Annotated in this window: 48 protein-coding genes (2 of these 48 running past the window's edge); 24 read left to right on the top strand and 24 right to left on the bottom strand. The window is 58.7% G+C overall.

Annotation, left to right across the window (positions count from 1 at the left end):
- On the bottom strand, positions 1-718 hold the 5' portion of the coding sequence (locus HMJ29_RS01005) for a polyprenol monophosphomannose synthase (protein WP_171589738.1). 83 nt of this gene lie to the left of the window's left edge; the window shows 718 of its 801 coding nt (coding positions 1-718); the start codon lies at positions 716-718; its stop codon lies beyond the left edge, outside the window.
- 270 nt (positions 719-988) lie between these two features.
- Positions 989-2,320, bottom strand: coding sequence for a protoporphyrinogen oxidase (gene hemG, locus HMJ29_RS01000; protein WP_171589737.1), 1,332 nt, complete (start codon positions 2,318-2,320; stop codon positions 989-991).
- A 149-nt stretch (positions 2,321-2,469) separates the two neighbouring features.
- Between hemG and HMJ29_RS00995 the strand changes: the two genes are divergently transcribed.
- A complete protein-coding gene (locus tag HMJ29_RS00995; RefSeq protein WP_171589736.1) occupies positions 2,470-3,027 on the top strand; it encodes a D-glycero-alpha-D-manno-heptose-1,7-bisphosphate 7-phosphatase in 558 nt (185 codons plus the stop codon).
- 396 nt (positions 3,028-3,423) lie between these two features.
- Here the strand turns inward: HMJ29_RS00995 and HMJ29_RS00990 are convergent, their stop codons facing one another.
- Both HMJ29_RS00990 and HMJ29_RS00985 read right to left on the bottom strand, forming a co-directional pair.
- Positions 3,424-3,582: a hypothetical protein gene (locus HMJ29_RS00990; protein WP_171589544.1), complete on the bottom strand. Its 159-nt coding sequence runs from the start codon at positions 3,580-3,582 to the stop codon at positions 3,424-3,426.
- A 172-nt stretch (positions 3,583-3,754) separates the two neighbouring features.
- Complete coding sequence (locus tag HMJ29_RS00985; protein WP_171589735.1) at positions 3,755-5,158, bottom strand: type III PLP-dependent enzyme domain-containing protein; 1,404 nt, start codon at positions 5,156-5,158, stop codon at positions 3,755-3,757.
- A 283-nt stretch (positions 5,159-5,441) separates the two neighbouring features.
- On the opposite strand from HMJ29_RS00985, the gene HMJ29_RS00980 reads away from it, so the two are divergent.
- Positions 5,442-6,416: an arginase gene (locus HMJ29_RS00980; protein WP_171589734.1), complete on the top strand. Its 975-nt coding sequence runs from the start codon at positions 5,442-5,444 to the stop codon at positions 6,414-6,416.
- Between the two features lie 105 nt (positions 6,417-6,521).
- On the opposite strand, the gene HMJ29_RS00975 is transcribed toward HMJ29_RS00980, so the two are convergent.
- Complete coding sequence (locus HMJ29_RS00975) at positions 6,522-7,289, bottom strand: TerC family protein (protein ID WP_171589733.1); 768 nt, start codon at positions 7,287-7,289, stop codon at positions 6,522-6,524.
- Positions 7,290-7,718: 429 nt separating this feature from the next.
- Here HMJ29_RS00975 and argS point away from each other — a divergent pair, with 429 nt between their 5' ends.
- The 6 genes from argS to HMJ29_RS00945 all read left to right on the top strand — a co-directional run bounded on the left by argS (position 7,719) and on the right by HMJ29_RS00945 (position 14,107).
- On the top strand, positions 7,719-9,512 hold the full coding sequence (argS, locus tag HMJ29_RS00970; protein ID WP_171589732.1) for an arginine--tRNA ligase: 1,794 nt from the start codon (positions 7,719-7,721) through the stop codon (positions 9,510-9,512).
- Positions 9,513-9,611: 99 nt separating this feature from the next.
- Positions 9,612-10,193: an LOG family protein gene (locus tag HMJ29_RS00965; protein ID WP_171589731.1), complete on the top strand. Its 582-nt coding sequence runs from the start codon at positions 9,612-9,614 to the stop codon at positions 10,191-10,193.
- Between the two features lie 253 nt (positions 10,194-10,446).
- Entirely contained in the window at positions 10,447-11,022 is a 576-nt protein-coding gene (locus tag HMJ29_RS00960; RefSeq protein WP_171589730.1) for a glutathione peroxidase, read from the top strand.
- Positions 11,023-11,152: 130 nt separating this feature from the next.
- Complete coding sequence (locus HMJ29_RS00955) at positions 11,153-11,821, top strand: HAD family hydrolase (RefSeq protein ID WP_171589729.1); 669 nt, start codon at positions 11,153-11,155, stop codon at positions 11,819-11,821.
- Positions 11,822-12,028: 207 nt separating this feature from the next.
- Positions 12,029-12,988: a 1,4-dihydroxy-2-naphthoate polyprenyltransferase gene (locus tag HMJ29_RS00950; RefSeq protein WP_171589728.1), complete on the top strand. Its 960-nt coding sequence runs from the start codon at positions 12,029-12,031 to the stop codon at positions 12,986-12,988.
- Between the two features lie 183 nt (positions 12,989-13,171).
- The gene (locus HMJ29_RS00945; protein ID WP_171589727.1) at positions 13,172-14,107 is read left to right on the top strand and encodes an NAD(P)/FAD-dependent oxidoreductase; all 936 of its coding nucleotides are present in this window, start codon (positions 13,172-13,174) and stop codon (positions 14,105-14,107) included.
- Positions 14,108-14,357: 250 nt separating this feature from the next.
- On the opposite strand, the gene HMJ29_RS00940 is transcribed toward HMJ29_RS00945, so the two are convergent.
- Complete coding sequence (locus HMJ29_RS00940; protein WP_171593215.1) at positions 14,358-15,965, bottom strand: DEAD/DEAH box helicase; 1,608 nt, start codon at positions 15,963-15,965, stop codon at positions 14,358-14,360.
- A 210-nt stretch (positions 15,966-16,175) separates the two neighbouring features.
- Complete coding sequence (locus HMJ29_RS00935) at positions 16,176-17,192, bottom strand: Gfo/Idh/MocA family oxidoreductase (protein ID WP_171589726.1); 1,017 nt, start codon at positions 17,190-17,192, stop codon at positions 16,176-16,178.
- Between the two features lie 64 nt (positions 17,193-17,256).
- Here HMJ29_RS00935 and HMJ29_RS00930 point away from each other — a divergent pair, with 64 nt between their 5' ends.
- The 5 genes from HMJ29_RS00930 to HMJ29_RS00910 all read left to right on the top strand — a co-directional run bounded on the left by HMJ29_RS00930 (position 17,257) and on the right by HMJ29_RS00910 (position 21,244).
- On the top strand, positions 17,257-17,994 hold the full coding sequence (locus tag HMJ29_RS00930) for a class I SAM-dependent methyltransferase (protein ID WP_171589725.1): 738 nt from the start codon (positions 17,257-17,259) through the stop codon (positions 17,992-17,994).
- A gap of 45 nt (positions 17,995-18,039) precedes the next feature.
- Positions 18,040-18,366: a hypothetical protein gene (locus HMJ29_RS00925; RefSeq protein ID WP_171589724.1), complete on the top strand. Its 327-nt coding sequence runs from the start codon at positions 18,040-18,042 to the stop codon at positions 18,364-18,366.
- A complete protein-coding gene (locus HMJ29_RS00920; protein WP_171589723.1) occupies positions 18,363-19,037 on the top strand; it encodes an ATP-binding cassette domain-containing protein in 675 nt (224 codons plus the stop codon). The genes HMJ29_RS00925 and HMJ29_RS00920 overlap by 4 nt, the downstream gene beginning before the upstream one ends.
- A gap of 17 nt (positions 19,038-19,054) precedes the next feature.
- Complete coding sequence (locus tag HMJ29_RS00915; RefSeq protein ID WP_171589722.1) at positions 19,055-20,203, top strand: CaiB/BaiF CoA transferase family protein; 1,149 nt, start codon at positions 19,055-19,057, stop codon at positions 20,201-20,203.
- 192 nt (positions 20,204-20,395) lie between these two features.
- Positions 20,396-21,244, top strand: coding sequence for a hypothetical protein (locus HMJ29_RS00910; protein ID WP_244678959.1), 849 nt, complete (start codon positions 20,396-20,398; stop codon positions 21,242-21,244).
- 284 nt (positions 21,245-21,528) lie between these two features.
- Here the strand turns inward: HMJ29_RS00910 and trpS are convergent, their stop codons facing one another.
- The 8 genes from trpS to HMJ29_RS00870 form a co-directional block, all read right to left on the bottom strand.
- Positions 21,529-22,506, bottom strand: a complete 978-nt coding sequence (gene trpS, locus HMJ29_RS00905) for a tryptophan--tRNA ligase (protein WP_171589721.1) — start codon at positions 22,504-22,506, stop codon at positions 21,529-21,531.
- Between the two features lie 11 nt (positions 22,507-22,517).
- Positions 22,518-23,171, bottom strand: a complete 654-nt coding sequence (locus tag HMJ29_RS00900; RefSeq protein WP_171589720.1) for a hypothetical protein — start codon at positions 23,169-23,171, stop codon at positions 22,518-22,520.
- Positions 23,172-23,200: 29 nt separating this feature from the next.
- The gene (locus HMJ29_RS00895; protein ID WP_171589719.1) at positions 23,201-23,950 is read right to left on the bottom strand and encodes a queuosine precursor transporter; all 750 of its coding nucleotides are present in this window, start codon (positions 23,948-23,950) and stop codon (positions 23,201-23,203) included.
- Positions 23,951-24,237: 287 nt separating this feature from the next.
- Positions 24,238-25,155, bottom strand: a complete 918-nt coding sequence (locus tag HMJ29_RS00890; protein ID WP_171589718.1) for a ribonuclease Z — start codon at positions 25,153-25,155, stop codon at positions 24,238-24,240.
- A 169-nt stretch (positions 25,156-25,324) separates the two neighbouring features.
- Positions 25,325-25,699, bottom strand: a complete 375-nt coding sequence (locus tag HMJ29_RS00885) for an STAS domain-containing protein (RefSeq protein ID WP_044002696.1) — start codon at positions 25,697-25,699, stop codon at positions 25,325-25,327.
- Between the two features lie 108 nt (positions 25,700-25,807).
- Positions 25,808-26,635, bottom strand: coding sequence for a DUF4198 domain-containing protein (locus tag HMJ29_RS00880; protein WP_171589717.1), 828 nt, complete (start codon positions 26,633-26,635; stop codon positions 25,808-25,810).
- 212 nt (positions 26,636-26,847) lie between these two features.
- Positions 26,848-28,686 carry a glycosyltransferase gene (locus HMJ29_RS00875; RefSeq protein ID WP_171589716.1) on the bottom strand — a complete coding sequence of 613 codons (1,839 nt, stop codon included), beginning with the start codon at positions 28,684-28,686 and terminating at the stop codon, positions 26,848-26,850.
- Positions 28,687-29,310: 624 nt separating this feature from the next.
- Positions 29,311-31,152, bottom strand: coding sequence for an alpha-amylase family glycosyl hydrolase (locus tag HMJ29_RS00870; protein WP_244678961.1), 1,842 nt, complete (start codon positions 31,150-31,152; stop codon positions 29,311-29,313).
- A 150-nt stretch (positions 31,153-31,302) separates the two neighbouring features.
- Between HMJ29_RS00870 and HMJ29_RS00865 the strand changes: the two genes are divergently transcribed.
- The 4 genes from HMJ29_RS00865 (at position 31,303) to HMJ29_RS00850 (ending at position 34,884) form a co-directional block, all read left to right on the top strand.
- Positions 31,303-31,983, top strand: a complete 681-nt coding sequence (locus tag HMJ29_RS00865) for a hypothetical protein (protein WP_171589715.1) — start codon at positions 31,303-31,305, stop codon at positions 31,981-31,983.
- 107 nt (positions 31,984-32,090) lie between these two features.
- The gene (locus HMJ29_RS00860) at positions 32,091-32,492 is read left to right on the top strand and encodes a DUF6960 family protein (protein WP_171589714.1); all 402 of its coding nucleotides are present in this window, start codon (positions 32,091-32,093) and stop codon (positions 32,490-32,492) included.
- Between the two features lie 147 nt (positions 32,493-32,639).
- The gene (locus tag HMJ29_RS00855; RefSeq protein WP_171589713.1) at positions 32,640-34,487 is read left to right on the top strand and encodes a PAS domain-containing sensor histidine kinase; all 1,848 of its coding nucleotides are present in this window, start codon (positions 32,640-32,642) and stop codon (positions 34,485-34,487) included.
- Positions 34,488-34,491: 4 nt separating this feature from the next.
- Entirely contained in the window at positions 34,492-34,884 is a 393-nt protein-coding gene (locus HMJ29_RS00850) for a response regulator (RefSeq protein WP_171589712.1), read from the top strand.
- A gap of 25 nt (positions 34,885-34,909) precedes the next feature.
- On the opposite strand, the gene HMJ29_RS00845 is transcribed toward HMJ29_RS00850, so the two are convergent.
- Both HMJ29_RS00845 and HMJ29_RS00840 read right to left on the bottom strand, forming a co-directional pair.
- Positions 34,910-36,073 carry a hypothetical protein gene (locus HMJ29_RS00845; protein WP_171589711.1) on the bottom strand — a complete coding sequence of 388 codons (1,164 nt, stop codon included), beginning with the start codon at positions 36,071-36,073 and terminating at the stop codon, positions 34,910-34,912.
- Positions 36,074-36,084: 11 nt separating this feature from the next.
- The gene (locus HMJ29_RS00840; protein ID WP_171589710.1) at positions 36,085-36,906 is read right to left on the bottom strand and encodes a carboxypeptidase-like regulatory domain-containing protein; all 822 of its coding nucleotides are present in this window, start codon (positions 36,904-36,906) and stop codon (positions 36,085-36,087) included.
- Between the two features lie 446 nt (positions 36,907-37,352).
- Here HMJ29_RS00840 and HMJ29_RS00835 point away from each other — a divergent pair, with 446 nt between their 5' ends.
- Positions 37,353-38,357, top strand: coding sequence for an SDR family oxidoreductase (locus HMJ29_RS00835; RefSeq protein ID WP_171589709.1), 1,005 nt, complete (start codon positions 37,353-37,355; stop codon positions 38,355-38,357).
- Positions 38,358-38,528: 171 nt separating this feature from the next.
- On the opposite strand, the gene HMJ29_RS00830 is transcribed toward HMJ29_RS00835, so the two are convergent.
- Positions 38,529-40,571 (bottom strand): tetratricopeptide repeat-containing sensor histidine kinase, encoded by a 2,043-nt coding sequence (locus tag HMJ29_RS00830; RefSeq protein ID WP_171589708.1) that lies wholly within the window; start codon positions 40,569-40,571, stop codon positions 38,529-38,531.
- Positions 40,572-40,681: 110 nt separating this feature from the next.
- Positions 40,682-42,031, bottom strand: a complete 1,350-nt coding sequence (locus HMJ29_RS00825; RefSeq protein WP_171589707.1) for a YfcC family protein — start codon at positions 42,029-42,031, stop codon at positions 40,682-40,684.
- A 101-nt stretch (positions 42,032-42,132) separates the two neighbouring features.
- Between HMJ29_RS00825 and HMJ29_RS00820 the strand changes: the two genes are divergently transcribed.
- From HMJ29_RS00820 to HMJ29_RS00810, 3 genes are all read left to right on the top strand, one after another.
- Positions 42,133-42,378: a hypothetical protein gene (locus HMJ29_RS00820; protein WP_171589706.1), complete on the top strand. Its 246-nt coding sequence runs from the start codon at positions 42,133-42,135 to the stop codon at positions 42,376-42,378.
- A 209-nt stretch (positions 42,379-42,587) separates the two neighbouring features.
- A complete protein-coding gene (locus HMJ29_RS00815; RefSeq protein WP_171589705.1) occupies positions 42,588-43,727 on the top strand; it encodes a hypothetical protein in 1,140 nt (379 codons plus the stop codon).
- A gap of 150 nt (positions 43,728-43,877) precedes the next feature.
- The gene (locus tag HMJ29_RS00810; RefSeq protein ID WP_171589704.1) at positions 43,878-45,461 is read left to right on the top strand and encodes a glycosyltransferase family 39 protein; all 1,584 of its coding nucleotides are present in this window, start codon (positions 43,878-43,880) and stop codon (positions 45,459-45,461) included.
- On the opposite strand, the gene HMJ29_RS00805 is transcribed toward HMJ29_RS00810, so the two are convergent.
- Positions 45,421-47,643: an efflux RND transporter permease subunit gene (locus tag HMJ29_RS00805; protein ID WP_171589703.1), complete on the bottom strand. Its 2,223-nt coding sequence runs from the start codon at positions 47,641-47,643 to the stop codon at positions 45,421-45,423. The genes HMJ29_RS00810 and HMJ29_RS00805 overlap by 41 nt on opposite strands.
- A 594-nt stretch (positions 47,644-48,237) precedes the next feature.
- On the opposite strand from HMJ29_RS00805, the gene HMJ29_RS00800 reads away from it, so the two are divergent.
- The 3 genes from HMJ29_RS00800 (at position 48,238) to HMJ29_RS00790 (ending at position 53,218) form a co-directional block, all read left to right on the top strand.
- Positions 48,238-49,143, top strand: a complete 906-nt coding sequence (locus HMJ29_RS00800; RefSeq protein ID WP_171589702.1) for a UbiA prenyltransferase family protein — start codon at positions 48,238-48,240, stop codon at positions 49,141-49,143.
- 121 nt (positions 49,144-49,264) lie between these two features.
- Positions 49,265-51,898, top strand: a complete 2,634-nt coding sequence (locus HMJ29_RS00795) for a PEP/pyruvate-binding domain-containing protein (RefSeq protein ID WP_171589701.1) — start codon at positions 49,265-49,267, stop codon at positions 51,896-51,898.
- Between the two features lie 258 nt (positions 51,899-52,156).
- Positions 52,157-53,218: a hypothetical protein gene (locus HMJ29_RS00790; protein ID WP_171589700.1), complete on the top strand. Its 1,062-nt coding sequence runs from the start codon at positions 52,157-52,159 to the stop codon at positions 53,216-53,218.
- A gap of 242 nt (positions 53,219-53,460) precedes the next feature.
- Here HMJ29_RS00790 and HMJ29_RS00785 read toward each other — a convergent pair whose 3' ends face one another.
- The 4 genes from HMJ29_RS00785 to HMJ29_RS00770 form a co-directional block, all read right to left on the bottom strand.
- Positions 53,461-54,663: a phosphotransferase family protein gene (locus HMJ29_RS00785; protein WP_171589699.1), complete on the bottom strand. Its 1,203-nt coding sequence runs from the start codon at positions 54,661-54,663 to the stop codon at positions 53,461-53,463.
- Between the two features lie 41 nt (positions 54,664-54,704).
- Entirely contained in the window at positions 54,705-55,841 is a 1,137-nt protein-coding gene (locus tag HMJ29_RS00780; RefSeq protein WP_171589698.1) for a DUF3419 family protein, read from the bottom strand.
- Between the two features lie 72 nt (positions 55,842-55,913).
- The gene (locus HMJ29_RS00775) at positions 55,914-57,377 is read right to left on the bottom strand and encodes an AMP-binding protein (RefSeq protein ID WP_171589697.1); all 1,464 of its coding nucleotides are present in this window, start codon (positions 57,375-57,377) and stop codon (positions 55,914-55,916) included.
- A 229-nt stretch (positions 57,378-57,606) separates the two neighbouring features.
- Positions 57,607-57,671, bottom strand: partial view of a hypothetical protein gene (locus tag HMJ29_RS00770; RefSeq protein WP_171589696.1) — the final stretch only. It continues 538 nt past the right edge of the window; only the last 65 of its 603 coding nucleotides appear in the window; its start codon lies beyond the right edge, outside the window; the stop codon is at positions 57,607-57,609.

The raw sequence follows: 57,671 nt of genomic DNA, 5'->3' as shown, positions 1-57,671 counted from the left end.
GCCGAAACCAGCTGCTGATCTTCATGCGGATGACGCCTAAAAAAGCTTCCTGCACAATGCCCTTGCTCATTTTGGAGGTGCCCCGGGTGCGGTCGGTGAAGATGATTGGTACCTCCTTGATGCGGAAACCAAACTTGTAGGCCAGCCATTTCATCTCGATCTGGAAGGCATAGCCCACAAAATGAATGCGGCTAAGCGGAATAGTGCGCAGCACACGGGCTGTGTAGCACTTAAAGCCCGCCGTAGCATCCATGATGGGCATGCCTGTAATAAAGCGCACATAGGCCGAGGCAAACCACGACATCAGGACCCGGTTCATGGGCCAGTTAACCACGTTTACGCCCTGAATGTAACGCGAGCCAATGGCCAGATCATAGCCCTGGTAGGCGCAGGCATCATAGAGCCGCACCAAATCATCGGGGTTATGGGAGAAGTCGGCGTCCATCTCAAACACATACTCGTAGCCATGTGCCAGGGCCCAGTGAAAGCCATGAATATACGCGGTGCCTAAGCCCAGTTTACCTTTGCGCTCCTCCAGAAACAGGCGCCCCTCAAACTCAGGCATCAGACTACGCACGATGCTGGCAGTTCCATCCGGCGAGCCATCGTCGATAATGAGGATATCAAACGCTTTGGGCAACGAGAAAACCTTACGGATAATCAGCTCCGCATTTTCGCGCTCGTTGTAAGTAGGGATGAGGACAAGCCCGTCATTCATTAGTCAAAGGTAAGTGGCTTGGCCGACTTGGCAGTAGGCGGGTGGGAGGGGAAGATCAGAAGGCGAAAGACGTAGCTTCAGGTGTGTGCTGACCTAAAAGCTATTACGAAAAACGGGAGCCACCACAGTTGTCAGATAGACGCCTGATAGTGGCGACCAATTGCATGTGGGAAAATATTATTTCCCGCTGATATAACCGCATTGCATTGGCTTTCTGTTCATCTAGGCCAGTAAAAATGCCTCTTATTAATGAGGCTGCGGCAACTATCTTTAGCTCAGCGGTGGAAAAAGCTTCAACGCCAGAGCTTTGGCGTGGCGTACGCAGTCGGGAACCCCTACACCGGCCCGCCAGTTGGCCGTGGCGTGCAGCCCTAAAGGGGCCAGAGCATCCATGGCTGCGTGCGCCGGCACTATGCGCGCATCGAACTGCGGAATTGCCCGCTCCCAGAAGTAGCGGTATTGCCATACAGGCGCTTCCGTGATACCATAAAACCGACTCAGCTCTTCATGGACGGCCGCTTTTTGGGTTGCCTCCGGCTCGCGGGCCTGTGTCTCGTACTGGCTACCGCCCACAAAGGTGGTAAACAGCACCTGGCCAGCGGGTGCACGGTTAGGGAAGATAGAGCTCGTCCAGACGCTGCCGGCGGCGTAGGGCTGCTCTGCTTTGGGATGGAGGGCTCCAAAGCCATTTAGCGGGTGCTGCACGGCGGCGCGGTGATAGGCAGAGTAGATGGCCGTCATAGGCGGGTAGTACACCTGGCCTAGGGCCTCCGCGGCATCTGGCAGCTCGGGGCGCAGCAGCTCTGCTGCCGCGTAGGCGGGGAGGGCCAGTACTACGTGGTCGTAGAGGCGGGGAGCGGGCCCCGCAGTGGTTTCCAGCTCCCAGCGGCCATCATCGGAGTGACGGTGTAGCGCGGTAACGGCTTGGCCGAAGTGGGCGCGGCCCAGCCGACTGGCTAGCTTATCGGTGAGAGTTTGGAGGCCATTCCTGAGGGTGAAAATACGCCCGCGGCCTGCCCCGCTCTTTTTTTGCATGAGCCCCCGGATTACTGACCCGTGTTGCTGCTCTAGCGCCGCTAGCTGCGGGAAAGTTTTATGGAGCAACAGTTTCTCTGGGTCGCCGGCATAAATACCCGAGATAAATGGATTAAGCGCGTATTCTACTACCTCTGAGCCAAAGCGGCGCCGAAAAAAGCTCGCCAGCGTTTCTGTGGGGTCAGATGGGGGGACCGGGCGCCGTAATTCCTGCACAAAGTTCCATTTAGCTTTTAAGCTGAAAAAGCCATTGGTGAGTAGCTTGGGAGGCGAAGTAGGCAGCTGCCGGTATTGTCCATTGCGCAGCACATACCGGTTTTGGCTTACGGCTGCTGCCTCCTGAATTTGGTCGGAGAGGCCTAGCGCCTGCAGGAGCTCCTCCAGCTCAGGGCTAAGCTGCAGAGAGTTAGGGCCGGTTTCAAGCAAGTAGTGGCCTTGGTGCTCCGTGCGCACGGTACCACCTGGCCTGGGAGCTGCTTCAAATAAGTCGTAGTAGGCGCCGGCTTTTTGCAGGTGCCAGGCCAAGGTGAGGCCCGAAATGCCCCCGCCGATGATGGCTATGGTCATGGGTACAGGAATTGCGAAAACTGCTGACCACAAAGGTAAGGCAGGCAGCGCTAGTGGCAGGGAGGCGCAGGCCAGTTAAGAGGAGAATACCTGAATGCCCTGCTGCGTTTGTCGGTTGGTAAAGCGGCTGGCGTTGTAGCTTTGGGCCAATGACTACTACAACTGTGCCCACCGCCCTCCGCAATAAAGCCGTATTCCTGGACCGCGACGGCGTACTGAACGAAGAAATTGGGACGTATGTGTGGGAGCCAGACAAGTTTATGGTGCTGCCCGGCGTGCCCGAAAGCCTGGCGCGTTTAAAGCAGGCAGGCTATTATCTTATTGTGGTAACTAACCAAGCAGGTATTGCCAAAGGCCTGTATACGGCGGCAGCAGTGCAGGCTTGCCACGAAAAGCTGCAGCGCGCCTGCGGTGGCCTGCTTGATGCCTTGTACTTCGCGCCCTCGCACCCCAGCGTATCAGAATCACTATCGAGAAAACCGGGCTCACTGATGCTGGAAAAGGCTATAGCGCGCTTTAACCTAGCCCCTGCGCAATGCTGGATGGTAGGTGACCGGTGCCGGGATATGGAAGCCGGCGCCCGGGCAGGTGTGCGCGGGATACTCGTAGGCCACTCCGAAACGGAAGAATACCAGCCACGAGTGGCAGACCTGCCCGCCGCTACTGCACTCATTCTCAGTGCGGGTTCGAATAGGGTTGAAGATTAAATACAGCAACGCCCGCCCTCATCTCCAACGAGATAAAGGCGGGCGTTATAGCTGATTGCTGACGTGAACTACTGACGTTCTGAGCCCGCAGCGTTGCTGGCCATTGCGGTGGTAGCCGTTTGCGTGGCAGGCTTAGTGCTTGAGTAAGCGGGGCACTTCGTGCGGCATGAACCAAGCGTTACACCACCTACGACTGCGAGTAGAAGCAGTTTTTTCATGTTTAAATGCAATTGATAATAGGTCCCTACAGGTCCAATCCTCTTGAAAAGAATGGGTTCGGAATGGAAACGCTCATTCGGTGCAATTAATTGTATGAAAGCTGAGTTTCTTCAAGGAATCAAAAAAGCCTCTCCTGCAGCAGCAGGAGAGGCTAAGTGCACTGTGAAATGTGCAAAACTATTGGCGCGGCGTAGTAGCAGACTCGGTGCTGGCCGTAATAGGGAAGGAGAGGCGCGAGGCATCTTTCGTGCTGGAGTAAGCAGGGCACTGCGACTTTCTGTTGCAAGCCCCGAGGCTAAGAGTGGCCAGGCAAGCCAGGAGTAGAACTTTCTTCATGTGATTGTAAATAGTAGAGACGACCAGTTTCAGAGGAGTAAAGGTAGAAGAACGACGGGGCGCGTCCAAGTTGGTTTTTTACTGTTTTATGTGAAGGTGGCCTAGCGCATGCAAAAGCCCCGTATGCAACGCTATAACGGCAGCATACGAGGCCTTGCAAGTAGCAAAATTCTTAGGCGCTATACCCCAGAATACGCATCATAGAGTCGCTGGTTTGCTCTTCGGCAAACACCCGGTCGGTGAGGTTGCCATTCTCATCACGGTCGAGGATTACCATTTTCGGGGCCGGAATCAGGCAGTGCTTGATCCCGCCGTAGCCAGAGAGGCTTTCCTGATAGGCGCCGGTGTGGAAGAAGCCCACATACAGGGGTTTATCATCCTTGGCGGGCTTGCGCTCCGGCAAGAACACCTGATAGATGTGCTTCTCGGCGTTGTAGTAATCCTGCGAGTCGCAGGTGAGGCCACCCAGCTGAATTTTTTTGTACTGTTTGTTCCAGCCATTCAGCGCCAGCATAATAAAGCGCTGGTTCAGGGCCCAGGTATCGGGCAGGTTCGTGATGAAGGAGCCATCAATCATGTACCACAGCTCCTTATCGTTCTGCAGCTTCTCATCCAGAATAGAGTAGATGGTAGCCCCCGACTCACCCACCGTGAAAATGCCAAACTCGGTGAAGATATCTGGCTCCGGTACGCCTTCTTCCTGGCAGATGCGCTGAATGGTGCGCAGCACCTCCTCCACCATGTACTGGTAGTCGTACTCCTTCTGAATAGACGTCTGGATGGGTAGGCCACCCCCGATGTCGATGGTCTTTAGCGTGGGGCACACCTTGCGTAGGGCGCAGTATTGGTGCACAAAACGGCTCAACTCCGACCAGTAGTAGGACGTGTCCTTGATACCCGTGTTGATGAAGTAGTGCAGCATCGTGAGCTCGAAGCGCGGGTCGTCCTTGATCTTCTGCTCATAGAGCGGAATGGCGTCGGCGTAGCGGATGCCCAGGCGCGAGGTGTAGAACTGGAAGCGCGGCTCCTCATCAGAGGCCAGGCGCATCCCCACGTTGCACTTCTCCCGCACGTTGTCGTGGTAGTACTCTACCTCGTTGGGCGAGTCCAGAATGGGCATGCAATTCACGAAGCCATCGTTAATGAGGCGCGTAATTTCGTATTTGTATTCTTCCGGCTTAAAGCCGTTACAAATAATGAACGTGTCCTTGCTCACCTTGCCTTTGGCATGCATGGCCCGGATGATACTCATATCAAACCACGAGGAGGTTTCGATGTGCACATTGTTCTTTAGGGCTTCTTCCACTACAAAGCTGAAGTGAGACGCCTTGGTGCAGTAGGCATAGGAGTATTTGCCCTGGTAGCCGATTTTCTCGATGCCCACCCGGAACCACTCCTTGGCCCGCTGAATCTGGCTGCTGATCTTGGGCAGATAGGTGAGGCGGAGGGGAGTACCGTGTTTCTCCACCAGCGCCATCAGGTCGATGTCGTGGAAGCGGAGCTCGTTCTGCTCCACCTGAAACTCCTGGGTAGGAAAATCAAAGGTTTGGGAAATCAGGTCGTGATAAGTATCCATTCAGGGGGGAGTTGTCAGAGGCACGGATGAAGATAGTACGCAGTAAATCAGTTTACTGGCCTACGCTGTTCAACATGTGCCACGGAAAGAGGGTGAGATAACTGGACTGTGTGCGGCCTTTTTGCGAACTTAGGACCCGCAAAGATACCCCCTCGCGGGGGTTTTGGTTGTGCTTTGTTCGTTGGTTGCGCCGGAAGGTCCGGGCGCGTCAAGCCTGAATGGCCCTAGGCCACTCAATCGGCAAGCATTAAAACCACCCTAACCTCTTTTCTGCCAATGTAATATGCGACGCATTAAGCTAGTGGAAGTCCGCTCCGAACTGGGGGCCGGAACCCGTGGTGCCAGTTTGGGCGTAGATGCCCTCAAAGTGGCTTGCCTCAACAAAGGGTCTGATTACTTCCGACGGTTCAACTCAGTGCATGTGCCTGATTTGAACCACGTGCTCTTCGAGAAAAACCATTTTCCGAAGGCCAAGCACATTGATTCTATTTACACGGTGCAGAAAGGCATTGCCAGCGCCGTAGAGCAAACATTACGCTTCGGGGAGTTTCCCCTGGTACTGGCCGGCGACCATAGCAACGCCTCCGCAACTATTGCGGGCATTAAGGCCACGTACCCACAAAAAACGCTGGGCGTGGTGTGGGTAGATGCCCACGCCGATATCCACTCGCCGTATACCACGCCCTCAGGCAACATGCACGGCATGCCCATTGCCATATCGCTGGGCGATGATAACCTGCAGTGCCAGCGCAATTACGTGGAGCCCGAAACTGAGTTCTTCTGGCGCAAGCTGAAAAACCTGGGCGAGCCCGGCCCCAAAGTTACCGGTGAGCATCTGGTGTATGTGGTGGTGCGCGACACGGAGCACGAGGAGGACGAAATTATTGAGCGCCTGGGCATCAAGAACTACAAGCTTGATGAAGTAAAGGCGAAAGGCACCCGCCAAGTGGCCCGCGAAATCTATGAGCGGCTACGCTTCTGCGACATGGTGTACATCTCCTTCGATGTAGATTCCCTGGACTCGCGCTTCAGCAAAGGCACCGGCACGCCCGTAGTTGATGGGCTGAACGTGGAGGAAGCCATCAGCCTATGCCGCGCCCTCTTGGATAATGACCGCGTAGTGTGCTTCGAGATGGTGGAAATTAACCCCACGCTCGACCAGGAAAACACTATGGCCACCAACGCCTTCGACATTCTGGAAGCCGCCACCGACGCCATCCAAAACCGGCTGCGGATGGAGGAAGTGGTAAGCCGCTAACGCACTTTACGTTGTCATTCCGACCGCAGGGAGGAATCTGGGTCAAGCCGTTAGAAGGATAACCCAGATTCCTCCCTGCGGTCGGAATGACAGCTAAGTCCTGGCCTAGCGGCTCCGCTGGTGATAAGGAAATCCAAACAGCCAGGAAGTAAGCAGAGGCACGGCAAAAACGGCTACCGTTAGCACCGTCAGGCCTACGTCAGCGGCCTCACTGCTCAGAAATTCGGTGAAGGGATGATTGGGCAGGTAGTGCTCAAATAAGGAGAGCAGCAGCTTGATGCCCAGCAGGCCAATTACTATAAAAGCGGCAGTTTCCAGGAACGGGTACTTGGCCATGAGCAGCACAAACCCTTGCGCTACTAACCGCATGGCCAGAATACCGATGAATACGCCGGCGCAAATCAAAATCAGGTTATCGGTGAAGGCCACCACGGCAAACACGTTGTCGATGGAGAAAGCGAGGTCCATGAGCTCAATGAGGGCCACCGTGGCCCAGAAGGGGCCCAACAGGCCTAAGGTGCTGCGATAAAGCCAGCTTTGCTGTTTATCAAGAGCGTCTTCATCAGAGCTTTTCTGCTTGTTAGCGAAATGGTCGTAGGCCAGATAGAGCAGATAGAACCCGCCCAGAGGCTTTAAAAACCAGAACTGAATTAGGAAGGAGGCAAACAGAATACACAGCCCCCGAAACACGTAGGCGCCAATGATGCCGTAGCGCAGGGCCTTGTGGCGCTGCTCCTTGGGCAGGTCAGAAACCATAGTAGCCAGCACGGCCGCGTTATCCACGGAGAGCAGGCTTTCAATTATAACTAGGTTGCCCACAATGGCTAAGGCAGCCAGCGGGTTGTCGAGAATTTCCTGAAGATGAATGTTCATGCGTGAGGCGCAAGGTACTTATTGCCGTGAAAACGGCGAGCGGTGAAGGAGGAGAGCAGCAAAGATTACCTCGTAAGTAAGCGAGTAGGCAGATGCATTCGTGCTAGTACGGATAGGTCCAGACAAAGGCTTACCGGCACTAGCTAACTTTTTCGAAAGGCATCCGGCCGGGGTTTCTACCTTTGTGGCAGCGGAAGCCCGGTGCGGTATCCGCAGCAACTCCCTATGAAGCCGACTCTTTGGACCCGAAATCAACGACGACTCTAGCGTAAGCTAGGCTAGGCCAGTCGCCACTAAACCCGAAGCTCTGGGTTAAGTAACCGCTAGGCCTGTCCGTGGTTTACGCTTCCTCCTTGGTTTGGTATCCAAATTTTCCTCTTCCTGAAGCCGGCTATTCGGCTTCTTACTAAGCGTATCGCTTTCGTATCCGTGCAACAACTCCAACAAACCCTCAAAGCGGCCCTCGGTGCCGCCATCAAACATGTATTCGACGTGGAAGTGGCTTCGCCCCAGCTGGCGCTCCAGCCCACGCGCAAAGAATTTGCGGGCCAGTTTACGCTCGTAACATTCTCCTTCACGAAAGCCATCGGTAAAGGGCCCGAGCAAATCGGGCAGGGCATTGGCGACTGGCTGGTGGCCAACGAGCCGCTGGTGTCGGGCTACAACGTGGTGAAGGGCTTCCTGAACCTGGAAATTGCCGACGCGGCCTGGCTGGAAGTATTCGAGCAGCTGCGTCAGCAGCCCGCTGGCACGCCCGTAGAAACGGGTGGCCCCCAGAATGTGGTGGTGGAGTATTCTTCACCCAACACCAACAAGCCCCTGCACCTAGGCCACCTGCGCAACAACTTCCTTGGCTACTCGGTGGCCGAGATTTTGAAAGCTACCGGCGCCACCGTTACCAAGGCCAACCTCGTCAATGACCGGGGCATCCACATCTGTAAGTCGATGCTGGCCTACCAGCAGTACGGCCACGGCGAAACTCCGCAGAGCGCCGGCATCAAGGGCGACCACCTAGCCGGCAAGTACTACGTGCTGTTTGAGAAGCACTACCGCGAGCAGGTAAAACAGCTGGAAGCCGAAGGCGTACTGCCCGACGTAGCCAAGCGCCAGGCCCCCATGATGCTGGAAGCCCAAGACATGCTGCGCGCCTGGGAAGCCGGCGACGAAGACGTAGTAGGCCTCTGGAAGCAGATGAACGGCTGGGTGTACGAGGGCTTCGATGAAACCTATAAGAACATCGGCGTCGATTTCGACAAGTACTACTATGAGTCGGGTACGTATTTGCTGGGCAAGGAGCGGGTAGAGGAAGGCCTGCAGAAGGGCGTGTTCTTCAAGAAAGAAGACGGCTCGGTGTGGGTTGACCTGAAGGAGGAAGGCCTCGATGAGAAGCTGCTGCTCCGCGCCGATGGCACCTCGGTGTACATCACCCAAGACCTGGGCACGGCTGAGCTAAAGTTTCAAGACTTCCACTACGACCTCTCGGTGTACGTAATTGCCGACGAGCAGAACTACCACATGCAGGTGCTGAAGGCGGTGCTTAAAAAGCTGGGCAAACCCTATGCCGACGCCATTTATCACCTCAGCTACGGCATGGTAGACCTGCCTTCGGGCAAGATGAAGTCGCGGGAAGGCACCGTAGTAGACGCCGACGAGCTGGTGCGCGAAGTGGTGGAAGCTGCCAAAGCTGCCACCCTAAAGAAAGGCAAAACGGAAGGCCTCTCGGAGCAGGAAGCCGAACAGCTCTACCACATGCTAGGCCTAGGCGCGCTGAAATACTACCTGCTGAAAGTTGACCCCAAGAAGCGCATGCTCTTCAACCCCGAAGAGTCGGTGAGCCTGGAAGGCCACACGGGTCCCTTCATCCAGTACTCGCACGCCCGTATCTCCAGCATCCTGCGCAAGGCCGCCGAGCAGGGCGTTGCCGCTGGTGCCAGCCTGACTGGCTTAGGTGAGATTCATGCCACTGAGCGGGAGATGATTCAGGAGCTGGGCCGTTACGCCGCTGTGGTAGCCGAGGCTGCCACTACGCAGTCGCCGGCCGTGGTAGCGCAGTACGCCTACGACATTGCCCGGGCTTACAACCGCTTCTACACCGAGGTGCCCATCATTATTGAGCCTGATGCAGCCAAGAAGGCATTCCGGGTGGCGCTATCGGCCCAAACAGCGCAGACTATTAAGGCCAGCATGGGCCTGCTCGGCATTCAGGTGCCTGAGCGCATGTAATTTGCTAGAGCTGGTTGCTCTGGTAGGTTTAGTATTCAGCAGCAACGCCAGCGTGTGGCGTTGCTGCTGTTTTTCTTTTGTCTTCAACTCACTTACCCTATGAAAAGCGTAGCAGTGTATTGCGGTTCCAGTGCCGGAAACAATGAAGTGTATGCCCAACAAGCCCAGGAAATGGGGCGGGTGCTAGCCGAACGGGGCATGACGCTGGTGTACGGCGGGGGCCGTGTGGGCCTCATGGGTGCCGTAGCCGACAGCGTGCTAGCCCACGGTGGTAAGGTCATCGGGGTAATTCCTGACTTTCTGGTGGCTAAGGAAGTAGAACATCGGGGCGTGACGGAGCTGCACATTGTAAAAAGCATGCATGAGCGCAAGCTGCTCATGGCCGACCTGGCCGAAGGCTTTGTGGCCATGCCCGGCGGTTTCGGTACGCTAGAAGAGCTGTTTGAGGTACTGACCTGGGGCCAGCTAGGCCTGCACAAAAAGCCTATTGGCGTACTCGGCGTGGCTGGCTTCTACGACCACCTGCTCCGTGCCCTCGATCATATGGTTGATGAAGGCCTGTTACGCCGCGAAAACCGCCAGCAGCTCCTGAGCAACCCAGACCCCACCGGCCTGATTGAGGAAATGCTGGCCTACCAGCCTATAGCGCTTGAAAAGTGGCTGACGCCTCGCACCACGTAGGCCACTGAACTACCTGGCACGTCATCCTGAGCTTGCAAAGGATCTTATTGCTTCAGCACGAGGCGCTAGGCCAGTTGTTTAGCCGTGAGTCGATCCTTCGCAAGCTCAGGATGACGTGCCAGATGGAGCCTTTGAACTGTTTATTTACGCAGTCTGCGGTTCGGCTATGCCCAATAAGGTAGGCTAGAATCCGACCTCGAACATTGCGTAGGCTCTCTGGTTTGTCACTGACAACTCCCTTCAACCTCGTCTCATGAAAGCCTTTGTGCTCATAGGTGCGCTGCTGGCCAGCGGCTTATCGTTCTACCACCAAAACTCTGCCCCTGCCATGACTGAAACCACTGCTCCCGCCACCGGTACCGTCTACGACTTTACCGTGAAATCTATTGATGGCAAAGATGTGAAGCTGAGCCAATACAAGGGCAAAAAGCTGCTCATCGTGAATACGGCCTCGGAATGCGGCTATACCCCGCAGTATAAGGAGCTGGAGGAGCTGTACAAAAAGCATGGGGATAGGGTAACGGTGCTGGGCTTCCCGGCCAATAACTTTGGCGAGCAAGAGCCCGGCACGGAAGCGCAGATTGCCACTTTCTGCGAGAAGAACTACGGCGTGACTTTCCCGCTGTTCAGCAAAGTATCGGTGAAAGGCGACGACACAGTCCCGCTCTACAAGTTCCTGTCTGACAAGTCGAAGAACGGAGCAGTCAGTGACGCGCCGACCTGGAATTTCTGCAAGTACTTAGTGGATGAGCAAGGCCATGTGGTAGCTTTCTACCCCTCCAAGGTTAAGCCCATGAGCGACGAGCTGGTGCAGGCCATTCTGAAATAGAAGACGCATAAATGCTGGCAACAGCCTGTGCTTTCCGTAATGCCTATGGCGCGGAAAGCACGGGCTGTTTTTTTCGTAGTAGGCGAAGCACCAGGTTTCTCTACCTTCGCCCCAACAGACCACTATCCGCATGATTCGCACCGTTATTTTTGATATGGATGGCGTCATCGTTGACACCGAGCCCGTGCACCGTTACGCCTATTTCCGGCACTTCGATGAACTCAGGATTCAGGTGCCAGATGAGGAGTACACCACATTCACGGGCCGCTCCACCAAAAACGTGTACCAGTATCTGAAAGACAAGTATGGCCTAGCACCTTCGGTGGAGGACCTGGTGATGAGCAAGCGGGAGTTTTTCAACCGCGCCTTCGACGAAAAGCCCGATCTGGATTTGCTTGATGGCGTGCGAGCCTTACTTGAAGACCTGCATCAGCATGAGGTACAACTCATCCTGGCGTCGTCGGCCTCTAAGGCTACCATTGACCGGGTGATGCGGCGGTTTGGCATTGGTCCCTATTTTACGGACCTCATCAGCGGCGAGGATTTCCCGCGTTCCAAGCCCGATCCGGCCATTTTCGAGTTTGCCGCGTCCCGCTCGAAAGCACCTAAAACGGAATGCGTAGTCATCGAAGACTCGGCCAACGGCGTTACGGCAGCCAAAGCAGCCGGCCTCTATTGCATTGGCTACGACAGTGAACATTCGCCCATGCAGGACCTGAGCCACGCCGATCTGGTGATACGCCACTTTTCAGAACTCTCCGCCGAACGAATCATGGCCTTCGGCCCCGCTTTCCGGTAGTCAATATACCGTAAGGTTGCTGCGCTCGGCAAAGTTGCTCATCACATGGCGCCAGACTGGCCTAGAAGTAAGATCCTATTTGGCGACGCTGTTCTAGACCCAAGAGTAGCCTCTGGCAAGATGCTTCGGCAAGCTCAGCATGACGCTCTTTCTGCAGTTCAAGCTTGCCATCCGTCTGATTTAGCATACCTGTTATTTATTACTCCAATGGCTTCTTCCGCTGCCACCCCCGCTGCCCCTATTAGTCCTGCCAAAGCCTGGCTTTCAGCTTTCCGACCCCGCACGCTGCCGCTGGCCCTGGCCAGCATTATGGCCGGTGGCTTTCTGGCCGCCAGCAACGGGCAGTTTCGGGGGGCGGTGGTAGGGCTAGCGGCCCTTACTACCATTCTGCTGCAGATTCTGAGTAACCTCGCCAACGACTACGGCGACTCCCAGAACGGCGCCGACAGTGTGCACCGCGAAGGGCCCCAGCGTGCCGTGCAGAGCGGTGCCATCTCGCCCCAGCAGATGAAGAAAGGCATGGGCGTATTTGGGTTGTTGTCGCTCGTGAGTGGCCTAGCGTTGCTCTGGGTAGCGCTGGGCACCGCCGGCGCCTGGATTTTTGTGGCGTTCTTCGTGCTAGGCCTGTCGGCCATTTGGGCGGCGGTAAACTACACCGCTGGCTCCAAGCCCTACGGCTACGCCGGCCTCGGCGACTTGTCGGTGTTTATCTTCTTCGGGATAGTGGGCGTGTGCGGTACTTACTTCCTACAGGCCTACAGCCAAGTGCCCAACTGGACGGAAGCCCTGCCGTTGCCAGTATTGCTGCCCGCCGCCGCGCTGGGCTGCTTTGCCACGGCCGTACTCAACGTGAACAACATCCGCGACATCCGCTCCGATGAGCTGGCGGGCAAAATCACGATTCCGGTGCGCTTAGGGCCCGTGCGTGCCCGCCGCTACCACTGGCTGCTGCTGCTGCTGGGTTTCGGTTGCGCCGTGGTGTATGTGGCCCTCACGTTTCACTCGCCCTGGCAGTGGCTGTTTGTGCTGGCGGCCCCGCTGCTATTCCGCAACGCCCTCTCCGTGTGGCAGCGCCAGGATTCAATGCAGCTGGACCCGCTACTGAAGCAAATGGCTCTAACCACGCTGGTGTTTACGCTGCTATTCGGGCTAGGCCAGGTGCTATGAAAAGGCTATAAGACCTCAGCAGGCAAAGAAATCTTGTTATTTTAATCGCTCAATCACCCCTCAAACAAAATGGCTAATCCAGCCTGTTTGAGGGGTGATTTTTTATAATGCATCTATGTTGCATTAAATATGCAGTTATGCTACTTTTGTAAATGAAACGAAGTTGCATTTTATTAAATAGCTATGAATAAGCTTGATGTGATAATAGTAGGGGGGAGCTACGCTGGGCTAAGCGCGGCCATGCTCTTGGGACGCTCGATGCGCCAAGTCCTGGTCATAGATAATCAACGGCCATGCAATCGGCAAACGCCGCACTCGCATAGTTACCTGACACGTGATGGCGAGACTCCAGCGGCTGTTGCCTCTATAGCACGGGAGCAGGTGGCGCAATACCCTACCGTTTCCTTCCTCACGGACACGGTAATCAGTGCCGAACCTTACGAAGAAGAGTTTCAGGTGCAAACTCAGTCTGGCAAGACATTCTCTTCTCGGAAGCTCTTATTGGCTACCGGTGTGATTGATGAATTGGCGCCTATTCCGGGTGTGGCAGAGTGCTGGGGCATCTCGGTGCTGCACTGCCCATTTTGCCACGGCTATGAGGTGCGGGGGCAGCGCCTAGGCCTGTTAGCTAATGGAGGAAATGCGGCTGATCTAGTGACACTAATCCGTAACTGGAGTGAACGGCTCATAATATTCACGAATGGTCCGGCTGATTTCACTCCCGAGCAACTGGCCATCATCGCGCAACATCAGGTGCCGGTAGTCGAAACGCCTATTGCTGCGTTGGAGCATACGGCCGGTTACGTAACCGCAGTGCACACTGCCGATAAACAGCAGCACCCGTTGGAGGCCATCTTTGCCCGTTTTCCTACTCGTTTAGCCAGCAGCTTGCCTGAGCAGCTCGGTTGCAAGCTGACGGAAACCGGTCATATCGCCGTGTCAGAATTTGGCGATACGAGTGTTCCGGGCCTGTATGCTGCGGGAGATGCTACCACGCCCATGCGGCAAGTGGCCGTAGCGGTAGCCAATGGTGCCAAGGCCGGTGCAGCAATAGTTAAAGAACTAATAGTTCAAGGACTATACGCCGACCTCCAGGAAGTGGAGCCGGTTAATAACTGATAGTAAGAGAGCAAGTAGGAAACAAGCAAAAGAGAGCGTCATGCTTGATCTGGCGTCCACGCAGTCGAAGCATCTTTACCTCTGGCTAACTACTTACTGGCCTAGGACCAACTCAACGAAGCGGTAGAGATGCTTCGACAAGCTCAGCATGACGGTTAAAGGAAAGCTCAGTTTCTCAAATCAGTACTCATCCGCCATCAAAAAAGCCCCGCTACTTACGCAGCGGGGCTTTTTCATAAACTACTATTCACTACTCGGCGCTCGGCGCTGAAGCAGCAGCTTCAGGGGTTGGGGTCGAGCCTTCGGGGCGTGGACCACGGCCGCGGCCGCCGCGCTTGCGACGGCGCTGGCCTTCGCTCTTTTCACCTTCGGCCCGTGGCTCTGTGGCTTCGCCTTCAGCGCGTGGTGGGCGAGGTGCCCGAGGCGGACAAGCTTCGCCTTCCGGACGAGGCGCGCGGGGCTCCCGGCGGGGGCGGCTCTCGCTCCCCTCAGGGTGGTCTTCGCGGGGTGGGCGCTGGTAAGGTACGGCTGGGGCCTGGCCGGCATCGAGGGCGGCTAAGGCCGCTTGGGCTTTGGCAATCCGCTCTTGGTGCTTGGGGTCTTTGGGGTCGGGGGCACCGGCGCGGGCGGGGCGGTTGCCATCACGGCCGCCGCGGCCACCACCTTCGGGGCGGGGGCCACGGTCGCGGTTACCGCCACCTGAACGACCGCCACGCTCCGGCCGACCGCCTACTTTGCCGCGCAGGCCAGCAAAGCGCTTGGGGTCAAACTCCGGAGCTTCGCCCAGGCCTAGCTCTTCGGTGATATTCTTTTTCTCCAGCTCGCGCTCAATCAGCTGCTCAATCTTCACCACCCGGTCCTGGTCTTGGTCGGAGATGAAGGTGATGGCGGTGCCTTTGGTAGCGGCGCGGGCCGTACGGCCAATGCGGTGCACGTAATCCTCGGCGGCGCGCGGGATGTCGTAGTTTACCACGTGCGAGAGGCTGTCGATGTCAATGCCGCGGCTCAGCACGTCAGTTGCCACCAGAATGGGGAATTGCTTGTTCTTGAACTCGCGCATGATTTGCTCGCGCTCCTCCTGCGTGCGGTCCGAGGAAATTCCCCGAGCATCGTAGCCCAGCTTATTAATGGCGCGCACAATACCGCCCACGGCCGCTTTCTGGCTCGTAAACAGCACCATGCTCTGCACATCCTGGGTTTTGATGATGTGCTCCAGCAGGTAGATCTTCTGGCGGTCAAACGCCATGTAAAACTGCTGGTCGATGCCGGCAGCGGGCTTGGAAACGGCCAACCGAATTTCGTCGGGGCTCTTCAAAATCTGCTGCGAGAACTCCCGGATTTTGTTGGGCATGGTGGCCGAGAACAGCAAGGTCTGGCGCTCCTTGGGCAGCTGGCGCACGATATTCAGGATATCGTCGGAGAAGCCCATGTCCATCATTTTGTCAGCTTCGTCGAGCACCAGATACTTAATCTGATCGAACTTCACGTAGCCCATTTGCAGGTGAGCAATCAGGCGGCCCGGCGTGGCAATGATGATATCGGCACCGGAGGTGAGGGCGCGCTTTTGCTGCTCCCAGCCTTCGCTTTTGCCGCCACCGTAAATGGCGATGCTGCTGGCCTCCACGAAGTAGCCGAAGCCCGTTACCTGCTCGTCAATCTGGGTGGCCAGCTCGCGCGTGGGCACCAGAATGAGGGTAGAGGTATTGCCGTGCTTGGCGTGCGAAATCTTGTCGAGGAGGGGCAGCAGGTAAGCGGCCGTTTTGCCGGTGCCGGTTTGGGCGCAGGCGATGAGGTCTTTGCCTTCGAGGATTTTGGGAATGGCCTGCTCCTGAATGGGCGTGGCATTCTGGTAGTTCATGGCGTCCACGCCGGCCAGTAGGTCGTCGTGGAGATTGAATTCGTGAAACGTCAAGGTTCAGCGAGTTAAAATGATAGATGGCTGACCTTGTTGTCCTGGTCAGCAAACCGCGTATAGTGTTACAACAAAGATAGGAGGATTTCGTGCCCTGTAGTTCAGCGGATGCAGGCACCCAAGTGGGCGGCGAGCCTGGCCCGCCGCCCTCCCGGCTTATTGCTCAATAATCTGTAGCTGCCAGAAAAGCTCCTCCTCGCGCACCGGGAACGGCGCCCCGTTCGTCAGCGACTGATACACGGCTTCAAACAGGCCCATGTAATTGCCGCGGGGTGTGGTAACGGTGGTACTGGACTTTTCCCCGTCGGGCTTTACCACTGTCAGCACGCCGCCCGTGCCAGGGGCGTCTAGGCCATACGCGGCATCGGAGAGGGGTAATTTCTGGTCGAGCTGGGTTTCCTGCACATCGGTGCGCTGCTGGCGGAAGCTGCCTTGGGTGCCGTGCAGCACATAGGCCGGGCCGGGGTCGGCCACCAGCAAGCTGCCCGACACGAACACGTGCAGGCCGCTGGGGTAGGAGAGGTGGTAGTGGAAGTAGTCGTTGACCTGGGAGTGGGGCCGGTAGCTGCCCAGGGTTCTCTCCACCTTGGCGGGCTGCCCAAACAGGCTGAGGGCCTGATCCAGCACATGCGGGCCCAGGTCGAAGCTGAGGCCGGCGCCGGGCGTGGTGGGCTCCTCCTTGAATACTTTGGTATGAATGGCCGGCTTGTAGCGGTCGAAGTGCAGGTGGGCTTCAATCAACTGGCCTAGCTGCCCGCTTTCTACCACTTCCCGCACGGCCTGGAAGTCGCTGTCCCAGCGCCGGTTTTGGTAGCCGAACACCTGCAGGTTCCGCTGGCGGGCCAGGGCAAACAGCTCCGATATCTGCGCGGCGGTAGTGCCCACCGGCTTCTCAATGAGCACGTGCTTGCCGGCTTCCAGAGCCTGTTTGGCGAGGTCGAAGTGTGAGTAGTTGGGCGTGTTAACAACAATCAGGTCCAGTTCAGAGTCCTGGAACAGTTCTTCTACTGAGTCGTAGCTAATGATGTCGGGGTAGTCGGCGGCGGCGAGCTTGCGGCTGCGCTCGGCCACGGCCCGCAGCTGAAAGCTGGGGTGAGCGGCCAGGAAAGGGGCGTGAAAAATGCGGCCCGACATGCCGTAGGCCAGTAGGCCCGTCTGAATGGGGTGATTCATTCGCTGTTTACAGGTTGTTTGCGTTACCAAGTGTACGAACAACTCGCCACTAACTCCTTGCCTGATGGCCGCTCTCGACCGATTCTCCGCCCAAGCCGACCTCTACGCCCGTTACCGCATCGACTACCCACCGGAGCTGTATGCGTTTCTGCTGGCGCGGGTGGCGGGCCGGCAGCGGGCCTGGGACTGCGCCACCGGCAATGGGCAGGTAGCTACCGTGCTGGCCGAGCACTTTGCGCACGTAGATGCCACCGACATCAGCGCCGCCCAGCTTGCCCAGGCGCCGGCCCGCCCCAACATCACCTACCAACTGTCTCCCGCCGAGCACACGCCCTTCCCCGATAAGTACTTTGACCTGATTACCGTGGGCCAGGCCGTGCATTGGTTTGAGCCGGAAGCCTTCAACCAGGAAATCCGCCGCGTAGGCCACCCTGGCGCTACCGTGGCCGAGTGGGGCTACGGCCTGCTCCACATCAGCCCCGAGCTAGACCCGCTGGTGCAGGCGTTTCACGACGAAACCATGCGCCCCTACTGGGACGACAACCGTTGGCACATTACCGATGAGTACGCCCGCCTCCCGTTTCCGTTCGCGCAGGTGGAGCACGCCCGGTTCCCGGTGCGGCGGCAATGGTCGGCGGAGTGGCTGCTGAACTACCTGCGCACGTGGTCGAGCGTGGTGAAATACCAGCAGCACGGCCAGGACCCCGTGCTGCTCATTGCGGAGGAAGTGACGCGCCTTTGGGGCACCGCGGAGCGCGAGGTGGAGTTCCCGGTGTTTCTGCGGTTGGGCTTGGTAGAATAATCCGTTACTTACCGCGTTGTCTGGCTGATTTGATACGCGCCTAACATGACGATATCTACGTACCTGCGGGCCCTAGGCCTGTTCTACCGCACCGTGGCGCCGTTTGCCGTTGTGTTTTCGTTGTTGATCTTGGCGGCTGCCGCCGTTGGGCCGTTTCCTAACTGGCCCCTGCCGCTTACCCTGGGCCTCTTGCTAACCAAGCTAAGCACGTTTTCCGTCATCTGGTACTTATCGGAGCAGCTACGGCCTCACCAATACTGGCTCTACCTGAACCTGCACATTGCGCCCTGGCAGCTGTGGGCGGGCGTAGTGGTGGCCGATACCCTGCTGTTCAGTGCAGTTGTGCTACTGCTGCAGGCCGTGGCACAATGAGCAGGGCAGCTTCGTATGTTCTGGAGGCTGATGGCATTCAGCTGGCGTTTGGCGAGCGGCGCATTCTCTCTGATGTGTACCTGCGCGTGCAAACCGGACAGGTGGTAGGCCTGTTGGGCCGCAATGGCTGCGGTAAATCCACGCTGCTGCAAACCGTTTTTGGAGGGCGTACCCTGGCAGATGCCTCCGTGCGGGTAAATGGGCAGCGCGTAGTGCCCGCCTACCGGCAGCCGGGCCTGCTGAACTACCTGCCTCAGGTGCCACTGCTACCCGAGCGCCTGACGCTGGCAGAGGCCGCCCGAATGCTTGGGGTGAATGCCGAACAAGCGCTGGCCGGCTTCCCGGGCCTCAGCGCCCAGCTTACTCGCCGCATTGGGGAGCTCTCGGGTGGCACCACCCGGCTGGTGCAGGTGCTGTTGCTGCTGCACGCGAAAACCCAGTTTTCATTGTTTGACGAACCGTTTTCCGGCGTAATGCCCGTACATGTAGAAACGCTGGCCGAGCTGTTCCGGCAGGCTAAAGCGCGCAAGGGCATCCTGCTCACCGACCACCGCTACGCCGAAGTGCTGCCGCTCTGCGACGTGGTGTACCTGCTGCACGGCGGGCGTTTGGAGCAACTCCCACCCGACCCCGTGCCCGCACTCCGCGACCGGGGCTATCTTGCGAGCTGACGCCCAACCCTCGCTCCATGCCCGATACTGCTGCTAGCCTTCCACTGCCTCTTACTGGCTTAAAAGTACTTGAGCTGGCTTCCGTGCTGGCCGGCCCGCAGGTAGGCCAGTTCTTTGCGGAGCTGGGGGCAGAAGTGCTCAAAGTGGAAGCACCAACCGGCGACGTTACTCGCACCTGGCGCACGCCTGCTGAACCCGCCAGTACCACCGTATCAGCGTATTTCTCCTGCGCCAACTGGGGCAAGCACTCAGTAGTGCTGGACCTGACTACGCCGGAGGGCAAAGCCACAATACGGCAGCTCGTAGGCCAGTCGGATATCGTGCTGGCCAGCTACAAGCCCGGCGACGCCGAGAAGCTGGGCGTCGATTACGCGGCGCTATCCGGCCACCATCCTCGCCTTATCTACGGTCACATCACCGGCTACGGCCCCACCGTAAACCGCGCCGGCTACGATGCGGTGCTCCAGGCCGAGGCCGGGTTCATGCACCTGAACACGCTGCCAGGGCAGGAGCCCCTGAAAATGCCGGTAGCCATGGTAGACCTGCTCACGGCCCACCAACTAAAGGAAGGCCTGCTCACGGCCCTATACCAGCGGGAGCGTACTGGCCTAGGGGCCTTAGTGCAAGTGTCGTTGCTGCACAGCGCCCTGGCCTCACTAGCCAACCAGGCCGCCAGCTTCCTCGTGACGGGCCTCGACCCGCAGCCGCTGGGCTCGGGCCACCCCAGTATTGTGCCCTACGGTACCGTGTACGAAGCCGCTGATGGCGTCCGTCTGCTGCTGGCCGTGGGCGCCGACCGCCAGTTCCAACACTTATGCGCAGTGCTAGGCCACCCCGAGTGGGCGCAGGAGGAGCGGTTTCAAACCAACGCCGCCCGCGTAGCTCACCGCCAGGAGTTGGAGCAGCTCCTACGGGCCCGGATTGCGGAAGTAGCCGGTGAAGAGCTACTGCAGAAGCTGGAACAACGCCACGTGCCCGCCGGCGCCGTACGCACAGTAGGGCAGGCGCTGGGCCACCCCTCGGCTCAGGAAATGCTGCTGCCAGCCACGCCCGAGTTCCCGCACCAGGGGTTGCGCACGGTGGCTTTTCGGAGCAACACCTGGCCCGTGGCAGCGCAGTTGCCGGCTCCGCCAGCAGTCGGGAACCAGCCCAAAGAAGTGAGTTAAGCTGAGCTGTATGCACCCAGTACGGGTCAGTTGAAATTGTGGCCTTCCCGATGGCAACCGAAACTCCCGAACGGCTACCTTGCGTAGGTACTAGCACATATCAATACCTCAAAACGGGCTAGAATGGCCCTGAGCTAGAATTTTACCTTAACTGGTGCGCCTCATGTGAGGCGTTCCTCTGTTCTTTTCTGCATGGACGAAACGCCTCAAAATATTGCCTCCAACAACGTGTCTGCTTCTCAGCTAAATGACGGTACGCCCGGTGCACCGGCCATAAACAGCGGCGCAGGTGCGCCCAATACCGATAATACAGCGCCCAACGAGCCCGGCTCACCCGGCGTGATACCCACCGACCGTCTCGACCTGATTTTTGAAGGCCTCAAGCAAAAGTCAACCGCTAAGCAGGCCATTTACCGCAACACGCTCAACACCTTTGACATGCTGCGCCATGTGTCGCAGGAGCTGGTGGTGGAGCTGAGCCGCCGCATTACGCCCGTTGATTCTACGGTGGTAATTGAGTACCGGCCCGTAAACGACATGGAGTTTCACATTCGGTTCTCCGGCGACCTGCTCGTGTTTGTGCTGCACTCCAACATCGTCACCTTCCCTGACGACTACGGTCCCATGCCCACCAAATACGTGGAGGCGGACTTCCGCCGGCGGTTCTTCGGTCACATTATGGCTTATAACTTCACTGCCGATAGTATCAAGTACCAGCGGATGAACGACCCCGGCTACCTGGTAGGCCGGTTGCTCATCAACATTGATAATCACTACTTCCTGGAAGGCGTGCAGCAGCTGGAGCTACCCGATAATGACATGTCGGATAACCCGGTTACACCCGATGGCCTGAAGCTCTTCGTGGAAAGCGCCATGATTGCGGCCGTCAACAACGACCTCATTGCACCGCCACTGGACGATATTCAGAAAATCAGCGTGAAGCAGAAGCTGGAGAACCAGCAAGTCAGCCGCGCCAGCAAAGTAGGCTTCAGCTTCTCCAACGAGCAACGGCACCAGAACATTGATGGCCTAGCGTATTAGGTTTTTGGTGGAAGTGAATAGGTGAATAAGTGATCAGGTAATAAGGGTGCCTAGGCCTGCCGCGTCATTGTCATTGCGAGCGGAGCGAAGCAATCTTTCTTTGTCATATGATGCGCTTTTGCCGCAAGTAATAAAGCCCTTACTTCTACAGCAGAAGTAAGGGCTTTTTATTAGGTCAGCGTTTTGTGCACGGAGAAGGAAGGATTGCTTCGCTCCGCTCGCAATGACAATGATAATGACGCGGCAGGCCTAAACCACCTTTCCCCTCATCACCTCATCACCAACTACCGCCGCGAGTAGCCTACTTTTTCCCTGACTTTATTTAGAACTTCGGAGCCGTAGGCCTGGGCTTTGCGGGCGCCTTCGGCCAGCTTACGGTCTACCTCAGGCAAGTTGTTCATGTAGAAGTTGAACTGCTCGCGCTCCGAGGCAAAGCGCTGCTTAATCACCTCAAATAGGGCCTGCTTGGCGTGGCCGTAGCCGTAGCCACCGTTGAGGTAATTTTGGCGCATGGTTTCCACATCGGTAGGCGAGGCCAGCAGCGAGAACAACTTGAAGGTAGTATCCGTGTCGGGGTTCTTGGGCGCCTCGAGTGGCGTGCTGTCGGAAACGATGCTCTTGATGGTTTTCAGCAGGGCTTTATCGTCAACGAAGATGTCGATAATGTTGCCGTAGCTCTTGCTCATCTTCTGCCCATCTAGGCCAGGGATGGTCATCAGTTCAGCATCTACGCGGGCCTGGGGCAGCACGAAGGTTTCGCCATAGCGGTTGTTGAACGCCGAGGCAATGTCGCGGGTGATTTCCAGGTGCTGAACCTGGTCTTTGCCTACGGGCACTATGTCGGCGTTATACAGCAGAATATCGGCCGCCATGAGCACGGGGTAGGTAAACAGGCCCGCATTCACGTCGGAAAGCCGATCCGACTTATCCTTGAACGAGTGGGCATTGGCCAGCATCGGGTAGGGCGTGAAGCAGGACAGGTACCAGGTCAGCTCCGTCACCTGCGGCACATCCGACTGCCGGTAGAACATATTCTTCTCGGTATCGAACCCGCAGGCCAGCCACGAAGCCGCTACCGCGTACGTATTCTGCCGTAGCAACTCCGCGTCGCGCACCGTAGTGAGGGAGTGCATATCAGCAATGAACAGCAACGACTCGTTGGTGCTGCTTTTCGACAGCTCAATGGCCGGAAGAATGGCGCCGAGCAGGTTACCCAGGTGGGGGCGGCCAGTGCTCTGAATGCCGGTAAGAATGCGGGACATCAGGGTAGTGTTTATGGGTTGCTCTGACCACCCTCCATGGGGTAATTCAGAAAGGGTTCGTGTGTATTGAAAGCGTGAATAAACGTCTCCAGATTATAAATCGTAATTTTTTTGGCCGCTAACAGCTTTACCAGATCGGGGCGGCCGGCAACATAGAAGGCTACTGCCTCCCTGAATTTTTTGCCTGATCCATCTAGCACACTATAAGGAATTTCGATAGGAGTAGCTTCCCCGACGCGGTGAAGTAGATACAAATCAGGACGGCTAGAAGGGCCCAGGCTCGGTGCCCCATTGATGCCAACATAGCCACCGGTAGGGGCATACTCGTAGCGGAGTAATGACAACGCGCCACTATCCAGCAACTGCACAAAGTCATCAGCAGCTTGGCGGGTTGAAAAGTTAGTTTGGATAGTAAAACCACTGGCCTTTATATAACGAGCCATGCCAATGCGGTAAGAATGAACCTCAGCCCACGGGTAGGCTACAGTTTTTTCCTGTTCTGCTTTAACCCTGAGGTTCTTATTCCTGGCTCTGATCAAGCCTGCGTGCCGAACCGCAATATCCTTTTCAAGGACGTAAGAGCCAGCCTGGAAGTCAGATTCAGATTGTGCCACAACAGCGTGTGAAACCAACAAGCTGCAAAACAACGGGTAAAATAGCCGCATATACGATTTAGGATATAGTATAGCTAAAATTAGACACTCACATCGGCTGCGGCTTCCTGCTGCAACTCTACCGTTTCCTCCTGGCCCAAATAACGGTCAATGAGGTAATGAGCCAGGTACAGCACGGGCGTGAGGAGAATAGCCGCCGCGAATTTATACCAGTAATTGGTGTTAGCCACACTTATGACCTGATCCAGCGACCAGTTTCCGAAGAGGTAAAAAGCAACGTACAGCACCACAAACGAATCAACGAGCTGGGAGAGGAGCGTGGAGCCCGTGGCGCGCAGCCACACGTAGCGGCCCTTGGTAGCGCGGCGCAGCAGTTGAAAAACCGTGGCATCTAGCACCTGCCCGATCCCGAAGGCTGTGATAGAACCGGCAATAATGCCTAAGCCCTGCCTGAAGATGCTCTGGTAGGCATAATCGATGTTGAAGGGCCGGCCGGCATCGTCGGTCTTATTTACATCGAGCCAAAATGCTGCTGGCGGGAGCTTGGTAGTAGCGTAAATCACCAGGAAGGCAAACAGAATGAGGCCTACGGTGAGGTAGCTTATGCGCAGCACACCCTCCTTACCGAAGTATTCATTGATGATGTCCGTCGTCACGAAGACTACCGGCCAGATAAGCACCCCCGCCGTAAGGTTATCGGGGCGGCCAATAAGGGGTTCCAGGGAGAAAATCTTTACCCCAATGATTTCTGCCAGCAGAGCATTCACAATGAAAATGCCGCTAAGAACGAGGTAGAGCTGCTGTTTTTTGTGGGTAAACGAATTAGGCATGCGCGCAAGAAAGAGGGGAAGGAGGATCAAAGCCAGCGAAAGACGCTATCAGGGTAGCTAGGCCTGTGCCCGAAAGTAAGTCAGCCAAGAACTGCTAAAGCGCCGATTCGTTTAGGCCGTTTGGACAGGTAGAGCAAACTGCCCTAAATCAGCACGTCATTCCGAGCTGTGCGAAGAATCTCGCGTGCTGAAGTAGGATAACTATCACAACCTCAGCACGCGAGATTCTTCGCACAGCTCGGAATGACCGTTTTTCTTTCCTGTCCCCATGGCTTAGTCCCGGAAGCTTACTCCGCCAGCTGAATAGTGAGGCCTTCAATAGCTAGCTCCGTCCACTCAAACATAGTTTTGGCCTCGGTCAGCAAGGGTTGCAGGTCGCGGTAACGGGAAGAGAAGTGCCCGATCAGCAGGCGGTGTACTTCAGCCCGCCGCGCCAATAGGCCTGCCTGCCGCGCCGTGGAGTGGTGCGTAGTGTGGGCCCGCTCGCGCAGGTCGTCCATGAAGGTGGCTTCGTGGTAGAGCAGGTCTACGCCGCGAACCAGCTCAGCCAGGCTTTCAGTGTAAAGCGTATCGGAGCAGTAGGCGTAGCTGCGGGCCCGCTTGGGCTGGGCCGTAACGGCCGCATTGCTTACCAGTAGCTCGCCGTTTTCGTCAAGCACATCTTCGCCCATGGTGAGGGCAGTGAGCTGGGTAGGGGTAAGGCCCGTCGGGAGCAAATCGGGCAGCAGGCGGCGGCGCTTATCTTTTTCCCGAAACAGGTAGCCACAGCACGGAATGCGGTGGCGCATGGGCAGCGAGTGCACCGTGACGTACTTATCCTCAAAAATCAGGGCGTGCTCCGTGGTTTCAACTGGCGTAAACTCCAGCTCAAAGTTGAGGTGGGTAGATGAGTGACGAAACTGCGTGGTAAGCACCTCATCAAGCCCGGCGGGGCCAAACAACCGCAGGGGCTCGGTGCGGCCGTTGAGGTGCATAGTGCCCAGCAGCCCGAACAAGCCAAAAAAATGGTCGCCGTGGAGGTGGCTGATGAAGATGGTGTGGATGCGCTGGTGACGGATTTTCTGCTCCATCAGGCGCCGCTGGGTGTCCTCGCCGCAGTCGATCAGGTAGTGGGTGTTGCCTACCGTCAGGACCTGGGCCGTGTGGTGGCGGTCCATGAACGGTGTGGCCGAAGCACTCCCCAGAATTTTCAGCTCAAAATCCAAAGTGGCAAGAAGCAGGCGGCCTGGGCCACCCACGTACGTTAAGATGAAAAGAAGTAGGCCCACCTGGCCCCGGGACCGGCCTAGGCCTATAAAGAAAAAGCTGTTGGCCGGTAGCCGTCAGCAAAAGACTAACAGCTAACAGCCAACAGCTTCACAGCTTTCTGAGCAGCTATTCTTTGCTGGTCAGGTCGCGCTCAATGGCGTGCAGGAAAATACGATCAATGCCTTCTTCTACAGTTGGCAGAATGTGCAGCACCGACTCCAGCTTGGAAATGGTGATGAGCTTCATCACGTGGTCTTGCAGGCCGGTTAGTACCAGCAGGCCACCAGTAGAGTTGCACAAACGGTTCGCAATCAGAATAGAGCTGAGTCCCGACGAATCCGTGTACTTCACATTGCTTAAGTCGAGGATCAGGTTGTTGATGCCCTCGGCATTTAACTTCACGAATTCCGACTTTAGATCGGGCGCGACGGTAGTGTCGAGCTTCTTTTCGTCAATCGTGATAATCGTGTAGGTTTCTTTTTTATCTATGGAGTACTTCATACCGGCGGTCGTTCGGTGTTTATGGGAGTTGCGAAGGTAACAAAAAAACTTTTGTGCGCTGAAGAGTCGTTAGTGGACAAAAGAGAGAAATAAAAGCTGCATCAGCGGCTAATTTTTCTGAGAATAAGCGAAAGTAAAAGTACTCCAGGTGCTCTGCCAATCGGCCTGTTGATGAGCAGGAGCCGCGCTCATCTGAACAGTACTAACTAGATATTCTCCGGGAGTCTGTAATCGAAACAGCACACGCCCGTTTTGGTTACTGCGAAGTTTGAGCGGCGGCCGAATTGCAAAGTTGCCTCGCTGCCAAACCTGCACTAACTGACCCGCCATGGGCCGGCCAGCCGCTAATATCCGCAAGGTAATAGACATTCCCGATTTGAGAAGCGTCGGGTTCTGTTCGGGAAGTATTTCTACCGGTAAGCCCAGTGGGCGGCCCCAGGCCCGGGCGGTATCCTGCGGCAGTGGCGTACCCACCTGCACCAAAGTTGTGGCGCACCGCTGGTAAGCCTCCCGGCCGGGTTTCTCAGCTTCTCCGCGCTGCTTGCGTAGCGCTATAATGTGGCCCAGGCCACTTTCCTGTAAATACGTGGTGAAGTCCGCCGCGCTTAACTGCAGGAAAGCCTGGTTGGTAGTGAGGGCTACGAGGTGGGTGCCCGGCTGCGTGAACGTGAGGGTGGTACGCAAGCTGTCCGCTGCTGTAGCAGTGGCCGTAACATCTTCTAGGCCAGTAGGTGACAGGTGAAGCAGCTGTGTAATGCGGCTGGCCTTGCCCGCCCAGCGCTTGCCCTGAAAATGCGCGCCCGTGAAAACCCGCACGTGCAGCGCCGTGCCGGGCTCAATTTTAAACCGGGCCGGCTCCAGCCAAAACTCTTGCGCAGCCGCAGCGCCCGCTAGCAAGAGCAATGGCGCAAAGAGCAGGCAAGACGGAAGACGCATGCCACGAAGAAATTCCCGGTTCATTAAGAGAGCATGAAGAGGCGTCGGTCAGCTAAGCTAGGTATACTCTGGTTGTTGATTACTCACTGGCACGTCAGCCTGACGCAGGAAAGATCTTCCCCCGTCAGCACCACGAGGCGCTAGGCCAGTTGGTACCGCGTGAGAAGATCCTTCACAAGCGCAGGCTGACGTGCCAGGGCGTGGGCTGCTAATTAGTAGCGCTCCAGAGCCAGGGCGTAGGCGCGGTCATAATACACGCGCAGGTTCTTCCAGTCGAAGAGCTCTGAGGAGCTTTCCACGTTATTGCGCTGCATGATCCGTTCGCGGCGGTTGAGCTGCACAAACTGCCAGAGCATCTCCGTCAGCTCCTCCGCCGACTCCTCGAAGCTCTTCTCTTGGCGGTGTACCACAAAAATGCCTTTATCCTCGTGGTTGGCTACATTTTGCAGTACATAGTCGCCGAAGCCGGACAGGTCGCTGGTGATGGCCGGCACCCCGCGGGCAGCGCACTCCAGCGGAGTGTAGCCCCAGGGCTCGTAATAGCTCGGGAAAATACCCAGGTGGCAGCCGCGCACAAACTGCCCATACTCCATACCGAACAGCGGCGAAGTGGGCGACACGAAGTCGGGGTGATACACAATCTTCACGCGGTCGTGCTGGTTATTCACCAGGTTAGCCCGGCGCACAAAGTCCAGAATGTCGTCGTTAGCGTCGTCTACCAGGTTATGGGTAATGACTGGGGGCAGGCTGGTGGTTTTCCAGCTTTGCAGGGTGCGGCGGTAACGCAGCTTCCAGTAGTCGTCTACCATGCTGCTCAGGTCGGGCAGGCGGTGGTCGGTGCTGGCGGCGGCAGCGTAGAACAGCCGCTCGCCTACTTGCTGCTGAATGGCCTCTACGGTGGCTTGCACTTCATCTAACACCGCCCGGCTTTGCAGCACTTGGGGGTTAATGCTGTGGAAGGGGCGCTTGGTGATAAAGAACATTACCACGTTGCCCTGTAGGCCACTTTGCTGGAGGCGGTAGTTTAAGCGGGCCAGGGCTTCCAGTGTCAGGTCGAAGCCCTTATTATGGTACTCGTAGCGCCCACTCGTGAACAGGTACAGCGTATTATCCAGATCAAAGGAGTAGCTCTGGAAAAAGTGCGCCATTACAAACTCGTGGATCTTTGACTTGTACTGCTGGTGCAGGTTCTGGAACTCATGCAGGGCCACAAACCGCTCAATGTTCAGGCCGTTAGGCAGCACCGCGTCGGGTATGCGGTCGAGCAGGTAGATGCACTCGCGCACCGTCAGCTCGCTTACCGTGGTGAACACGTGTGAGCCATGCGCGGCGGCGCGCTCAATGGTTACGGCCGTTTCAATGTTAAAGTGCCGCGCTTCGGCTGCCCAATCCACCTGCATGAGGTGGTCGTAGAAATTGGGGTCGTTCATGGCCAAGTAGCGGCCCAGCAGGGTGGCGTGCGTGGTAAACACCAGGTGCACGGGCACCTGCTCGCGGCGCAGGTCAGGAATGGCTACGCCCGTCATCCACTCATGGAAGTGCGCCAGCACCCGCTGAGGCGGAACTACCTGGGCGGTCAGAATCTGGAGGAAGATTTTTGCCAGGTAGCCAAATGCTTCTACCTGGTGCAGCAGGTCGTCGTTGTCGGGGGTAGGAATGCCGTGGTGGTGCCAGAGGTCATACTTGATCTGACCCAGCCGGTTGTAGGCTTGGTAGGGGTTGATAAGCACCACGCGAGGGCGGCCCGTCACGAGCCAGATACCTAGTTGCACATCGTAGCCATGCCGGCGCATTTCCCGCACGGCGTCAGCAAACGGGTCGGTGAGGGTGGCGAGTTGATAGTCGTCGTAGGGCTCAAACTCCCCCTGGGCCTGGTGGGCGAAATAGGGGCCCAGCAAACAGTAGCGCTCATCCCATACCTGCACGGTAGCCGGTACTTTACTGCGGATAACGGTATAAATGCCCCCTACCTGATTGCAGACTTCCCAGGCCACTTCAACGAGCAGGGCATCGGGTGCAATAGGTTCGGGCGAGGAAAGCGGAACTTGCATGAAGGTGTAGTTCGGTGGGAGTGATGGCAAGATAGATGGCTAAGCGGAGTTTCAAAGGGAAAAAACCGGGCTTTTTCTGCTCTAGCCTCAAAAGGGGCCAGCCATATAGCCTACGCAAGCTTTCCCATCGGAGTCGAAAAGCTAAGTGCTACCCCCGGTGGTACGCCCTCAATAATGCAACGTTTGCCGCCTACTGCTCTGGGGGTTAACCCGCGTGCCCAAGCCTGCTATCAACACCGGAACTAACTTGCCCGGAGCAGAAAACGGGGCCTCATTTACCGGCTCAGTTAACCCGCAAATGCTGCAACGCTTGCAGCCGGACGTAGCCCGGATATCACCCGGCCCCTGGCCAAAGCAGGGAGCTATGCAACGCGTTACGCCCACTTACGGAGTACTCTCCTCCTAAATAGGCCCTTGCAATTGCACTGTCCGTTGCAGGGGGGCTAGTGAGGTACCGGTCAAATACGCATTTATCCGCAACGGAAGCGTTGTATGAAAGCCCGATCTTATAAAAGGTGCTAAACAAAAATCAGCCCTGGGTGTGGGTAGCTCCGCAACGCTTGCGGAGCTACCCACACCCAGGGCTGATACTACGGTGCTCTTTGTGAGAGTGGCCTAGGTTGCTTAGCTGGGCTCCTGTGAAATAATCAGGACCGAGTATGGAGCTAATCCGAAAGAACCGTGGAAAGTACAGCCGTCGTATTCCCCGTCTTCGGCCTGAGTATCCATGCTCTCAAAGTTGCCGAACTCAGTATCATACCCCTCCCAGTCGGAGTTGAAGCGTACGCGCCAGTGGCCGCCGCTGGGCAGGCCAATGGTGTAGGCCTCGTGGGCCCGATCAGCGAAGTTAGCCAGGATGATGGTGGTGTCGCCGGGGCCACCCTCGCCATCGGCCCAGCGGCGGTAGGCCAGTACCTTTTCGTCGTGGTTGACGTGGAATACTTCCGTGTGCTGACCTAGCAGGCCACGGGTGTGGCCGGCAATGTTGCGGCGCAGTTGAATCAGGTCGCGGTAGAGGTGTACCAGGCCGGCGTGTTCCTCGGCGCGGCTCCAGTCCAGGGGCAGATCGTCGGAGAAGTGGCCGTCGGCCAGCATGGTCTGGCCCTGAAAAATCATTGGGATGCCCGGAGCCGTGAATACCAGCGCGGCACCCAGCGTTGAGCGTTTCTTCGGGAACCAGGAGGCCGCGTTGCCAGGCATGATTTCCTCCGTTACGCGCGCTTTACCGTTAGCCACCTCATCATGCGACTCCGTGTAAATCACGCGCTGGAAGGCGTCGCCATTATAAGTATGGCCAATAATGGAGGCTACCGCCTCCAGGTTGCGGTCGGCATCCTCGGGTGTTATTAGGGCATCGCGCACAATGTTTACAAAGGCGGCGTCCCACTGCGAGGCAAAGCCCTGTCCGCCAGCAGCCGTAGGCCGGGTGATGTATTCGTTACCCTGCAGGTCCTCGGCAATGGTAATTTTCCAGGGCATCTTCTCCTGAATTTCCTCATTAATCCACTTCATCAGGCTCCAGCCCTCAGGCAGGTCGCGGGAAGGGTCACTGGAGCCATCCACGTTCCGAATGTGGGAAATTGAGTCGCAACGCAGGCCATCTACGCGGTAGTCTTCCAGCCACATCAGGGCGTTGTCGCGGATGTAGCGGCGCACCTCGTCGCGGCCATAGTCGGGGCGGTTATGGCCCCAGGGCGTTTCGGCGCGCCAATCGTTGTAGAAGTAAATGCCGCCGCCCTCGTTTTCCTGCCAGCCATCAAACTGCCACAGGTCCAGGTCGCCGGGTCCGAAGTGGTTGTACACCACATCCAGAATAACCGCTATGCCGTGGCGGTGGGCCTGTTTCACCAGCTCTTTAAAGGCCTGAGGCCCGCCATAATCAGTTTCCAGGGCAAAGGGATGGGCCGGGTTGTAGCCCCAGCTACGCCCGCCCGGAAACTCCGTGGGCGGCATAATTTCAATGGCGTTGATACCCAGGTCGCGCAGGAAGTCGAGCCGAGCCACCACATCAAGGAAGGTGCCGGGCTTTTCGGGGTCGGGGGCGTTAAAAGTGCCCACGTGCAACTCATAAATTACCAGCTCATTCCAGGCCGGCATCTCAAAGTGGTCGTCTTCCCAGTTAAAGCTATGGTCGGGCACCACGGAGTTGCCAGCCGAGTGCGTAACCTGGCGGGCGTAGGGGTCGTTGCGGGTTAGCTCGCCGGTGGGTGTTTTCAGCCAGAACTTATATTCAGTGCCCGGCAGCAGCGCCGGAAAGTCGGCGGCCCAGTAGCCATCGGTTTCGTGCTGGAGTGGGTGTTGGGAGGTATCCCACTTGTTAAAGGGGCCTACCAAAGAAACCGCCGTAGCCGCCGGGGCCCACACCCTGAAGGTGGTGCCGTTTGCGTGAGGAATGGCCCCCATGCCAGGTTGCAAGTCAGTGGAGGTAAGAGGTATAGGTGTGGGAGCAGAGTCGATGACGGACATGTTTGTGTAAGAGAAGCAGTGCTGAAGTTCAACAGTATGTCCTCATACTGATTCGCCCGGAATTGGGTTGTAGGCCGGAGAATAATTACCTGATGAGGAATGGCTTAGTGCCTAAGTTGTACTTCTGAGAAAATATCCGGTGCTTGGTGCATGCATGATCCTGCTTCGGCCAAATTTTCTGTGTTGTATCACAAGCGCCGGGCCCGGGTAGAGCGGGCTAAAGGCCTTTCTCATCTGGTGCCGGCCTTTGTACTGATTGGCGGCGTACTTGGGGTGCTGGTGGGGGAAGAGCCCTTTACGCTGCTGGTAGGCGTGGAGCTGCTGGTGGGGGTGGCCTATGTGGGGCTGCTGGTGCGGGAGCAGGTGCATCTGAAGCGGCATCCGGCGCATCATGAGCGCGTAGCGTGGCTGGAGCTGGCCGCCGCGGGTATTCTGGCCCTGGAGGGGTACCACATCTGGCACCGGCACCATGAGAAAGCGCTCCTTACTGGGCGGCACCAAGTACATGTGCTGCCGTGGCTATATGCGCTACTGGCCGTGTGGTACACGGCAATGGCCTTTGGTATGGCCCGCATGTATGAGCGCCGCCACTTGCATCTGCACGCTGAAGGGTTTAGCGGCCGGTTGCACCCATTTAAGCGGCGCTTTGCTTTTACCTGGAATGAGGTGGTGCGCGTGGAGCCCGTAGGAGAGGCCGATGTTTGCGTGCATCATGCCGATGGGCGGCAGCAGCACCTGTCCTTTGCGGCCCTGCAAGATGGGCCTGCCCACCGTAACCGGCTGCTGGAGCATGCCGCTCAGCAAGGCCAAGGGGGCCACCTGGGCCGCTGACAAAAACGAGTGGGTACTTTTGCAGCTTGCCAGGCCACTTTTTAGCGGGTATGCAACCTCCGGGAGCTGGCAGCTGTTCTCCTTTTTTAACCCACTATTTTACCTTCGTGCCCCGTCCCAAACCCGTCATCTACGGCCTGTATTCCTGGACCCCCGACTACGGCCTGAGTTATATTCACCCGGCTAACCGCCGCACTTTTGAGTGGCTAGAACCCGTGGGAAAAGTCTTCGAGAAAATTGATGAAACCGAGGATTGGATATTGCTGCGCTATGATGAGCAGCAGTTTAAAGTTAGCGGCGAACTGTTCAAAGAGCTCTACACTAAGCCACCCTTCAGCTTCGGCGATTTGGTGCAGGAAGCTAGCCCCGAGCCCGGCCGCTCTGCTCACCAAGGCCTGATATCCGATGTGTACTGGGATGAAGCCGCCGACAAGGCGCGCTTTCAGATTGTGGAGAAAAAACGTAAGGTGAAGCGCGTTTTTGAGGCCGAGGAACTGCGCTTTGCCTAAGCCCTAATGGGCAGCCGTGTGAAGCTGAACAGGAGGAACTTTTGTATCTTTCCGGCAATCCGACAATTTAAGGTGGTTATCTTACAAGTCGGGGCCGGGCTGCTACAAAAGCTGCCCTGTACTTAGCAGCTCTGGCAGACAATGAACATGCGCGATGTACTTCCCTTGCGTAGCTACCGCGGGCATCAGGCTGAGGAGGTATTTTTCCTGAATCCCGAGGGAGAATTTACTTTTCTCAGTGAAACGCTGGCTGAGCTGCTAGGCCACTCAAGGCAGGGCCTGCACGGCAAGCCGTTAGCTGATTGGCTGGCGCCCGAAGAGCACGATACCCCGGCACTTGTGCTCCGGCACGCCCGGCAGGGTGAGGTGCTTACCAGTGAGGTAAAGGCGAGGTGCCAAGGTGGAGAGGCCCAGCTGCTCTTGCTCACTACTATGCCTGTGCTGCACCACGGCACTCTTACGGGTATAGTGGGCATAGCCAAGCCATTTGCTGAAGCGGCATCTCACGGAGAGCTGACCGGGGCACAGCAACAGCTGGCAGTTATTTTCCGAACCGTAGCAGATGTGGTGTTCGTGCTTCAGGCAGAGCCCGAAGAGCAGTACCGGTTCACGTTCGTAAACCGCGCTTTTGAGGCCACAACGGGGCTACCTGCTCAGCAGGTGGTAGGCCAGTCTGTGCAAGCCATCATACCCGAGCCATCCTTGAGCTTGGTGAAGCAACACTACCGGCAGGCCATAGAAACCAGGCAGCGGGTTACCTGGATAGAAGTAACAGACTACCCCACGGGCCAGAAAGTAGGGGAGGTTTCCGTAACACCCGTGTACGACGAGCTCACCCAGTGCTGGCAACTGGTGGGCAACGTACATGATTTAACGCCCCAAAAGCGCGTAGAGGAAGAGCTGCGGGTAAGCAATGAGCGGTTTGCGTACGCGCTCAAGGCCACCACCGATGCCCTCTACGATTGGAACCTGAACACCGATACTGTGGTGTGGGGTGAAGGATTCGACAAGCTGTTTGGCTACATGTCTGCTGGCAGCCCACCCACGTTTGAGCAGTGGGTTGAGCGCCTGCACCCCGAGGATGCCGCACTTACGCTGGAGGGCCTGCGCCGGGCCACCTCGCCAGGAGATGAGAGCACCTGGCAGCAGGAATACCGGTTTCAGCGCGCAAATGGTACCTGGGCTAACGTGTTTGACCGAGGGTGCATTATCCGCAACGAGCAGGGGCAGACGGTGCGCATGATTGGGGCCATGCAGGATATTACCACGCGCAAAGAAGCTGAGTTGCGGCAGCAGCAGATGACGCAGGAGCTGTTCTTGCAGAATACCAATCTGCAGCAATTCACGTATATCGTGTCGCATAATCTGCGCGCGCCGTTGGCCAATGCGCGGGGTTTCGTGAACCTGCTGCCCCGCCTTGACAAGGCCACCGCCACCTATGATACTGCGCTGCAACACCTGCAAACCAGCCTTGAGCAGTTAGATGCCGTTATCACCGATGTTACTACCATCCTCTCCATTCGGGACAAAGCGGAGGTAGAGCGGCCTAAGCAAGTGCCCCTGGCCGCCGTGTGCCAGCAAGTACTAGCGGCACTAAACCAGGCCCTGCAAGAATGTGGGGGTACGGTAGAGTTACTTATTGCGGATGAGCTGCAGGTAACCGGGCACCGGGCCTACTACTACAGTATTTTCTTCAACCTGCTGGCCAATGCCATTAAATACCGCAGCGACAAACGCCCCTTGCAGGTAACAATTGTTGCTACCCCATCTGAGGGCTCAGGCGTGCGCGTAACCGTAACCGACAACGGAATGGGCTTTGATACTGAGAAGGCTGGTGATGAAGTGTTTAAGCTTTACCGGCGCTTCCACTCAAGCCCAATGGGGCGAGGCGTGGGTTTATTCCTGGTGAAGTCGCAGGCTGAAGCCATGGGAGGACAGGTAACCGTAACGAGTAAGATAGAGGAGGGCACGTGCTTTACGTTGGTGCTTAACTAATGGTATGATGAAGACCTATCTAATTGACGACGATAATCTGGGAAATTATCTAACGGAGAGCATGCTACGAGTAGAAGGTTTTTCAACTCATATCTCTACGTTTGACTCGGCGGCAGTGGCCTTGCAGGAACTACTCCAGCAGCAGGAAGCGGAATTGCCACAGGTTATTTTTCTGGACCTGAACATGCCCGAAATGAATGGCTGGCAATTTCTGGATGCGCTTAAGCCACACGCCGATAAGCTGCAGGCCTGCCACATTTTCGTGCTTACTTCTTCGTTGGCCTTATCCGATATGGAGAAAGCTAAAAGCTACGACCTGGTAGCCGGCCTGATTCATAAGCCGCTTGATAGTGAAGAAGTGCAAGCAATAAGAGCCCAACTGCAAGACGAGCAGTAGGAGCTGCCGCCGCATGCTCTCAGGCTTAGTGGCCACCCACGGCAATGCCTACGCGCAGCAACAGTGGCCTAGGCAGGAAGGGAGCCGTCTGGCGCTCCTGCCCGTTTAGCTGCACCAGCACCTCGGGTGAGGTTAGCGGCACGCGGGCTGTACTTCGGCTCAGGAAAAACCCTTGTTTTTCCTCCAGAAGCAGTTCACTGTGGGTGGCTAATGGCACGCAGTAGCTAGCCTCCGCAAACAGGTAAAGAGTGGATGCAAGCTTCACTTCCAGGCCCAGCTGGGGAGCCAGCCCCTTCGTGATGGACTGCAACCCCACGGCCACCCGGTTGGCGTTGAGTGGGGTACCGCGCACACGCAGGTCGGCATCGGGGTTGCTGAAGCGGCCCAGGCGCTGCCGAAGTACTGTGCGGCTGTATTCGAGGCCCATGCGCACGTACACTGGGCGGCGGCGCTGCGAAAGATTGTGCAGATAGCGCAGGCCCGCCCCCTGTAGGCCACCCTGCAGCGCCCCCCTGATGCTGCCCGCTCCGTAGTGCAGCTGCCAGCGCGGGTTAAGCCAGAATAAGTAGTCGAAGCGAGGAGCCACGCTCACCCGGCGAGACCCTAGCTGGGTGCTACTCCTGGCCGCAAAGGCGGAGCCGGCCGGTGCGTAGGCCACATCCAGCTGCCCACCCGACACCTGCAGCGGTACCACAGCCAGGCTGGAAGAATAGCTGAAGCGCTCCAGAAAGCTTCTGCGGCGAGGGAGTGAAACGGGCAAAGAAGCCGGGGCGGGCACTACGGTATCTGGAGCGGCGGGCCGGGCGGCGGCAGTAGAGTCAGAAAACAACTGCTCAGCCTTGCGCTGGCGCTCCTCATCCAGAAGCTGCTGCTCTACCTGCCGGGGCAGCACCAACGTGGTGAAGTTCTGCCAGAAGGTAGAGTCGTAGGCCACTGAGTTGCGCAGAAACACATCCTCCGGCCGAAAGCGGTCGGCGTAGGCGGGCCGGCGGCCTTTGGCCGTGTCAATGGCTGTGGTAATAAACTCGCTGGTGTGCTGGTACTCGCGGCCTGGCTGCTGGTTTACGGCTTGGTCCCATACGCGCTTGAGGTACCAGCGGCCCGCGTAGCGCTGGTAGCTAACCTGGCGGCTGCGGCGGCTGTAAGCGTAGTCACCCATGGCGGCAAAACCGGCCTGGTAGCGCTGCACGCCACCGGGTGTCAGGCTGAAGTCGGCCCCAGAAAAGCGTAAGAATCGAGGTCAATGAACATCCGCCCCTGGTAATTGGCTTTGCCAGAGCGAGGCTTGAAGGAGATGACGTACACTGGCCTACCGTTGTAAGTCGTCACATCAGCAATCTGGTAGTCGTACTCAGCGTAATGGGCTTTGCTGATGAAATCGGCGCGGTTATACACAAAATCGAAGCGGTGCGGGATAAGGGGGCCGGCCTGCCAGTTAAGCTGAGTGCGGCTGGTGTCGCGGGCCTCATACTTGCGGGTTTGCACCAGTTGCACGTCGCCGCCGGTGGGGTGGGCGGTGCGGTATGATTCTTTGCGCACCTGCAGTACCCCCTCGGCCAAGTACAGGTAGCGGCCCTCCGGCACGTTGCTCGACTCGCGGTAGAAGCCCGTGAGCTGCACGGGGCGCGTGGCAAAGTTGCGCGGAATGCGCGCCACCGCGGCCCGCACAATGCCCAGCGCCGAGCCCGAAACCGTGACGTTGGCCAGCTGCGTGGGTGCAGGCTCCAGCAGAATCTGTACTTCCTGCCCAGGGGGCACAGGCAACGGGAGCGTGGCCCGGCGGTACCCAATAAAGTTGATTTCCAGGGCCTGCGGCTGGTACTCAGCGGGTATGCTAAGCGAGAAACGTCCTTCCTCGTTGGCGCTCGTACCAAGCTGGTTACCCACAATTCCAATCAAAGCATACGGTACTGGCCTACGCGTTTGGGCATCAAGCACGCGCCCTTTCACCGTGCTCAGTTGCTGGGCGTGGGCGGCAATAGTAAGCAGCGCAAGCAACCCCAGAAACAAAAAACGCAACATAGGCGCAAAAGAAAGTGAAAGCAGCGGGCCCCACCAGGTAGCAGTAAGGGGTGTCTTGCTTTACGTTAACTCCAAGGGTGGTGTTAGGTGCAGCGGCGGTGGTTAAAGGCATGAGACTGTCAAAATCGTGCACCTAGGGACCAAATCCGCTGATTCGCCAGTAATCACTCGATTACTGCCTATGACTACTCGCCGAAGCAGCGGGCGAATACAGTACTAACGATGAATAGCTTGAGCAAAGCCTACAAAATTTCGGTTTTAGCAACCGAAGTCGGCTGGTTGTAGTACCAGATAAGCAGGCCCATTGGGCGGGTGCCGATTAGTTAGGAGCGTAGGAACGAGCAAAACCAAATCAAACAATAAAGAGGCGGTGACTAGCTCCCCGCTCCAAAAGCTATGCGCCCGACTGTGCAGGCCTGTGCTATAAACCACAGCATTACGCTATCATGCAAGAAGAAAAAAACGTTAGCCGGCGGAAGGTAATCGTTGGGATAGGAGCAGGTTTGGCGGCCGCAGCCGTGGCCCCTGGTTTAGCCGTTGAAACTGCTGCCGAGCCAATGGCCGCGGCCCCCGCTTTACAGGACCCCACCACCAAGTATCCGCAGCCACCCTTTAAGCGGCAGTCGCAGCCTTGGCCGGGCTTGGCCAGCCAAATGGAGCCGCGCCCCGACCATGGCGAGAAGAGCTACAAGGGCTCGGGGCGTTTGCAGGGTCGCAAAGCCCTCATTACCGGTGGCGACTCCGGCATGGGCCGGGCCGCGGCCATTGCGTATGCCCGCGAGGGGGCTGATGTAGCCATCAATTACCTGCCCGCTGAGGAGGCTGATGCCAAAGAGGTTATTGCGTTGATCAAGGCCGAAGGGCGCAAAGCAATTGCCATTCCCGGCGACCTGCGCGACGAGGCTTTCTGCAAACGCCTGGTAGCAGATGCCGTGCGCCAGCTTGGGGGGCTCGATATTCTGGTTAGCAATGCGGCCCGCCAGCAGCAGCACCAATCCATCATGGACCTATCCAGCGAAGATTTTGACGCGACGATGAAAACCAACATCTACGCGCCGTTCTGGATTATTAAGGCCGCCTTGCCTCACCTGCAGCCCGGCTCCGTGATTATTGGCACCACCTCAGAGCAGGCCACTGACCCCTCCGCTGACTTGTACGACTACGCTCAAACCAAAGCCGCCACTACCAACTACGTACGGTCGTTGGCGAAGCAGCTTGGGCCAAAAGGCATTCGGGTAAATGGGGTAGCCCCCGGCCCCATCTGGACGCCCCTGCAGGTAAGTGGGGGCGCCACTCAGGAAAAGCTGCAGAAATTTGGCGGCGACACTCCGCTGGGTCGGCCGGGGCAACCCGCTGAGCTGGCCTCAATTTACGTGCAGCTAGCTGACCCCGGTGCCAGTTACGCCACCGGCCAGGTGTACGGGGCTGCCGGCGGGGCAGGGCAGCCATAATACATCGTGCTGCTAGTTATGTGAGTGAGAGCCAGCAACGGCGTAGCCCAAAGCTGCCCTGTTGCTGGCTCTTCGCATAAAATAACACAGCAGTCAGGCCCGTGTAGGCTGTAGGCCACCCGATAGTGGGCATACTTAAGGCGCACAGGCCTGGAAACCAAGCGTGCGGCCTTACGCGTTATAGTAACGCCTGGCTACGTTCCAGCCGCCTGCTAACGGAACCACCACATATACCCGAAAGCCTTCGGCCGTACTGCCGCTGTAAGAGAGGCCCCCGAGCGCCTCTGCCCGCGCCGCAATGGTACGTAGCCCATGATCTGTCCGGCGGCCGTTTTGCGGCGCCTGCCCGCCGCTGTTATCCCGTACCTCCAGGGCCAGCTGCGGGGGAGTACCCGGTACTATTTGTACACTTACTGTTACAGCCGTGGCCTCCGCCGCGTGGTGTAGCACGTTACGTAAGCTCTCCTTGTAGATCAAGTACAGGTTGCGGCGCAGCAGGGAGGCAAGGGGCTGAGTGAGCTGCGAAGCAGGAAAGGCAAACGAAACGGCTAGGCCAGCCGGGGCCAGCACCTCCTGTGCGTAATCACGGAGGCGGTCGAGCAGGTCAGCTAGCTGATCCTTCTTCGTATCGAGGCTCCACACAACATCATTGAGCTGACGAATAGCAGAGCGGCTGGATTCGGATATCTGGTCTAGTTGTCGGCGCTGAGCTTCTCCATCGGCCAGGCCTTCCTGCAAGAGGCTACTCTGCTCGGAAATCTGGTGAAGCAGCGTCCCGACATCATTGTGCAGGTCGGCGGCCAGGCGGGCACGGAGCTCTTTCTCGCGGGTGGCCTGCTGGCGGCGGTACTGCCATATCCCTAGGCCGCTTACTAGGGTTATTAGCAGCGTGATGCCACCCCAGATTATAGTTTGATGCTGCTGGCGTAAGTGGGCCAGTTGCTGCTGCTGCGCCAGCTCGCGGCGCTGGCTCTGCTCACGCTCCTGGCCCGCCCGAAACTGCAGGGCCGCCGCCAGGCGCCGCGTAGCATTGCCTGTGAGGCTATCAGTATAGGCGCTGGCCAGCTGCTGGTAGCGGTAGGCTTCGGCAAATTGTTTTTGCTGGGCGGTAGCTTGGGCCAGTACTTGCGCGGCGGCGCTGCTAATCTCCCGCAGCTTTCGGGTTTGGCTGGTGCGCAGGCTCAGGGTGCCATGGTAGGCAGCGCTATCTGGTTTGCCCAGGCGCAGCCAGGCGCGCGCCAGTATAAGGTGCAGGCGGCTGGTTTCGCTGGCGGTGGTAGCCTGGGGCAGCAGCGCACGGCCGCCCGCCAGGGCCTGCTGAGCGTGGCCCTGGCGCTCAGCCATAGCCAGCAGATGAATACGGGTGGGCAGCAGCCCCTGAGCATTATACACGGGTTGGTAGCTGACAAGGGCCTGCTCATAATACCGTTGGGCCTGGGCCCAGCGCTGCTGCTGCTGGCTGAGCTCCGCGAGGGCAGAGTACGCGTGCCCGCTGCCAATGGGGTCGTGGAGCTGCTGGGCCAGCTGGCCGGCCTGGCTTAGGTAGTGGCGTGCCTGGTCGTACTCGCCCAGGGCGGTGCTGGTGAGGCCTAGCTGCGTTAGGGTAAACAGTTCGCCCCGCTGGTTGTGCCGGGAGCGGGCCAGGCGCAGACCACTTAGGCTGCGGGCCATAGCTTGCCCGTACAATCCCTGCTCAAAATAAATACGAGCCATCCCATATTCAGCCCGCACCCGGTTGTAGTCGTCGTGGAGCTGGGTGTAGTCGTGGTAAGCCTTTTGGGTAAAAAATAACGCAGAGTCGTACTGGCTTTTGTCGCGGTAGCAGTAGCCCAGGCCAAACCGGGCGTTGCCCCGGCCCAGGGGGTAGTGGAGCCGGGTGGCCAGCGCCAGCGCCTCCCGGAACAGTTGGGCCGAGCGCCCGGGAGCATTGGTGCGCAAGGCCAGGGCCAGGGCATTGAGCCGGTTTACGCGCACAGTATCTGGCTGAGTGTGGCCTGACAGCCGCCGCTGCAGGTTGTTGAGCGTGGGTTGAAGCTGACGACTTGTGTTATCGGTTGTTTCCTGGCCCGGGCCCGGCCTCGCCGGAGCCGGCTGCGCCACTGCGCCCGAAGCCGGAGGGGCTGCACCTGTTGCTCCGGCTTCGGGCGCAACGCTCAGGAGCAGCCAGGCCCAGAAGCAGAGTGCTGTGGTACAACAGGGAAGGAGCCGGGTCATTTTACGCGTTAAGCAGTCAAAAGCAAGCAGAGCCGTACAAGATACGGCGTTCTGCGTTGTGTGCTTTCAGCAACAAGTAGGCCGGCAAATATTTTCTGGTTAAAGGCTCTTTAGATACCCAGAGCAATACCCAGTACCACGGCCAGGGCTCCTAGGGCCAGCAGAAGCAAGTAGAGAGGTAGGGCAAACTTCCACCACGCATCAAACCGAACTCCGCAGGCAGCCACAATAGCCATGAGGGCCCCGTTGGTAGGCGTGAGCAGCTCGCACAGGCCGGCACCGTATTGGTAGGCCAGTACCGTAACCTGGCGCGAAAGGCCAATCAGGTCGGAGAGGGGCACGAGCAGGGGCATGGTAAGTACAGCCTGCCCACTTACGCTGGGCACGGGCAGGTGCAAAGCGGTGTGTACGCCCATCATACCCAGCGCCGAGAGCCAGGCCGGCAAGCCCGCCAGTGGAGCCGAAAGACCATTGACAATGGTATCTACAATCTGGCCCTGCTCCAGCACCACAAAAATGGCGCGGGCAAACCCGATGAGCAGGGCCGAGAAGGCAATGTCGCGGAAGCCATCAATAAACCCTTCGGCGGTGCCCGTAAAGCCCAGGCCGCCCAGCAGGCCAGCTACAATACCCAACCCAAAAAACAAGGCCGCCATTTGTTCAAACTCCCAGCCCAGCTGGAGCACGCCATAGGCAAAAAAGGCAAACGTAATAAACAGCAACAGGAGCACCAGCCCGTGGTTGCGGCCTGGGTGGCCCGCCGCGGCGGGGTCGGCTTCATCAGCGGTATCGGGCTGCACGCGGTGGCGGATGGCGTAGCGCATGGTGCCACCAATCCAGATGAGCAGGGCCAGGGCCAAAAACACCAGCCGAAACCCGCCGCCCGAGAGCAACGGCAGCTGCGCTAGCTTCTGGGCAATGCCCACCTGAAACGGATTCAGGGGGCTAAACGCCGCACCCACCGCCGCCGAGCCCAGGCTAACGGCCGCCGCTGTGAGCGTAGGGTAGCCAATGCGGCGCATCAGAATCAGGAGCACCGGCACCAGGGGCACAATTTCCTCCTGCATGTTTTCAAGAGCGCCCATGGTGGCAAACAGCACCGAGATGATAGGAATCACAATGGCTTCGCGGCCCCGGAACCTGGTCAGCAGCCAGTCTACGCCGCGGCGCAGGGCTCCCGTTTGGTCAACCACCGTAAAGGCCCCGCCCGCCAGAAACACTAGAAAAATAACGGAGGCAGCATCCTGCAGGCCCTTCGGGATGTCTACAATGGCCTGCAGGGGGCTGACGGGAGACGCGGGCACCCGGTGGTAAGAGCCTGCCACCACTATGTCGCGGCCGGTGGCAGCATCGGTGTGGCGCTCAAATACTCCCGCAGGCAGTACATAGCTCAGCAAACAGGCCAACACAATAAACCCCACCAAGAGCACCAGCGGGTGCGGAAACCGGATCATCTTCATCCTGCGAAGGTAGAAATGGAAATGAGGAACCCCTGAATTGCTGCGCGGCCTCAACCAGAGCTTCGGAACCCAGGGGCGGTATCTTTGGGTTCTGTAGCCTCATGAAACTCGACGCCTTTAAAGCCCTTCATTTATACCGGCAGGCCGAATACCTGCGCCACCATGGCCACCTGCTGGCTGAACGGCGGCAGGATAGCTTCCGGCTGTGCCTGTTTGCGCTGGGCGACTTTTACGCCGAAGAATGGCGCGTGTGGGACGAGGAGCGGGTGCTGTTCATTCACCTGTTTCAGCATCCGGCCGGGCTGCGCGACTACCTCGACAACATTCGGCTGCCGGAGGAGCTGTAAGGTTGTGGCTTTTTAGTGGCCTAGGCCTATCATTGCGCCCAGTAACATAGTATGTTTGTATTATTCCGCGGATAGCTACTGCGAATAGTCTACTTTCATCAGTTACTGCCGTTATACGAATGCGCCTACCTCTACCTGCTATTGGAGCCTTATGTGTAGGCTTTCTTCTATGCCTTATCCAGCCCACACGGGCCCAAACTCCTGATTCTTTGCTGCACCTGCAGCGGCAGGTAGATGCCCAGCTCCGCAAGCAGCCCACCAGCGACCTGGTGCGGACCGTGCAAGTGCGTGAACTGCTGCTAGGCCACCTGCAGCACGGCCGGGTACAACCCATTCCGGGGCTGCTCACGTACCTGCGCGAAAACACCGCCGATACGGCTATTCACTTTCGGCCCTACGAGGAGTGGGCGCTGCTGGCCGTAAGCGAAGAGTTTTACCCCCTGATCAAGCAAATCAGTAGGTTTGAGGCCGGGTCGCAGCCAGCCGAGGCCGCGCGCCAATACGGGCTACTGCCGCAGGATGGCCTGTTTGAGGCAGCCACGCACCGGGTAGCGGCCCGCGAGGATACGTTGCGGCGGGCAATTCAGCAGGCTCACTTCCTGCCCGAAGACTCTACTTTTTTGCAGCTGTTCGTGTCGTTGCTGAAAATGCGGGAGCAGCCAACTACCCCTGCCGGCAGCACCCCCGAGGTGAAGGCGTTTCTGGGCCAGTACCCCGACACGGAATACGCCTCGTTTCTGCGGTTGTTTGTGCAGCCTGAAGCGCGGCCCAGTCGGTTCTCGTATGGCCTCGATTTTCACTCGGGCACCAGCATTCTCACCGGCAACTTGCCCACGTATTTCCGCACGGGTGCCAACCTGGGGCACGGCTTTGAGCTTGGTTGGGACCGGTACCAACTGTATCTGCGCAACTACATCGGGCTGGGCTCCGTGCGCGAAGATTTTGCCTACCGGGGCGACTGGCGGCAGGGGCTTAAGGTAAATTATTTCGTGCCCGAAGCCTCCGTAGGCTACATGGTGTACAAAAGCAGCCGCCTGCGCCTGACGCCCTTCGCGGGCTTTTCGGCCTTCTTTATTGCGCCCGCTAATAGCCAGAAAGATAACCCCGATAACGCGCTGGATATGAGCTTCCGCCACCCGCTCACGGCCGGCGTCAACCTTGATATCAAGCTCTGGCAAACGGAGAGCTACGGCCCTACTATGCACGAAACCGGCTCCTGGATGCTGAAGCTCCGCGCCGGCGTTCGGCAGGGGCAGGCCCGGCACCATGCTATATTCAACGGTAGCATTATTTACCTTGACCTCGGAATTGGTGGTTTCGGGCGCATGATGAAGCGCGTGGCACAGTAGGCCTAGGCCACACTTGGCCCGCAAACGGAGTGGCAGTTGAAACGCAACGTTTAGCGGAGGTAACCAGGCCACTTTTCCTTTTGCTTAACCCAGCGCGCAACTGTGCCCGCTGGCTTGCTCTCTTGGTTACCTCTGCTTAATTCTCGCTTCATGAGACCGTCGCGTTTGCTGCCGCTGGTGCTGGCCCTACTGAAATTCCTGTCTGGCTACTTAGTGGCCAGCTCCGCCTACGAGCTGCACCGCGACGAATACCTCTACCTGAACTACGGGCAGCACCTGGCGTGGGGCTACATTGAGGTGCCGCCCCTCACGGCCCTGCAAAGCTGGCTGACGCTGGCCATGGGCGGCGGGTACTTCTGGGTGAAGTTCTGGCCGTTGCTCTGGGGTAGCCTTACGGTGTACGTGGTGGCGCGGGCCACGCAACGGTTAGGGGGCGGCACCTGGGCCGTGGTGCTGGCGGGGTTGTGCTACCTGATAGGTGGTTTTGCCCGGCTCAACTTTCTGTTCCAGCCTAACTCCTTTGAGGTTTTTGCCTTCACGCTGGTCTGCTACGGGTTGATTCGGTACCAGCAGCGGCCAGTACCGCAGCTGCTCTATGGGGTGGGGCTGGTGCTAGGCCTGGCCTTGCTAAATAAATACTCCACGCTGTTCTTTCTGGCCGCCCTGATGGGCAGCCTGCTCCTGACCCCGGCCCGCCGGGTGCTGGGTACTCGGGCGTTTTGGGTAGGAGCGGGGCTGGCCTTGTTGCTGTGGCTCCCGAATGTGGTGTGGCAGCTGCGCCACGGTATTCCGTTTCTGCACCACATGCAAGAGCTCCACGACACCCAACTAGTGAACGTGAGCCCGGCTAATTTCTGGAAAGACCAGCTGCTGATGTGCGTACCGGCCCTGTGGGTGTGGGTGCCGGGGCTATTGGCGCTGCTGTTTTACGCGCCGTTTCGGCCTTACCGCGCCGTAGGCCTCATTTATTGCCTCGGGCTACTGATTCTGACGGTGCTGCACGGCAAGAGTTATTATGCCCTGGGGTACTATCCTATTTTGTTTGCTGCCGGCGCCGTGTGGTGGGAGCAGCGGCTGGTGCACTGGCCTAGCGCTGGTCGGTGGCTGCGGCCCGCGCTGCTGGCGCTGCCGTTCCTCATCATGATACCTCTGTATCCCTTCCTGACCACGTTGTATGCCCCGGCGCGCTTAGAGCAGTTAGGCAAAAAGTACCGCGGTACCGGGGTGCTGCGCTGGGAGGATGGCCAAGACCATGCTATTCCGCAAGACTTCGCCGACATGCTGGGCTGGCAGGAGCTGGCCGACAAAACCTGGCAGGCCTACCAGGCGCTGCCCGACTCTACCCGCGCCCGCACCCTCATCAAATGCGACAACTACGGCCAGGCCGGCGCCATCAACTACTACAACCGCAACCGGCCCATGCCCGCGGCGGCGAGCTTCAACGGCAGCTACTTGTACTGGCTGCCCTCGCGCCCAGCTCAGCCGTACCGGCACCTGTTGCTGGTAGGCGAAGGCAACCCCGCCGAGCTGACGCCTTATTTCCAGGAATTCCGGAAAGTAGGCGAAGTTACCAACCCCTATGCTATCGAACGGGGCACCACCATCTACCTCGGCACTAGCCCCGATAGCACCCTGCTAGCCCGGGCCTACCGGGAGCACCAAGAGGAAGTAGCCAAGTGGGAGGGCAACGGCATTAGTCTCGGTCGAACCGCTCCAGCAGCAGCGGGAAGATGATCACCTCCCCATAAAGCGCGGCGGCAATGGAAAGCGACGTCAGCAGCCCAAACAGAAAAACCGTTTGCAGCGAGGCCAGCATCATCACGGCGTAGCCACCAAACAGCACGGCACTGGTCAGCACGATGGTAGGCCCCACGTGGGCTACTGTAATGTGGCGCGCCGCGGCCGGCCCCAGGCCTTGGCGGCGCTGCTCGCGGTACGCATGAATGAAGTGCACTGTATCATCAGTGCAGAAGCTGAGCACAATGGCCGCAATGCTGGCCGTGGCGGTATCCAGCGCAATGCCGGCCCAGCCCATTACGCCCAGCAGCACTACCACCGGAAATACGTTGGGAACGAGAGCCAGCAGGGCCAGCCGGAAGTTGCCCACGAACACCCACACCAACCCCAGTACCAGCAGAAAAGAGAGCAGCAGGCTGTTGGTTTGGGAAGTCGTGACGTAGTCGGTGATGCGGGCGTAGAGCGGCTGGTAGCCGGCCGGGCGCACGCGCGCCACCGGCCCCAGGGTGTGACTAGCCATGCGCAGGAGCGTATCGGTGGTGGCGGTGAGCTGCCGCGCCGAGAGCATCCGGCCCGATACCGTGATGCGGCCCGTGCCCGTGGGTTGGTGTGCAAACTGGGCCAACAACTCGGGGTAGTCCTGGCGCAGGCGCGCTTCTATATCGTGCACTGCCCCCGACTGGCCTAGCAGCTGCCCCCCACGCGGACCAAAGCGGGTTTCGAGGCCGGCTTGATAGAGAGAGTGGAAGCCGAAAACCTGGCCCGCGCTGTGCAGCGTCCGGGCTGAGTCGGCGAAGGCCGCCGCCGCTTTTAGCACCGCCGGGCTGGCCAGAGAGTAACCGGGGCGCGACTCTACTAGCAGCTCTAGCGGCAGGTAGGGCCCCCAGGCTGCTTCCAGAGCTTGATGGTCGCGCACAACGATATTGTTGGCGGGCAGGTAGCCCAGTGTGTAGGTGTCGGCGCGCAGGCGGGTGGCGCCCCATAGGCCTAGGCCTATCAGCACCACGGAAACCACCGTGGCCAGCCCCCGATGCCGGAGCACCAGCGCATAAAACGCCACCAGGCGGGTGCTGGTGGTGTGGGTAGTGCGCGGATTAGGCGCGGCGTGCGGCAGAATGAGTACGCCCAACCCAAAGGTAAAGACCAGGCACAACCCAATACCCAGCGCCGCAAAAACGCCAAATACGCGCAGAATAGCCATGGGGCTGCTGAGTAAGGCCAGGAAGCCGGCCACGGTGGTGAGCATGGTGGCCAGGCAGGGGCGAGCCAGGTTGCGCAGGGCCTGCAGCGTATCGGTGGGGCCGGTGCTGCCGGGGCGGGCCAGGTGGTTGCGCTCATTTACCACGTGCAGGGCATCCATCAGCCCCAGCAGAATAATAATGACCGGCAGTAGCACCGTCATCAGGTTAAGGCGATACCCCAGCAGGCCGTACACGCCCAGCGTCACGTACGTGGCCAGGCTCACGATGCCGAGCGTGTACAGCAGCAGCCACAGGTTGCGGTAGAGCAGCCAGAAAATCAGAAACATCAGGGCGTAGCCAAGGCCCAGGAACAACCCGAAATCTTGCTGTGAAAGCGCATTGAGGCCCGCATACACCACACCCACGCCGCCCAGCCAGAAGCTACCACCGGGCACCTGCGCGGCCGTTATAGCCCGGAGCTGGCCTAAAATCTCGCCGCGCCGGTCGTCGAAATTGAGGCTGGACCGCAACACCACCAGCAGGCGAGCGGTGCGGTAGTCGGGGCTGAACAACTGCTGGCGCAGCGTGGGCCGCCGGTCGAGGTAGCGGCGCACGGCCGCCGGAGTAGCCGCCGAGTCGAGGAGGGGGTGGGCGGCGTGCAGGCCATCGGGGGCGGGCACGGGTGTGGTGCCGGCACTCAGCACGGCGGCCACATCGGAGTGATTCTCCAAGGCCAGGCTTAGCTGCCGGAGCCGCTGAAAATTGCGCGGGGTGAGCAGGGTAGCGGAATCGTGCACGCCAATGATGACCACCTCATCATTGCCAAAGCGCTCCTGAAATTCATGGTAGGCCACCAGGGCTGGGTCGCCCTCCAGAAACCAGGCGGAGAGGCTGTTGTCTACCTGCACCCCGGCCCGCACACCCGGCCAGAGCGCCACGCAGGTCATCACTAAAAAAGTCAGAAACAGGAAGCGCCACTTGTAGAGCGTAGAAATCATAGGAGGGTCAGTAACTCGACGGATCAGCAGGCGTCAATACTGCCCCGAAGAAACTCGCTTTCCTGGCCTTCAAAGCAAAATAAGTGCGGAGCTCAGGACTTTTCGCGGTGAAGGAATTGTCAATAAAAGCAGAGGCATTCAGTGTGTAATATTCTGTACTTCAAGGCATTGAAATTAATTTCTAGCTGTGTATTTCAGACTTATGAAGTTCAGCTGCCTTTTTGGATGCTAGTATCAGAGCCGCTCGACATTGCCTATTGTTGCAGATGTAAATCTACTGCTGCAAGAGCTGGCTAGTGCTCTGTAAGTCGAAGACCCGAAGCATCATAAGCAACTTTTTAGTCCGTGATCTGGCGGGACCTCACCCCCGGCCCCTCTCCTCTGGGAGAGGGGTGCGTTCTGGCGGCAGTTACCAATTAATAATGAAGAATGAGCAGTGGCAAATTATCTGCGAGTTACTGATCATTGCTCAGTCTTCCTTACCCATTGCCTCGTGCCTGGCACCCCTCTCCCGGAGGAGAGGGGCCGGGGGTGAGGTCTCGCCTAAAGACCCCCACTCAATAAAAACTACCTCTGCAACTCATGTCACACGCCATGCCTTTTTCCGCTTCCCGTGCATTTGCCGCGTATCTGCAAGAGCGGTTTCCCCCTGTGAACATGGCGCTGTTCGCCATTGTGTTCCTGACGGTGCGGGCCGTGGTAGTAGCGGCAGGAGGGATGAGCGCATTTGGGCTGCGTGAGGTGACGGGTATTGCGGCCACCATCTCGTTTTTCTACCGGCTGCGGGTGTTTGATGAGTTGAAAGACTACTCCGCCGACCTGGAGCACCACCCGCATCGGGTATTACAAACGGGGCGGGTTACGCTGGGGCAGCTGGGGGTAGTGGCCGTGCTGGGCAGTGTGGGTGAGCTGCTCTGGTCTGCCTGGATGGGGCCCCAGGCGGTGGCGGGGTGGGGGCTAGCGGCGGGCTATAGCCTACTGATGCGCTACGAGTTTGGCGTAGGCCACTGGTTGCGGCCCCGGCTGCTGCTCTACGCCGGCACCCACCTGCTCGTGATGCCCCTCGTGATTCTGTGGCTGTGGTGGGCGCTGGCCGGGCCCGGGACCTTGCCGGTGGTGTTTGGGCTGCTGGCGGCGTTGAGCTTGCTGGGTGGCCTGGCCTTCGAAGTAGCCCGTAAGATTCGCCCCGTTGAAGTGCCGGGCCTCGACTCTTACTCCCGGGAACTGGGGTATGGTGGCGCTATTGCGGCCGTGCTGGGAGTGCTGCTCGGTGGGGTGCTGGTGCAGGCGCGGCTACTCAGGTTGCTGCACGCCGGCCCATGGCCGCTGGTACTATTGGGGCTGCTGTACCTCATCACGGGGGCGCACTATTTCCGGGCCTGGCGCCAGCCTGAAGTTGCCCGGCTAAAGCGAGCCGAGCTGCTGACGTCGCTGTTTATGCTGGTCAGCTACGGCTCCATCCTGATTGAAATTCACGGTTTCGGCCACCACTTTGAGTAAGGTTGGGGGCCCACCCCGCCGTTACCTCGCCTAGGGCTACTCTCCGTTCAAACCCGCACACGGTTTTACTAATGAGCTGGTATAGCTCTTACCACACCTCTCCATGATACTGCCCGATGATATGTCTGCTGCCCCTCGCCGGGCCTATACGCCCGGTGGCAAGGCAGCGGGCTTGTATCGGCTGCGTGAGTTTGGGTTGGCGGTACCGCGCTTTTTGGTGCTGCCCGCCGAAACCTTTGATGCGGCCCTGCAAGAACTACCCGTCACGCCCGCGGGGTTGGCGGAGCGTGCTGATCGGCTACGGGAGTTTCGGCTGACGGGAGCCGAGGAGGCTGCGCTAGGCCAGGTGTTGGCGGAATGGGGCTTCCCACAGCGGCCGGTGGTGGTGCGCTCATCGGTGGCAGATGAGGATGGCGCTACCGCCGCCTTTGCTGGCCTCATGGATACCTTTCTGAACCTAACCACCCTGCCCGCCGTGCTGGCGGCCATAGGCCAGTGCGCCGCCAGTGCCTACTCGGCGCGGGCGGTGGCCTACCGGCAGCAGAAGGGCTTGCCCCTGGCGGCGCGGCCGGCCGTGATAGTACAAATGCAATTGGCGGCGGAAGTAAGCGGCGTGCTGTTCACCTCGTACCCCGAGTACCCATTGTACCAAGCCATTCATGCCGTACGTGGGTTTGGGGAAGGATTGGTCGGGGGCCACTTCAACCCCCAGGAAACCTACTTGCGCAAAACAACCGGCGCGGTATGTGGGCAACGGCTTACGCCGCAACCGGAGCAATACGTGGCTAGCGCCGCCGAAAACGGCTTGCAGCTGGCTCCCGTGCCCGCCGCAAGCCAGGATAGTGCGTGCTTAACGAAGGCGCAACTGGCAGAGCTGCACGCCATCGGCGAAAGGCTGGAACGCCTGACCGGCCGGCCCCAGGACCTGGAATTTGTGGTGGCGGAAAGCAAGATGTGGGTAGTGCAGATGCGCCCTATCACGCAGGCCATGCCGGAGGTAGTGGTGTACGACAACTCCAACATTCAGGAAAGCTACTGCGGCGTTACTACGCCCCTCACGTTCAGCTTCGCCCAGCGCGCATATGCTACGGTATACCGCCAAACCATGCGCGTGCTAGGCCTGCCGCCCACCCTGGTAGCTGCCCACGAAACGGTGGTAACCCAGCTGCTAGGTCTGGTGCAGGGGCGTATTTACTACCACATCAATCATTGGTATCAGGGCCTGCTGCTGCTGCCGTCGTTTAGCCAGAACAAGGCCGATATGGAGCGTATGATGGGCCTGGAGGAACCCGTGGACCTGGTGCAGAGCCGCGCCCGCAGCCTGCCGGAACGCCTCCGGATGCTGCCGCGCCTGCTGCTCAACCTGGGGCGGTTGCTGCGGGCCTTTCAGCAGCTTCCGAAACGCATTGCCAGGTTTCAGGCTGATTTTCAGACGCACTACGCGCGGTTCTACCAACTACCGCTGGCGTCATTATCCGGCACGGAGTTGCTGACGGAAAAAGCTCGTCTCGATGCTGGGTTGCTGGAGCAGTGGACCACTCCTATTGTAAACGACTTTCGGGTGATGATGGCCAATGGCCGGGCCCTGCGCCAGCTGCGCCGCAGTGGCCTAGGCCACCCCGAAGAATTTTTGCACCACTACCTCTCCGGCGACGAAGACCTGCCCAGCGCCCAGATTCCGCGCCTCATGCAGGCGCTGGCCCAGCAGGTAGCAGCTACCCCCGGCCTGCAGGCCCTACTCATAGAGTTGCCGGCTGATGTGCACGCGCAAGTGGCCCAGCTCGCCCCCAGCTTCCACACTGCCACCCAGAAGTTTATTCAGCAGTACGGCGACCGGGCCGTGGGGGAGTTGAAGCTGGAAACGCTCACCATGCGCCTGGAGCCCCGGATCTTCTACCAATACCTGCGCAATTACCTCGTTGGCTCCGCTGAACCACGTTCCGCGCCGCCAAGTACCACCTCGCTCAGTGCCAGCGCCGAAGCGGAGCTTAACCAGGCCCTTCTAGGTCACTTCTGGTGGCAGCGCCGCCAAACGCGCAAGGCACTCACGCAGCTGCGCGATGCTATACACGCTCGCGAAGCCCTGCGCCTGGAGCGGACGCGGCTATTTGGAATGTATCGGGTGCTTTACTTGGCGGCGGGTGAGCAGCTGGTGCAAACCACTGGCCTGGCAACTGCTCGTGACGTCTTCTACCTGACAGAAGATGAGATAACCAGCGCGCTGCAAGGACAGCCAGCTCCCGGCCTGCGGGAGGCGGTAGAAACCCGGCGCGCTGAATTTGCCGGCTATGCGCAGGCAGAAGTACCGGCCCGCGTAACCGTACCCGCGCCCCCCATATTCGCCGAAGAGCCAGCCCCCGACCCCGAAAGTAGCCCAGGCCAGTGGCGCGGTACGGGCTGCGTACCGGGCATAGTGAAAGGCGAAAGTATAGTCATCCGCAGCCCCGAGGACAACCTGGATGTGGCGGGTAAAATTGTGTGTGCCCTGCGCACCGACCCCGGTTGGGCAGTACTATTCCCAAACTGCCGGGCCGTAGCCATTGAGAAAGGCTCAGCCCTGTCGCACTCCGTTATTCTGCTTCGTGAGTTGGGCATACCTACCATTATCAACGTGCCCGGCCTCACTCGTCATCTGCACTCTGGCCAGCACTTACGCTTCAATGGAGGCAGCGGAGAGCTGCAAGTGCTAGCCTTAGCAGAGGATGAGGTAGTGGAGGCTGATGGAATGAGAGTTGAAAGCGGCGTAGCTCCATGAGTTTGAAACAAGATAAAAGAACTGTTATGCTGAGCGCAGCCGAAGCATCTCGCGTGCTAACGCCGCTATGCTAACTCAATGGTGCCCGCTCCATAGCCGAGGGTTTAAACCTTGGGCCAGTGAACAGATGGCATCACAACGTCAGCACGCGAGATGCTTCGGCTGCGCTCAGCATAACTGACGGTCAACGAAGCAAACCTCCTTTAGCGCTTCCAAAGGCCCCAGACTATAGGTTAACATCTACCATCAAACTTGCTTATGCTCCCTGATACGCTTGCCGTTATTCCATACGCTGGTACGCTGCCAACTGGCTTTTTTGAGGTAGCCCTGCCCAGTGGTGTTCCAAAGCCGGATGAGCTGATGCTGGCGGCCCTGTTTGCGGAGGAAGCAGAACGCTACGACATTCTTTTCATTACCGATTACGCCCAGGTGCGGCTCGTTGGCCTGTTCCCCAAAGAAGGGGGCGAGGCCCGGTTTGGCTTCTGGGAAAGCACCCCTGCTGCCACTGCCGCCGGGCAGGCTTTTGCTGCCCTCGAAGCGGAGGCCCGCCGCCGGGGTTGCCCGGCCCTGACTGGCCCCCTTGACTTCAACACCTTCCAGCGCTACCGGTTGCGGGTGGGCGCAGCACCTTCCTGGGGCCACTTCGACCGGGAGCCCACTAACCCCGTGTACTACCCGGAGCTACTGAAGGGAATGGGGTTCCGGGCGCATCTTACCTTCGAGAGCCGCCTTATCCGGCCCGAAACGGTGCCGACCGTGTATGCCGATAAGCAGCCTCTGCTGGATGCGCTGGCCGCATTACCATTCGATTTTTTACCGCTCAACGCCGATACCTGGCCGCAGCACGAGGCGGAGTTATTTGAGCTGGTGCAAGCTGTATTTGGGGCCAACCCGGCGTACCGGCCAGTGTCGGAGGCGCAGTTCCGGGGCTTGTACAACCGCACGTATGCGGCGGGGTTGTGCCCATACACCTCCGTGTTGCTGCGCGACCATGCCTCCGGACAATTAGCGGCGCTGAGCCTATGCCAGCCCAACTACGCACCCCTGGGCCTGGCAGCCAACCAGCCGCCTACCTTCCAGCGCGACTATCCACGCCTCCAGGCTCCCACCACGCTGCTGGCCAAAACGGTAGGCGTGCACCCCAGCTTCCGCAACCGCGGCCTCATGAACGCCCTCGGTGCCTACGGTATGGTGCACTTCCGGGAGTGGTATCAGCAAGTAATATTCTGCCTGATGCGCACCGACAACTTCTCTCTGCACTTCACCGATGGTCTTCCCGCCGAAACCGCCCATTACGCGCTGTATCGAAAGGAATTGTGAATCTGGAATTGCCCGCTATTCTGAGCTTGCCGAGGATTTTGTCAAACTAAAATGCACCTGTTAGAGTCTGCGTGAATAATGAGTAGAAAAACCGTGATGCTGAGCGCAGCCGAAGCAGCTCTACCTCTAACTAATCAGTGGCCTAGGTCTACACAACGAAGCAGTAGAGCTGCTTCGGCTGCGCTCAGCATGACAGGCTTAATTGTTTAACTGTCTCTACTGGTTTAGCTAATTGGTTGTAGCTACACGGCCGCTACCTGCTCAGGCACCGCTGTGGGTTGGGGCAGGAACTCCTCCAGCGTGTCAAAAAAACTGGCCACCACGCGGGGTAGGAAGGGGTAGGGGCTTACGACATGGGCCATCAGGTACATGCCCAGTCTGTGCAAGCCGAAGTTTAGGGCCGCTACTCCGAAGGTGTGCTGGAAGGCATCGGGGTTAGCATAAGCGCCGGTGAGTTGGTGGAGTTGCTGGCGGTAGTACTCCAGGTAGGTAGCGCGTAGGTGGTAACGGTCGGCGTCAAGCACGAAGCAGAGCAGTTCGGCTACGTCGTAGTGGGGCACGTGGTAGGTAGCCAGCTCCCAGTCGTAGGCGCAAAACTGCAACTGCCCGGCAGCGGTGCGGCGGAAGCAGGTGTTGCGCGGGTTCAGGTCGTTATGGATAAGGGTGTGGGGTTCAATGGCCAGGGTGGCAGCATACTGGGGCAACTGGGCCAGGGCCTGGCAGAGGTGACTTACGCGTGCCGGGGAGTACAGATCAGGGCAATGCGCGGCCGCGCTATCCAGGAGTCCTTGCCACAGGGGTGCCTGCGCTAGTAGGTAGGCGGGGCCCGCGCACTCGCCACCGGGGAGGGCGGGCAGCCGGGGCGGCGCGTGAAGGTGGCCGGCGTGCCAGGTGGCCAGCTGGGTGAGGGCGGTGCGCAGGTGGGCATCGGTCCAGGCCTCGGGCTGCATCACGGAGTTCAGCAGCTCCACGTCTTCCAGGTATTCCATCAGTACCACGTACACGCCGTTTTCTTCATCGGCGTGCAGCCCCCAGATTTTAGGGAGCAGGGGATGGCCGGCGTGCTGCTCATACACGGCTAGCTCCCGGCCGTGGGTGTGGGCAAAGCCCGTGCGTTCTACGTAGTTGGGGTACACTGATGCCAGCGGCTCGCCGGTAGCCTGGGCCAGGCTGGCCAGCATGGCTGCTACTTCTGCGCCCGGAGGTTTCAGCTTCAGCACCATGCGTCGGGTTTCGGCTAGGCCACCCGCTCGCCAGGTTACCTCCACCCCGAAGTGGCCTACCGGCCGCCCCGCATGCCCGGCCGTGAGCACTGCCAGAATACTAGCCGAGTTATCCACTGAAAACGGGCGTACCTGCTCCACCCGCAAATCAGCGGGCGCGCCGGGGCAGGCATGGAGCAAGCTTTCCAAAAAGGCGGGCGAAAAATAGTGAGCAGTATCCATGACTAACGTGGTGGGGGTGAAGTGACAACCAAACTGTAGTGCTACCGCCGGCGGTAGGCCAGGGGCCCTCGGGCTTCTACCGGCACGTGCACCAGCTCCGAATCAAAAACCCGGACGCTGCGGAAGTAGAAGCAGCCATCCATAGCGGTGAGGGCCTCAGACAGGTCTTTGTCGAGGGGTAACGGACCGGGGGGGGCTCCCTGGGGCTGAAGCAGGTTCCAGAATACCAGCCGTAAGGGCCGCTCCGGGTCTTGCAGCAGGGCCTCCGTAACGCGCCGGAATTCGGCGGCGCTGACGTACTCGAAGATGTTGGATAAGCTGGCCTTGGTGATGTGGCGAGCCGCTGATGAAAGTAAAAAGTTGCTGGCCTCGCCCTGCCGGATTTGCAGGGCGGGCAGCCGCTCCCGCAACGCCCCGAAATTCTCGGTTTGGTAGCACGGCGGCAGCAACTGCTCAGGCATGTGAGCCGGCCCAAAAAAGAAGAAGCGCAGAAAGAAGTTGTCGCGGGCCAGTTGGGTGCGGAGCTGCTGCCGTAACCGCGCGTAAAATGCCTCGCCCCCCGACTCAGGCGCGTAGCGAAATAGCTGTGGGTCGCGGCCCTTGCTCAGGTTAGCGGCATCGAAATACCGGATAAACTCCTCCTGAAAGGTGGTGCCGTGCAATTCGCGCTCAAAGAACTGCGCTTGGCTAGCCGTGGTGCCGAAGGTGAATAAGCCGTGCAGGGCCGCTTGCGTAGCCAGGGGCAGGCTCGGCAGGAAGCCCGTCAGGTACGTTTCCAGGCGGCCCGCCGTGAGCAAGCCACCAGGGTGGCTGGCAAAGAAGGGCGCCCAGTATTGCCGTAGCGCGCAGGGCATGGCAGGAGCCACTTGCGCCCAGGTCCGGGCCACTTCCTCAGCCCCCTTGAGGCCCAGCAGCGCCTGAAATACGTCCACCGAATGATACTTGATGAGGTAGCATTTGAAAGAGAGCAGGTGGTTCTGCACCGGGTTCAGATCGAGGGCCGTAACGCGCCGGGGGCCGGCCAGCAGCGCATTAAGCGCATTGCAGCCCGCCGAGGTGATAACCAACACTTCATCAGCAGGAGTTAGCTCAAGGGCCTGATACAATGTGCGGCTATCTTCCCACACCAGGGAGTACCGAACACGGTCGAGGGCAACGTTATAGAACTCGGAGTTCATGGTAGTAAGAAATAGCGAGAGAGTGAAAGCAGGAGCCCCAAAGCGCACCAGAAGTTGCGTGCTAAGAAGGCGCTAGGCCAGTTGAGCGTACAGAATCTTGGAATGATGCCGCCCATCCACGGGTAGTTCAGTTCTAAAGTGGAAGCTGACGGCTAAGTCAGTGGGGAAGCACTGGCCTAGCACGACCCGCAACGCCGGCTGCAGGTCAGCTGGGCCCTGCACGTATACCGTAAACCCCTCGGGAGTAGGGCGAGCGGCCACGCGAGCCACTCCCGGCACGGTGCTGAGGGCGTGCTCAAGCTGATAATGCTGCACCCCTGCCACAATAGTTTCGTTGCCTTTGCGGCCCGTGAGCACCAGCCGGTGCTCGGCATCGAGGTAGCCGAAGTCGCCGGTCAAAAACCATTCTGCCTCGGCCACCGCTACGTGGGGGCCGCGTACCGCCAGCTCGCCCACCTGCACCCAGCAGCCGGCCGGAGTCCGTACCTGGCCTAGCGGCTGCAGCTCCCAGGAAATTTCCGGGCGAAGGTGGCCCACGCAGTACCCCGCGGCGGGCAGTGGGGCAGGAGAGGCTGCGGCATCCCGAATGGCCAGGGGCTCGGCTTCGGAAGAGCCGTAGATAACAATGCGCTGGGCTGCCGGAAAGTATGGCTGCAAGGCTACCAGCAGGGCTTCCGGTACCGGCGAGCCGCCAATGCCCAAGGCTACTACTTCGGGAAATGTGGTGGGCTGCTGCGTTAGGTATTGCAGCAGTTGGCGGAAGTAAAACACGTTGCCAGTGAGCGTGTGCACCGGGCCGGTGCGCAGTTGCTCTACCACCGCTGCGGCCTCCAGCTGGCGCACATCCAGGGCGGGCACGGCGGGCAGCACGCTGGTCACGCCCGCCGCCAGGTTATGCAGGAGCACGTTCGGAAACAGCGGAAAATCGTGCTGGCCGGATAGAGGAGGAAAGGCGGCCCTGAGGGTGAGATGCTGGGCCGTGAGCACGGCGTGGGTCCGGACCACCGTTTTGGGTGGGCCACCCGTAGAGCCGGAGCTGTGTGAAATCAGGGCAGGCTGGTGGGAGGGTACCGCCTGAGGCCGCCGCTGGGGCAATGCCACCGAACTACCCGCCGGAGACACTATCAGGCGGAGGCCTCTCAGCCGCGCCAGTAGCCGCGCCCAGGTCGGTACGGCGGTGCTCACCACGGCCACTCTGATGCCCTGCTCCCTGGCCAGCCGGCGCATACTCCTGGGAGTGCTACCTGCGGGCGGGAGCACGGGCACGGCCCCAACTGCCAACAGGCCTAGCAGGCCGCTGAGCAAGGCCGGGCCTACGGGCAGGGCCAGCAGTACCCGTTGGCCGGGCTGCACCCCCTGGTGAGCTAGCCGAGCGCTCATTGCCCCAATGCGGGCCAGCAGGCTCCCTCCGGTGTCGGCGGCAGGGGCTGGTTTGCCAGGCAGAGCGGGCCACTGCACCCACACCCGCTCCGTGGGCTGGGTGGTAAGTGAAGCGTGAATCAGCTCATAAAAGTTGGCAGATATGGTAACGGGCATGGAGCGTGATAGGTGGAGCCGGCAGGGCAAGGAGTGCTCAGCGCTGTATGCTTCAAATGGAGCTTTATTCCCTCCCGATTCAAAACCACAAGCTTAATGTAGTAGACTTTTCAGCTAGGAGAAAGTAGGCCTCAGTAGTGGCCTAAAAGTGCTAATAGAGCATAAAAAAAGTCCCGACAGGCAGCTGCTGTCGGGACTTTTGACGGATACTTAAGTTTGCTATATAGGCCTACGGGCGTTCTACTTCCAGAATCTCTTCTTTGGTGAGCATAATCCGGAGGTCGTAGCGGGTGA

Origin of the sequence: Hymenobacter taeanensis, from assembly GCF_013137895.1 — a bacterium.
Taxonomy (GTDB): Bacteria; Bacteroidota; Bacteroidia; order Cytophagales; family Hymenobacteraceae; genus Hymenobacter; species Hymenobacter taeanensis.
Note: the sequence above shows the minus strand (reverse complement) of the source record. Positions and strands in the feature narration are given on the sequence as shown.

Bases quoted from the DNA above. Each gene is read 5' to 3' on its own strand.
- hemG (WP_171589737.1), bottom strand. From the start codon at position 2,320: ATGACCATAGCCATCATCGGCGGGGGCATTTCGGGCCTCACCTTGGCC.
- HMJ29_RS00995 (WP_171589736.1), top strand. From the start codon at position 2,470: ATGACTACTACAACTGTGCCCACCGCCCTCCGCAATAAAGCCGTATTC.
- HMJ29_RS00990 (WP_171589544.1), bottom strand. From the start codon at position 3,582: ATGAAGAAAGTTCTACTCCTGGCTTGCCTGGCCACTCTTAGCCTCGGG.
- HMJ29_RS00985 (WP_171589735.1), bottom strand. From the start codon at position 5,158: ATGGATACTTATCACGACCTGATTTCCCAAACCTTTGATTTTCCTACC.
- HMJ29_RS00980 (WP_171589734.1), top strand. From the start codon at position 5,442: ATGCGACGCATTAAGCTAGTGGAAGTCCGCTCCGAACTGGGGGCCGGA.
- HMJ29_RS00975 (WP_171589733.1), bottom strand. From the start codon at position 7,289: ATGAACATTCATCTTCAGGAAATTCTCGACAACCCGCTGGCTGCCTTA.
- HMJ29_RS00965 (WP_171589731.1), top strand. From the start codon at position 9,612: ATGAAAAGCGTAGCAGTGTATTGCGGTTCCAGTGCCGGAAACAATGAA.
- HMJ29_RS00960 (WP_171589730.1), top strand. From the start codon at position 10,447: ATGAAAGCCTTTGTGCTCATAGGTGCGCTGCTGGCCAGCGGCTTATCG.
- HMJ29_RS00955 (WP_171589729.1), top strand. From the start codon at position 11,153: ATGATTCGCACCGTTATTTTTGATATGGATGGCGTCATCGTTGACACC.
- HMJ29_RS00950 (WP_171589728.1), top strand. From the start codon at position 12,029: ATGGCTTCTTCCGCTGCCACCCCCGCTGCCCCTATTAGTCCTGCCAAA.
- HMJ29_RS00945 (WP_171589727.1), top strand. From the start codon at position 13,172: ATGAATAAGCTTGATGTGATAATAGTAGGGGGGAGCTACGCTGGGCTA.
- HMJ29_RS00940 (WP_171593215.1), bottom strand. From the start codon at position 15,965: ATGAACTACCAGAATGCCACGCCCATTCAGGAGCAGGCCATTCCCAAA.
- HMJ29_RS00935 (WP_171589726.1), bottom strand. From the start codon at position 17,192: ATGAATCACCCCATTCAGACGGGCCTACTGGCCTACGGCATGTCGGGC.
- HMJ29_RS00930 (WP_171589725.1), top strand. From the start codon at position 17,257: ATGGCCGCTCTCGACCGATTCTCCGCCCAAGCCGACCTCTACGCCCGT.
- HMJ29_RS00925 (WP_171589724.1), top strand. From the start codon at position 18,040: ATGACGATATCTACGTACCTGCGGGCCCTAGGCCTGTTCTACCGCACC.
- HMJ29_RS00920 (WP_171589723.1), top strand. From the start codon at position 18,363: ATGAGCAGGGCAGCTTCGTATGTTCTGGAGGCTGATGGCATTCAGCTG.
- HMJ29_RS00915 (WP_171589722.1), top strand. From the start codon at position 19,055: ATGCCCGATACTGCTGCTAGCCTTCCACTGCCTCTTACTGGCTTAAAA.
- HMJ29_RS00910 (WP_244678959.1), top strand. From the start codon at position 20,396: ATGGACGAAACGCCTCAAAATATTGCCTCCAACAACGTGTCTGCTTCT.
- trpS (WP_171589721.1), bottom strand. From the start codon at position 22,506: ATGTCCCGCATTCTTACCGGCATTCAGAGCACTGGCCGCCCCCACCTG.
- HMJ29_RS00900 (WP_171589720.1), bottom strand. From the start codon at position 23,171: ATGCGGCTATTTTACCCGTTGTTTTGCAGCTTGTTGGTTTCACACGCT.
- HMJ29_RS00895 (WP_171589719.1), bottom strand. From the start codon at position 23,950: ATGCCTAATTCGTTTACCCACAAAAAACAGCAGCTCTACCTCGTTCTT.
- HMJ29_RS00885 (WP_044002696.1), bottom strand. From the start codon at position 25,699: ATGAAGTACTCCATAGATAAAAAAGAAACCTACACGATTATCACGATT.
- HMJ29_RS00880 (WP_171589717.1), bottom strand. From the start codon at position 26,635: ATGCGTCTTCCGTCTTGCCTGCTCTTTGCGCCATTGCTCTTGCTAGCG.
- HMJ29_RS00875 (WP_171589716.1), bottom strand. From the start codon at position 28,686: ATGCAAGTTCCGCTTTCCTCGCCCGAACCTATTGCACCCGATGCCCTG.
- HMJ29_RS00870 (WP_244678961.1), bottom strand. From the start codon at position 31,152: ATGTCCGTCATCGACTCTGCTCCCACACCTATACCTCTTACCTCCACT.
- HMJ29_RS00865 (WP_171589715.1), top strand. From the start codon at position 31,303: ATGCATGATCCTGCTTCGGCCAAATTTTCTGTGTTGTATCACAAGCGC.
- HMJ29_RS00855 (WP_171589713.1), top strand. From the start codon at position 32,640: ATGCGCGATGTACTTCCCTTGCGTAGCTACCGCGGGCATCAGGCTGAG.
- HMJ29_RS00850 (WP_171589712.1), top strand. From the start codon at position 34,492: ATGATGAAGACCTATCTAATTGACGACGATAATCTGGGAAATTATCTA.
- HMJ29_RS00840 (WP_171589710.1), bottom strand. From the start codon at position 36,906: ATGTTGCGTTTTTTGTTTCTGGGGTTGCTTGCGCTGCTTACTATTGCC.
- HMJ29_RS00835 (WP_171589709.1), top strand. From the start codon at position 37,353: ATGCAAGAAGAAAAAAACGTTAGCCGGCGGAAGGTAATCGTTGGGATA.
- HMJ29_RS00830 (WP_171589708.1), bottom strand. From the start codon at position 40,571: ATGACCCGGCTCCTTCCCTGTTGTACCACAGCACTCTGCTTCTGGGCC.
- HMJ29_RS00825 (WP_171589707.1), bottom strand. From the start codon at position 42,031: ATGAAGATGATCCGGTTTCCGCACCCGCTGGTGCTCTTGGTGGGGTTT.
- HMJ29_RS00820 (WP_171589706.1), top strand. From the start codon at position 42,133: ATGAAACTCGACGCCTTTAAAGCCCTTCATTTATACCGGCAGGCCGAA.
- HMJ29_RS00810 (WP_171589704.1), top strand. From the start codon at position 43,878: ATGAGACCGTCGCGTTTGCTGCCGCTGGTGCTGGCCCTACTGAAATTC.
- HMJ29_RS00805 (WP_171589703.1), bottom strand. From the start codon at position 47,643: ATGATTTCTACGCTCTACAAGTGGCGCTTCCTGTTTCTGACTTTTTTA.
- HMJ29_RS00800 (WP_171589702.1), top strand. From the start codon at position 48,238: ATGCCTTTTTCCGCTTCCCGTGCATTTGCCGCGTATCTGCAAGAGCGG.
- HMJ29_RS00795 (WP_171589701.1), top strand. From the start codon at position 49,265: ATGTCTGCTGCCCCTCGCCGGGCCTATACGCCCGGTGGCAAGGCAGCG.
- HMJ29_RS00790 (WP_171589700.1), top strand. From the start codon at position 52,157: ATGCTCCCTGATACGCTTGCCGTTATTCCATACGCTGGTACGCTGCCA.
- HMJ29_RS00785 (WP_171589699.1), bottom strand. From the start codon at position 54,663: ATGGATACTGCTCACTATTTTTCGCCCGCCTTTTTGGAAAGCTTGCTC.
- HMJ29_RS00780 (WP_171589698.1), bottom strand. From the start codon at position 55,841: ATGAACTCCGAGTTCTATAACGTTGCCCTCGACCGTGTTCGGTACTCC.
- HMJ29_RS00775 (WP_171589697.1), bottom strand. From the start codon at position 57,377: ATGCCCGTTACCATATCTGCCAACTTTTATGAGCTGATTCACGCTTCA.